Annotated in this window: 59 protein-coding genes (1 of these 59 only partly in view); 21 read left to right on the top strand and 38 right to left on the bottom strand. The window is 71.2% G+C overall.

Features of this window, described 5'->3' with window-relative positions; all coding sequences use genetic code 11:
- Positions 1 to 6 precede the first annotated feature (6 nt).
- From ACIA77_RS36020 to ACIA77_RS36075, 12 genes are all read right to left on the bottom strand, one after another.
- Entirely contained in the window at positions 7 to 1,317 is a 1,311-nt protein-coding gene (locus ACIA77_RS36020) for an MFS transporter (protein ID WP_395890546.1), read from the bottom strand.
- Between the two features lie 214 nt (positions 1,318 to 1,531).
- Positions 1,532 to 1,885 carry a RidA family protein gene (locus tag ACIA77_RS36025; RefSeq protein ID WP_395890547.1) on the bottom strand — a complete coding sequence of 118 codons (354 nt, stop codon included), beginning with the start codon at positions 1,883 to 1,885 and terminating at the stop codon, positions 1,532 to 1,534.
- Entirely contained in the window at positions 1,882 to 2,703 is an 822-nt protein-coding gene (locus ACIA77_RS36030; RefSeq protein WP_395890548.1) for an SDR family NAD(P)-dependent oxidoreductase, read from the bottom strand. The genes ACIA77_RS36025 and ACIA77_RS36030 overlap by 4 nt, the downstream gene beginning before the upstream one ends.
- A complete protein-coding gene (locus ACIA77_RS36035) occupies positions 2,703 to 3,131 on the bottom strand; it encodes a cupin domain-containing protein (RefSeq protein ID WP_395890549.1) in 429 nt (142 codons plus the stop codon). The genes ACIA77_RS36030 and ACIA77_RS36035 overlap by 1 nt, the downstream gene beginning before the upstream one ends.
- A gap of 38 nt (positions 3,132 to 3,169) precedes the next feature.
- The gene (locus ACIA77_RS36040; protein ID WP_395890550.1) at positions 3,170 to 4,072 is read right to left on the bottom strand and encodes a VOC family protein; all 903 of its coding nucleotides are present in this window, start codon (positions 4,070 to 4,072) and stop codon (positions 3,170 to 3,172) included.
- A 16-nt stretch (positions 4,073 to 4,088) separates the two neighbouring features.
- Positions 4,089 to 4,361 carry a hypothetical protein gene (locus ACIA77_RS36045; protein ID WP_395890551.1) on the bottom strand — a complete coding sequence of 91 codons (273 nt, stop codon included), beginning with the start codon at positions 4,359 to 4,361 and terminating at the stop codon, positions 4,089 to 4,091.
- Positions 4,362 to 4,363: 2 nt separating this feature from the next.
- Positions 4,364 to 5,551 carry an NAD(P)/FAD-dependent oxidoreductase gene (locus tag ACIA77_RS36050; RefSeq protein WP_395890552.1) on the bottom strand — a complete coding sequence of 396 codons (1,188 nt, stop codon included), beginning with the start codon at positions 5,549 to 5,551 and terminating at the stop codon, positions 4,364 to 4,366.
- On the bottom strand, positions 5,551 to 5,745 hold the full coding sequence (locus ACIA77_RS36055) for a ferredoxin (RefSeq protein ID WP_395890553.1): 195 nt from the start codon (positions 5,743 to 5,745) through the stop codon (positions 5,551 to 5,553). Before ACIA77_RS36055 ends, ACIA77_RS36050 begins: the two co-directional genes overlap by 1 nt.
- On the bottom strand, positions 5,742 to 5,942 hold the full coding sequence (locus tag ACIA77_RS36060; protein WP_395890554.1) for a hypothetical protein: 201 nt from the start codon (positions 5,940 to 5,942) through the stop codon (positions 5,742 to 5,744). Before ACIA77_RS36060 ends, ACIA77_RS36055 begins: the two co-directional genes overlap by 4 nt.
- 9 nt (positions 5,943 to 5,951) lie before the next feature.
- Positions 5,952 to 6,461: an aromatic-ring-hydroxylating dioxygenase subunit beta gene (locus ACIA77_RS36065; protein ID WP_395890555.1), complete on the bottom strand. Its 510-nt coding sequence runs from the start codon at positions 6,459 to 6,461 to the stop codon at positions 5,952 to 5,954.
- Between the two features lies 1 nt (position 6,462).
- On the bottom strand, positions 6,463 to 7,740 hold the full coding sequence (locus tag ACIA77_RS36070; RefSeq protein WP_395890556.1) for an SRPBCC family protein: 1,278 nt from the start codon (positions 7,738 to 7,740) through the stop codon (positions 6,463 to 6,465).
- Positions 7,737 to 8,531 (bottom strand): alpha/beta fold hydrolase, encoded by a 795-nt coding sequence (locus ACIA77_RS36075; protein ID WP_395890557.1) that lies wholly within the window; start codon positions 8,529 to 8,531, stop codon positions 7,737 to 7,739. The genes ACIA77_RS36070 and ACIA77_RS36075 overlap by 4 nt, the downstream gene beginning before the upstream one ends.
- A gap of 262 nt (positions 8,532 to 8,793) precedes the next feature.
- On the opposite strand from ACIA77_RS36075, the gene ACIA77_RS36080 reads away from it, so the two are divergent.
- Positions 8,794 to 9,507, top strand: coding sequence for a GntR family transcriptional regulator (locus ACIA77_RS36080; protein ID WP_395890558.1), 714 nt, complete (start codon positions 8,794 to 8,796; stop codon positions 9,505 to 9,507).
- A 75-nt stretch (positions 9,508 to 9,582) separates the two neighbouring features.
- Complete coding sequence (locus tag ACIA77_RS36085; RefSeq protein WP_395890559.1) at positions 9,583 to 10,299, top strand: SDR family oxidoreductase; 717 nt, start codon at positions 9,583 to 9,585, stop codon at positions 10,297 to 10,299.
- Between the two features lie 4 nt (positions 10,300 to 10,303).
- Here ACIA77_RS36085 and ACIA77_RS36090 read toward each other — a convergent pair whose 3' ends face one another.
- Complete coding sequence (locus tag ACIA77_RS36090; protein ID WP_395890560.1) at positions 10,304 to 10,894, bottom strand: TetR/AcrR family transcriptional regulator; 591 nt, start codon at positions 10,892 to 10,894, stop codon at positions 10,304 to 10,306.
- A gap of 105 nt (positions 10,895 to 10,999) precedes the next feature.
- On the opposite strand from ACIA77_RS36090, the gene ACIA77_RS36095 reads away from it, so the two are divergent.
- Positions 11,000 to 11,923 carry a ketopantoate reductase family protein gene (locus ACIA77_RS36095; RefSeq protein ID WP_395890561.1) on the top strand — a complete coding sequence of 308 codons (924 nt, stop codon included), beginning with the start codon at positions 11,000 to 11,002 and terminating at the stop codon, positions 11,921 to 11,923.
- A complete protein-coding gene (locus ACIA77_RS36100) occupies positions 11,916 to 12,998 on the top strand; it encodes an enolase C-terminal domain-like protein (RefSeq protein ID WP_395890562.1) in 1,083 nt (360 codons plus the stop codon). Before ACIA77_RS36095 ends, ACIA77_RS36100 begins: the two co-directional genes overlap by 8 nt.
- A gap of 63 nt (positions 12,999 to 13,061) precedes the next feature.
- Here ACIA77_RS36100 and ACIA77_RS36105 read toward each other — a convergent pair whose 3' ends face one another.
- On the bottom strand, positions 13,062 to 13,250 hold the full coding sequence (locus tag ACIA77_RS36105; RefSeq protein ID WP_395890563.1) for a hypothetical protein: 189 nt from the start codon (positions 13,248 to 13,250) through the stop codon (positions 13,062 to 13,064).
- A 141-nt stretch (positions 13,251 to 13,391) separates the two neighbouring features.
- On the opposite strand from ACIA77_RS36105, the gene ACIA77_RS36110 reads away from it, so the two are divergent.
- Positions 13,392 to 13,916 carry a TIGR00730 family Rossman fold protein gene (locus ACIA77_RS36110; protein WP_395890564.1) on the top strand — a complete coding sequence of 175 codons (525 nt, stop codon included), beginning with the start codon at positions 13,392 to 13,394 and terminating at the stop codon, positions 13,914 to 13,916.
- A gap of 85 nt (positions 13,917 to 14,001) precedes the next feature.
- Here ACIA77_RS36110 and ACIA77_RS36115 read toward each other — a convergent pair whose 3' ends face one another.
- The 4 genes from ACIA77_RS36115 to ACIA77_RS36130 all read right to left on the bottom strand — a co-directional run bounded on the left by ACIA77_RS36115 (position 14,002) and on the right by ACIA77_RS36130 (position 17,811).
- On the bottom strand, positions 14,002 to 14,436 hold the full coding sequence (locus tag ACIA77_RS36115) for a VOC family protein (protein WP_395890565.1): 435 nt from the start codon (positions 14,434 to 14,436) through the stop codon (positions 14,002 to 14,004).
- A gap of 14 nt (positions 14,437 to 14,450) precedes the next feature.
- A complete protein-coding gene (locus tag ACIA77_RS36120) occupies positions 14,451 to 16,157 on the bottom strand; it encodes an MOSC domain-containing protein (protein WP_395890567.1) in 1,707 nt (568 codons plus the stop codon).
- Between the two features lie 82 nt (positions 16,158 to 16,239).
- Positions 16,240 to 16,956 (bottom strand): SDR family oxidoreductase, encoded by a 717-nt coding sequence (locus tag ACIA77_RS36125; protein ID WP_395890568.1) that lies wholly within the window; start codon positions 16,954 to 16,956, stop codon positions 16,240 to 16,242.
- Between the two features lie 30 nt (positions 16,957 to 16,986).
- On the bottom strand, positions 16,987 to 17,811 hold the full coding sequence (locus ACIA77_RS36130) for a DUF427 domain-containing protein (protein ID WP_395890570.1): 825 nt from the start codon (positions 17,809 to 17,811) through the stop codon (positions 16,987 to 16,989).
- Positions 17,812 to 17,969: 158 nt separating this feature from the next.
- Between ACIA77_RS36130 and ACIA77_RS36135 the strand changes: the two genes are divergently transcribed.
- Together ACIA77_RS36135 and ACIA77_RS36140 are read left to right on the top strand one after the other, a co-directional pair.
- Complete coding sequence (locus ACIA77_RS36135; protein ID WP_395890571.1) at positions 17,970 to 18,587, top strand: CGNR zinc finger domain-containing protein; 618 nt, start codon at positions 17,970 to 17,972, stop codon at positions 18,585 to 18,587.
- Positions 18,584 to 19,501, top strand: a complete 918-nt coding sequence (locus ACIA77_RS36140; RefSeq protein ID WP_395890572.1) for a pyridoxamine 5'-phosphate oxidase family protein — start codon at positions 18,584 to 18,586, stop codon at positions 19,499 to 19,501. Before ACIA77_RS36135 ends, ACIA77_RS36140 begins: the two co-directional genes overlap by 4 nt.
- A 12-nt stretch (positions 19,502 to 19,513) precedes the next feature.
- Here ACIA77_RS36140 and ACIA77_RS36145 read toward each other — a convergent pair whose 3' ends face one another.
- Positions 19,514 to 20,104, bottom strand: coding sequence for a CGNR zinc finger domain-containing protein (locus ACIA77_RS36145; RefSeq protein ID WP_395890573.1), 591 nt, complete (start codon positions 20,102 to 20,104; stop codon positions 19,514 to 19,516).
- Positions 20,101 to 21,264 carry an MFS transporter gene (locus ACIA77_RS36150; RefSeq protein WP_395890574.1) on the bottom strand — a complete coding sequence of 388 codons (1,164 nt, stop codon included), beginning with the start codon at positions 21,262 to 21,264 and terminating at the stop codon, positions 20,101 to 20,103. The genes ACIA77_RS36145 and ACIA77_RS36150 overlap by 4 nt, the downstream gene beginning before the upstream one ends.
- 87 nt (positions 21,265 to 21,351) lie before the next feature.
- Here ACIA77_RS36150 and ACIA77_RS36155 point away from each other — a divergent pair, with 87 nt between their 5' ends.
- A complete protein-coding gene (locus ACIA77_RS36155; RefSeq protein ID WP_395890575.1) occupies positions 21,352 to 21,951 on the top strand; it encodes a CGNR zinc finger domain-containing protein in 600 nt (199 codons plus the stop codon).
- A gap of 63 nt (positions 21,952 to 22,014) precedes the next feature.
- On the opposite strand, the gene ACIA77_RS36160 is transcribed toward ACIA77_RS36155, so the two are convergent.
- The 7 genes from ACIA77_RS36160 to ACIA77_RS36190 form a co-directional block, all read right to left on the bottom strand.
- Positions 22,015 to 23,133 carry an IniB N-terminal domain-containing protein gene (locus ACIA77_RS36160; RefSeq protein ID WP_395890576.1) on the bottom strand — a complete coding sequence of 373 codons (1,119 nt, stop codon included), beginning with the start codon at positions 23,131 to 23,133 and terminating at the stop codon, positions 22,015 to 22,017.
- A 328-nt stretch (positions 23,134 to 23,461) separates the two neighbouring features.
- Positions 23,462 to 24,283 (bottom strand): class I SAM-dependent methyltransferase, encoded by an 822-nt coding sequence (locus ACIA77_RS36165; RefSeq protein WP_395890577.1) that lies wholly within the window; start codon positions 24,281 to 24,283, stop codon positions 23,462 to 23,464.
- A gap of 23 nt (positions 24,284 to 24,306) precedes the next feature.
- Positions 24,307 to 24,912 carry a hypothetical protein gene (locus ACIA77_RS36170; RefSeq protein ID WP_395890578.1) on the bottom strand — a complete coding sequence of 202 codons (606 nt, stop codon included), beginning with the start codon at positions 24,910 to 24,912 and terminating at the stop codon, positions 24,307 to 24,309.
- Positions 24,913 to 25,013: 101 nt separating this feature from the next.
- Positions 25,014 to 25,601, bottom strand: coding sequence for a DsbA family protein (locus ACIA77_RS36175; protein WP_395890579.1), 588 nt, complete (start codon positions 25,599 to 25,601; stop codon positions 25,014 to 25,016).
- 84 nt (positions 25,602 to 25,685) lie between these two features.
- Positions 25,686 to 26,471, bottom strand: a complete 786-nt coding sequence (locus tag ACIA77_RS36180; RefSeq protein ID WP_395890580.1) for an alpha/beta hydrolase fold domain-containing protein — start codon at positions 26,469 to 26,471, stop codon at positions 25,686 to 25,688.
- Positions 26,472 to 26,950: 479 nt separating this feature from the next.
- Positions 26,951 to 27,670, bottom strand: a complete 720-nt coding sequence (locus ACIA77_RS36185) for a nitroreductase (RefSeq protein WP_395890581.1) — start codon at positions 27,668 to 27,670, stop codon at positions 26,951 to 26,953.
- Positions 27,671 to 27,686: 16 nt separating this feature from the next.
- A complete protein-coding gene (locus tag ACIA77_RS36190; RefSeq protein ID WP_395890582.1) occupies positions 27,687 to 28,196 on the bottom strand; it encodes a DUF4863 family protein in 510 nt (169 codons plus the stop codon).
- A 259-nt stretch (positions 28,197 to 28,455) separates the two neighbouring features.
- Here ACIA77_RS36190 and ACIA77_RS36195 point away from each other — a divergent pair, with 259 nt between their 5' ends.
- The 4 genes from ACIA77_RS36195 (at position 28,456) to ACIA77_RS36210 (ending at position 32,460) form a co-directional block, all read left to right on the top strand.
- A complete protein-coding gene (locus tag ACIA77_RS36195; protein WP_395890583.1) occupies positions 28,456 to 29,124 on the top strand; it encodes a TetR/AcrR family transcriptional regulator in 669 nt (222 codons plus the stop codon).
- A 66-nt stretch (positions 29,125 to 29,190) separates the two neighbouring features.
- On the top strand, positions 29,191 to 29,868 hold the full coding sequence (locus ACIA77_RS36200) for a nitroreductase family protein (protein ID WP_395890584.1): 678 nt from the start codon (positions 29,191 to 29,193) through the stop codon (positions 29,866 to 29,868).
- A gap of 158 nt (positions 29,869 to 30,026) precedes the next feature.
- Entirely contained in the window at positions 30,027 to 32,135 is a 2,109-nt protein-coding gene (tkt, locus tag ACIA77_RS36205; protein WP_395890585.1) for a transketolase, read from the top strand.
- Positions 32,136 to 32,217: 82 nt separating this feature from the next.
- Complete coding sequence (locus ACIA77_RS36210; protein WP_395890586.1) at positions 32,218 to 32,460, top strand: DUF2630 family protein; 243 nt, start codon at positions 32,218 to 32,220, stop codon at positions 32,458 to 32,460.
- Positions 32,461 to 32,514: 54 nt separating this feature from the next.
- Here ACIA77_RS36210 and ACIA77_RS36215 read toward each other — a convergent pair whose 3' ends face one another.
- From ACIA77_RS36215 to ACIA77_RS36255, 9 genes are all read right to left on the bottom strand, one after another.
- The gene (locus tag ACIA77_RS36215; protein ID WP_395890587.1) at positions 32,515 to 33,513 is read right to left on the bottom strand and encodes an LLM class flavin-dependent oxidoreductase; all 999 of its coding nucleotides are present in this window, start codon (positions 33,511 to 33,513) and stop codon (positions 32,515 to 32,517) included.
- A gap of 110 nt (positions 33,514 to 33,623) precedes the next feature.
- Positions 33,624 to 35,213, bottom strand: coding sequence for a UbiD family decarboxylase (locus ACIA77_RS36220; protein WP_395890588.1), 1,590 nt, complete (start codon positions 35,211 to 35,213; stop codon positions 33,624 to 33,626).
- Positions 35,210 to 35,908, bottom strand: a complete 699-nt coding sequence (locus ACIA77_RS36225) for a UbiX family flavin prenyltransferase (RefSeq protein ID WP_395890589.1) — start codon at positions 35,906 to 35,908, stop codon at positions 35,210 to 35,212. Before ACIA77_RS36225 ends, ACIA77_RS36220 begins: the two co-directional genes overlap by 4 nt.
- Positions 35,909 to 36,488: 580 nt before the next feature.
- Positions 36,489 to 37,724: an MFS transporter gene (locus ACIA77_RS36230; RefSeq protein ID WP_395890590.1), complete on the bottom strand. Its 1,236-nt coding sequence runs from the start codon at positions 37,722 to 37,724 to the stop codon at positions 36,489 to 36,491.
- 31 nt (positions 37,725 to 37,755) lie between these two features.
- Complete coding sequence (locus ACIA77_RS36235; protein WP_395890591.1) at positions 37,756 to 39,366, bottom strand: amidohydrolase; 1,611 nt, start codon at positions 39,364 to 39,366, stop codon at positions 37,756 to 37,758.
- Complete coding sequence (locus tag ACIA77_RS36240) at positions 39,363 to 40,052, bottom strand: type 1 glutamine amidotransferase (RefSeq protein ID WP_395890592.1); 690 nt, start codon at positions 40,050 to 40,052, stop codon at positions 39,363 to 39,365. Before ACIA77_RS36240 ends, ACIA77_RS36235 begins: the two co-directional genes overlap by 4 nt.
- An 11-nt stretch (positions 40,053 to 40,063) precedes the next feature.
- Positions 40,064 to 41,008: a PDR/VanB family oxidoreductase gene (locus ACIA77_RS36245; RefSeq protein WP_395890593.1), complete on the bottom strand. Its 945-nt coding sequence runs from the start codon at positions 41,006 to 41,008 to the stop codon at positions 40,064 to 40,066.
- Positions 41,009 to 41,026: 18 nt separating this feature from the next.
- Positions 41,027 to 42,466 carry a glutamine synthetase family protein gene (locus ACIA77_RS36250; RefSeq protein ID WP_395890594.1) on the bottom strand — a complete coding sequence of 480 codons (1,440 nt, stop codon included), beginning with the start codon at positions 42,464 to 42,466 and terminating at the stop codon, positions 41,027 to 41,029.
- 11 nt (positions 42,467 to 42,477) lie between these two features.
- Positions 42,478 to 43,899, bottom strand: coding sequence for a Rieske 2Fe-2S domain-containing protein (locus tag ACIA77_RS36255; protein ID WP_395890596.1), 1,422 nt, complete (start codon positions 43,897 to 43,899; stop codon positions 42,478 to 42,480).
- A 227-nt stretch (positions 43,900 to 44,126) separates the two neighbouring features.
- On the opposite strand from ACIA77_RS36255, the gene ACIA77_RS36260 reads away from it, so the two are divergent.
- From ACIA77_RS36260 to ACIA77_RS36270, 3 genes are all read left to right on the top strand, one after another.
- Positions 44,127 to 44,924 (top strand): IclR family transcriptional regulator C-terminal domain-containing protein, encoded by a 798-nt coding sequence (locus ACIA77_RS36260; protein WP_395890597.1) that lies wholly within the window; start codon positions 44,127 to 44,129, stop codon positions 44,922 to 44,924.
- 197 nt (positions 44,925 to 45,121) lie between these two features.
- Positions 45,122 to 45,787 carry a nitroreductase family protein gene (locus tag ACIA77_RS36265; protein WP_395890598.1) on the top strand — a complete coding sequence of 222 codons (666 nt, stop codon included), beginning with the start codon at positions 45,122 to 45,124 and terminating at the stop codon, positions 45,785 to 45,787.
- A gap of 542 nt (positions 45,788 to 46,329) precedes the next feature.
- On the top strand, positions 46,330 to 47,649 hold the full coding sequence (locus tag ACIA77_RS36270; RefSeq protein ID WP_395890599.1) for an MFS transporter: 1,320 nt from the start codon (positions 46,330 to 46,332) through the stop codon (positions 47,647 to 47,649).
- 53 nt (positions 47,650 to 47,702) lie between these two features.
- Here the strand turns inward: ACIA77_RS36270 and ACIA77_RS36275 are convergent, their stop codons facing one another.
- Positions 47,703 to 48,140 carry a Rid family hydrolase gene (locus tag ACIA77_RS36275; protein WP_395890600.1) on the bottom strand — a complete coding sequence of 146 codons (438 nt, stop codon included), beginning with the start codon at positions 48,138 to 48,140 and terminating at the stop codon, positions 47,703 to 47,705.
- Positions 48,141 to 48,301: 161 nt separating this feature from the next.
- Here ACIA77_RS36275 and ACIA77_RS36280 point away from each other — a divergent pair, with 161 nt between their 5' ends.
- The 4 genes from ACIA77_RS36280 (at position 48,302) to wrbA (ending at position 52,370) form a co-directional block, all read left to right on the top strand.
- A complete protein-coding gene (locus ACIA77_RS36280; protein ID WP_395890601.1) occupies positions 48,302 to 49,261 on the top strand; it encodes a GlxA family transcriptional regulator in 960 nt (319 codons plus the stop codon).
- Between the two features lie 140 nt (positions 49,262 to 49,401).
- On the top strand, positions 49,402 to 50,829 hold the full coding sequence (locus tag ACIA77_RS36285) for an alpha/beta fold hydrolase (RefSeq protein WP_395890602.1): 1,428 nt from the start codon (positions 49,402 to 49,404) through the stop codon (positions 50,827 to 50,829).
- Positions 50,826 to 51,683, top strand: coding sequence for a trypsin-like serine peptidase (locus tag ACIA77_RS36290; RefSeq protein WP_395890603.1), 858 nt, complete (start codon positions 50,826 to 50,828; stop codon positions 51,681 to 51,683). The genes ACIA77_RS36285 and ACIA77_RS36290 overlap by 4 nt, the downstream gene beginning before the upstream one ends.
- 69 nt (positions 51,684 to 51,752) lie before the next feature.
- Positions 51,753 to 52,370 (top strand): NAD(P)H:quinone oxidoreductase, encoded by a 618-nt coding sequence (wrbA, locus tag ACIA77_RS36295; RefSeq protein ID WP_395890604.1) that lies wholly within the window; start codon positions 51,753 to 51,755, stop codon positions 52,368 to 52,370.
- A gap of 53 nt (positions 52,371 to 52,423) precedes the next feature.
- Here wrbA and ACIA77_RS36300 read toward each other — a convergent pair whose 3' ends face one another.
- Positions 52,424 to 53,029 carry a TetR/AcrR family transcriptional regulator gene (locus tag ACIA77_RS36300; protein ID WP_395890605.1) on the bottom strand — a complete coding sequence of 202 codons (606 nt, stop codon included), beginning with the start codon at positions 53,027 to 53,029 and terminating at the stop codon, positions 52,424 to 52,426.
- A 70-nt stretch (positions 53,030 to 53,099) separates the two neighbouring features.
- On the opposite strand from ACIA77_RS36300, the gene ACIA77_RS36305 reads away from it, so the two are divergent.
- Both ACIA77_RS36305 and ACIA77_RS36310 read left to right on the top strand, forming a co-directional pair.
- Positions 53,100 to 53,651 carry a DUF6891 domain-containing protein gene (locus ACIA77_RS36305; protein ID WP_395890606.1) on the top strand — a complete coding sequence of 184 codons (552 nt, stop codon included), beginning with the start codon at positions 53,100 to 53,102 and terminating at the stop codon, positions 53,649 to 53,651.
- A gap of 76 nt (positions 53,652 to 53,727) precedes the next feature.
- Positions 53,728 to 54,929, top strand: partial view of a hypothetical protein gene (locus tag ACIA77_RS36310; protein WP_395890607.1) — the 5' portion only. 181 nt of this gene lie beyond the right edge of the window; 1,202 of the gene's 1,383 nt are visible here — the first part of the coding sequence; it begins with the start codon at positions 53,728 to 53,730; the stop codon falls past the right edge of the window.

The following is a 54,929-nucleotide window of genomic DNA, read 5'->3' on the forward strand; positions in this document are numbered from 1 at the left end:
CGGTCGTCAGGCCGTCGTCGGGGCCTCGGCCGGAACCGGTGCCGCAGTGGTGACCGGGGCGGGTTTGACGAAGCGCAGCGCCACCATGCCGACCGCGGCCAGCGCGAGCGGGATCGAGAACAGCTCGAACAACCCCACGCCCGACCACCCCGCGTCGACGAGGACGCCGGCGATCAGGGGCGTCACGATGGCGCCGATGCGGCCCACGCCGACGGCCCAGCCCAGTGCCGTGGAGCGGACCCCGGCGGGGTACAACGACGGGCCGAGGGCGTACAGGGAAGCGCCGAGTGCGTAGAGCAGCATGCCCATGAGCACGGCCACCACGAGGGTCGCGGTGAGGTTGCCGAGCACGAAGGCCATGGCGAGGAACACGACCGCGGCGCCGGCCAGCGTGGCGACGGCCAGGAACCGGCTGGACAGGTGCAGCGCGAGCCACGTCATGAGCAGCGAGCCGGCGATGCCGCCCAGGTTGATCATGATGCCGCCACCGATCCCGGCCCGCGCCGACAGGCCGCTCTGTTCCAGCAGCTGCGGCATCCAGTTGCTGGCGAAGTACAGCGCGCCGAAGAGCGCGAAGAAGCCGAGCCACAGCAGCCCGCTGCGCACGCCGTTGCGGCCGGCCAGCACAGCCGCGCGCACGTTGCCGATCTCGTGCGCCGCCGGCTCCGGCAGCACCGGCACCGGGGTGAGGTGCATGCGGGTGAGCAGCCGGTTGACGCGGTCGAGGGCACCGTTCGGGCGGCGCGTCAGCAGGAAGTCCAGCGACTCCGGCAGCAGTTTCACCATGGTGGCGGCGGTCACGAAGCTCAGGATCGCGCCCGAGACGAACGTGGCGCGCCAGCCGTAGTGCGACGCCACCAGTGCGGCGACGCTGCCGCCCAGCAGACCGCCGGTCGGCAGGCCCAGGGCGAAGAACGCGACGGACGCGCCGCGCGCCCGTTTGCTGCTGAACTCCGCGATGATCACCGGCAGGCTCACCATCACGCCACCCACGCCGAGGCCGGTCACGAACCGGCACGCCCACAGCTGCTCATACGCCCCGGTCACGGCCGAGAGCGCCATGCCGAGCGTCGCGATCCCGAGGCACAGCAGCGTCAGCGGCCGCCGGCCGATGCGGTCGGCGGCGGGCGCCACCAGCGTCGACCCGACGGCCATGCCCATCAGCCCCGCGCTGATCAGGAGCCCGACCCCGGACGCGGACACCCCCCATTCGGCGCGCACACCGGACGCGGCGAACCCCATGACGAGGATGTCGTACCCCTCGATCACGTTCATGATCACGCACAACGCGATGACCAGAACCTGGAACCTGCTCATGGGACGGTTGTCGATCAGTTCTCGCACACTCATGATTCACCCTTGAATCGAGGAATGACAAAGAAGATCCGCGCGAAAGCGGGCGCGGTGGAGCGACCTTGCCCGACCCCTGGCAAGCGTGGTGGTCCCGCGGGGACCACCGGGGCGAAAGAGCTCCTTCCGAGAGGTGGCCGGTTCGCCCCCGCTCCCCCGGGAGCGAACCGGTCCGAGTGACTCAGCCGCGGCGGGCGATCGCGTCGATCTCCACCGACGCGCCGCGCGGCAGCCCGGCCACCTGCACGATCGAGCGGGCGGGGCGCGGTTCCCGCCACGTGGCCACGAACTGGTCGTTGGCCAGTGCGCGGTCACCCATGTCCGTGACGAAGTACGTCAGCTTCACGACCGCCTCCAGCGTGAGCCCGGTCTTGGCCAGGCGGCGCCCGACGGTGGCCAGCGCGGCGTCGAGCGCCTCTTTCCGCCCCGTCACGAGGTTTTCGGCCTCGTCGACGGGGAGGCACCCGGAGACGAACACCACGTCGCCGACGGTGACGCTGTCCGAGTAGGGGTGCTGGAAATCCGCTGCGGTCATGCCGTGTCCGTCCTGTCTGGAGTGTTGGGGTCTGGGGTGCCGTGGGGCGGTCCCCACAGTTGCTGGCCGGAGTCCACGGAGAACACCGAGCCGGTGATGGCCGAACCGTCCACTTGCGACGCGAGCAGCGCGTAGACGCCGGCGACGTCGTCGGGGCCGGGCGCGAACCCGGTCGGCAAGCGACGCGCGACCTGCTCCGGGTCCGGCAGGACCGCACCGCCGCCGAGTGCTTGCGGCGCGGTCAGGTTCGTGCTCACGTAACCCGGCGCCACGGTGTTCACGCGGACCCGCCCGGCGAGCTCGAACGCGAGCTGCTTCGCGAGCCCCACCACGGCGTGCTTCGACGGCACGTACAGCGCCCCGCCGAACCCCGGCACCACGCTGGAGATCGAGCCGGTGAAGATGATCGAGCCGCGCGCTTCGATCAGCGCGGGCAGCGCCGCGTGGACGATCAGCAGCGCGCCCTTGACGTTGACCGTGAACACTTCCGCGTACGCCGCTTCAAGTTCCTCCACGCTCATTCCGGACAACGCCGCATTCTGGTCGTGCACGCCGGCGTTGGGGACGAGCACGTCGAGCTTCCCGAAGTGCCCCAGCGCCAGCTCGACGGCGCCGCGGCAGTCGGCCGGGTCCGTGACGTCGCCGGGCATCGCGACCACGGCCGCGCCGAGTGGTTCCGTGGCCTTGCGCAGGCGCTCGGCGTCGCGGCCCATCGCGACGACCCGCGCGCCTTCCCGCACGAAGCGGCGCAGCACGCCTTCGCCGATGCCCGAACCCGCGCCGGTCACGAGAGCGACGAGGCCTTCGAGCCGCGCCATCAGCCGGCCTCGGCGGCCACCAGCCGGCGCCGCGCCCCGCCGTCGACGGCCTCGCCCGCGCGGTACACCGACTCCGGCTTGTCGAGGTAGTTCATCTCGTTGATGGGCCAGCCCATCGACGCGATGATGTGCAGCGGTTCGTCGCCGATGCTGACGAACCCGTGCACCTGCATGCTCAGCGCGATCACGGTGTGGCCCGGGCCGAGCTCCACCGTCTCACCGTCCACGGTGAACCGCCCCCGTCCCTTGAGGACGGTGATGTTCTCCTCGAAGTAGTGCCAGTGTGGAGGTGCCGCCATGCCGACGTCGAGGATCTGTTCGGCGATCCGCACCTGCCGCGCCCCCGTGGACGCGCTGGCCCACGCGCGCGACCGCACCCCGGGCCGCCACTGTTCCCACTCCACCTTCTCGTGTTCGACCACCAACATGGCTTCCCACCCTTTCGTTTCGAAGTTTCCCGGCTGTGTCAGGACCCGCGCGTGAACGACTCCGGCCGCGGCGCACCCCAGGCGCTGAACGAATTGAACTCGCCCGCCTTGCGCACCAGCGGATCCGTGCGGTCCCCGAGGATCCGCGGCATCTCGGCCGACAGCTCGTAGCGGTTGCCACCCGGCGTCCACAGGTACGAGTAGAGGTTGCCGCCGACGCCGTGGCGGCCGGGCCCGGTCTCCAGCAGGTGCCCCGCGCTCGCGAGCGTGTCCGCCGCGCGCTTGTGGTGCTCCATGTTGTCGACCGTCCACGCCAGGTGGTGCAGCGAAGCGCCCGGCTGGCACCGGATCAGCCCGACGTCGTGGTGCACCTCGCCGGCCCGCGTCCACGCGGCCAGCCATTCGTCGTCGGCGTTCACGAACACGTCCGAGACCCGGAAACCCAGGCCCTCGGTCAGCACGTGCGCGGTCGCGCGGGCCTGCGCGTCGTCGCTGAACGCGACGGTGATGTGGTCGATGTCCGCGACCCCGACGCCACGCCGCAGCGAGCTGCGGTCGAAGCCCTGGTGGCGGTACAGCGGCCGGTCCGGCCGCGGCACCAGCACCACCTCCTGGCCGGTGGGCAGCCGGAACGCGAGGCTCACCGGCTGCTCCGGGCGCGCGTCGCTGCGACGCTGCGTCTTCACGTCGATCTCCGCGAGCCGGGATGCGAACCGAGCAAGTTCGTCTTCGGAGTCGACACCCAGCGCGAACGAGCGCACCCCGGTGCCGCCCGGCGACAGCACCAGCTGCGCGTGCGGGTCGTCGAGGTCGCAGCTGAGGTGCACCGCGTCGCCCTCCTTGGCGACCACGCTCAGCCCGAGCACCTCGACGTTGAACTCGAGCGCCTCCTCGAACTCCTCGACGGCCAGCTCGGCCCAGATCAGTTTCTGCAGCGCCATGCCCACTCTTCTCTCGTCACGACTCGTCCCGTTCAGCCACGGGGAACTCCGCGCTGAACGCCAGGTCCGGCTCCGGGCCGAACGGCGTCTCCAACGCCGCCAGGTACGCGCTGACCGGCAATCGGGTCAGCCCTTCGACTTCTTCCGCCGACAACGTCCGCGTGCGCTTGGTGCGGATCGCCGAAATCCGCAGCCGATCGCCGTCGGGCCCTGGCTCGACCTCGAGCCGGACCCGCGCGAACTCGTTGCCCAGCAGGATCGGCGGCGGACCGCCATCGTCCGGTGCCACGGCTACCTCCTCGCCGCTTCGGTTGCTTCCCGCCACGACGTGCCGGCCGCGATCGCCCGGCGGTGGCGCGCCACGAACGCCGGCCGGTTGATGGCCAGCGCGGCCACGAGCCGGTCCTCGCGCCCGTACAGCAGCGCGCGCCCGTCCTCGACGACTTCGCAGCGGTCGTGCCCGCCGGCCCAGCCGGCGAGCTGGAGCTTCACGTCGTACTGATCCGTCCAGAAGTACGGCACCTCGGCCGCTTCCTTCCCGCCGCCCGCACCGGTTTCCAGCTCCGCGACGAGGTTCGTCGCGACCGTGCGCGCGTGGTCGACCGCGGTCGTCCAGTGCTCGGCCCGGATCGAGCCGAACAGCGGGTGCGCCCACCGCGCGACGTCACCGGCGGCGTAGATCCGCGGCGCCGCCCGCAGGCCCGAATCGCAGACGACCCCGTCGGCGACCGGCACCGGGCTTCCGGTGAGCCAGCCGGTGACCGGCGCCGCGCCGACGCCGACCACCACGACGTCAGCCGGCAGGTGCTCACCGTCCGCCAGGTCGACGCCGCGGACGCGGCCACCGTCCACAGTGAACCCCACGACTTCCGCGCCGCACGCGAACCGCACACCGCGCGCCCGGTGCAGCTCGGTCATCCAGCCGCCGGCGACCGGGCCGATCGCGGGGGCGAGCGGCACCGGGTCACGCTCGACGACGGTGGTCGTGATGCCCAGCGCCACCGCCGTCGCCGCGACCTCCAGCCCGATGAACCCGCCGCCGATCACCACCAGATTCCCGGCAGTCGCCAAGTTTTCCCGCAGCGCCAACGCGTCGTCGAGCGTCCGCAGTGCACACACGCCCTCGATGTCCGGCTGTCCCGGCACCCGCCGGGCCGCCGCGCCGGTCGCGATGACCGCACCGTCGAACGGCACCTCGCCGCCGCCGGCCAGGAGCACCGCGTGCTCGGTGAGGCCCGTGACCGTGACGCCGCGACGGTGGTCCACGCCGAACTCGCCGAGCCGCTCACCGTCGGGCAGCACCACGTCGGCCGGTTCCGCCGCGCCCCGCAGCAGCTGCTTGGACAGCGGCGGGCGGTCGTAGGGCGGGCCGGCTTCGCGGTCGAGGAGCACGAGCTCACCCTCGAACCCGCGCGCCCGCAGGTCCCGGCACACGCTCACCCCGGCGAGCCCCCCGCCGGCGACCACCACGCGCACCATCAGCCGTCCAGCCGGATCGCCTGCGCCGGACAGCTCTCCCGCGCCCGCCGCGCGTCGCCGGCCAGCTCGCCGGGGATGTCGGCGAGCAGGAGCACGGCCTGCCCGGTGGACTCGTCGACGTCGAAGACCCGGTCGGCTTCGAGCACGCAGTTCGCGTAGCCGTCGCAGCGGGTCAGATCGATGTGCGCTTTCACTGTTCCTGCTCCTTCGCAGCGGCGTCCGGCCCGGCCAGCACTTCGCCGGGCACCCACGTGAGGGCCTCGAGCATCAGCGCGTCCGCGAACCGGTGTTCGCCGGTCAGCTCCGAGGTGATCTTCAGCCGTTGCCCGTTGGCGGTCTCGTCGACCTCGAGCCGGGCGAGCACCCGGCCCGAGCCGTCGCGCAACTCCACGACGCCTCCTCAGAGGAAGATGTTCATGTTCTCGGCGGCCAGGCGCGCGCGGTCGAGGACCACGACGCGCTCGGCGATCTTCCACTCGTCCCCGACCCGCACGAACCGGTCGGTGCGCTCCCCGTAGTAGATGTGCTCCTGGGATTCGTTGCGGGTGCGGAAGACGAGCACGTTGCTCACGGCTTCAAGCCCGGTGTCCGTTGTGAACACGTCGAGCACCTGGACGAAGTACCGCAGCCGCGAAGGCGGGATCTCGGTCCACGCGTGGGCGCTCGCGAGCTTGCGCGCCCGCAGCTCCATCGTCACGCGGTCTTCGTCGTAGTAGGCGAGTTCACCGTCCCGCGCGATCATGTCCGCGCGGGCGTCGGTGTTCTTCACCACCGGCATCCGGTACCTGAACTCGGGCGCGAAGAACCCGAGCCAATCAAGGTATTCTCCGTTCTGCAGCACGCGGATCTCGCGACGGTAAATCGCATCCACTGTGGACATCAGCTGCGCGGCGTCGAGTGAGGCGGTCATGTCACTTCTCCATCAGCTGCCGCCAGCGGCGGTAGAACGACCGCTGGTTGCCCTCGGTGATGAACGACTCCCCCATCACACCCGGCAGGTCGACCCCCGTGTGGTCCTTCACGGACACCTCGTGGCCGAGGCCCATCGTGTAGTCGAAGGAGTGCCGCTGCGCGACCACCCCGCGCGTCGCCTCGCTGATGGAGGTCCAGATCTCGCCGTCGTCCTGTTCGAACATCCCGCTGGGACCGAAGGCCAGCACGTACTGGCGCATGGCCGCGTCCTTGAGCTCGCCGGACAACGCACTGTCCACGAGGCACCACGAGTTCACGTCGATGAGGTGCGGCCCGCGCGGCTGCCACTGGCGCAGCGTGAGGAACCGCATGCCGTCCATGAAGGACAGGTTGGGGAAGATCGACCCGACCCCGACCGGCACGAACTCGACGAGCTCCGGGTTCTGCGCGCCGATGCGCTCCTGCACCTTCCGGACGTGCTCCGTGTAGCCGGTGACCGCCGCGGTGCCTTGCTGCGCCCCGCCTTTCTCCCGCGTGAAGCCGTGGCCGCCTTCGACGTGGACGGTGTGCCCGTACTCGGTCACGCGGTTGCGCAACCCCACTTCGACGCTCGACGCGTGCGTGGACGACAGGTGGTACTGGTCACCCGAGAAGTTCTCGGCGGGGATCTTCCAGTTCGTCTCGATCGTCCACTTGTGCACGCCGCCGACGGCTTCGAACCCGGCGGCCGAACGGCCGCGGCCCAGCATCAGGTCCAGGTACGGCAGGAAGTCGCCGAGGTACTCCGCGAGCGAGGGCGCGTCGGGGTCCCACGTGGCGAAGATCAGGCCGTGGACGGTGTCGAGGTGCGCCACCTCGACCAGCTTGATCGCGCTGCGGTCGAATTCGCCGTGGTACGCGGTTTTCAGCCGGGGCACGCCGACGAGGTTGCCGTCGAGGTCGTAGGTCCAGCCGTGGTACGGGCAGCGCAGCGCCTGCGAGTTGCCCTGGTCCGCGCGGCAGAGCTTCGGGCCGCGGTGGCGACAGCTGTTGAGGAACGCGCGCAGCCGGCCGTCCTTGGTGCGCGTGACCACCACCTCGTCCTCGCCCATGCGCGTGGACAGGTAGTCACCGGAGCGGCCCAGTTGCGATTCGTGGCCGAGGAACAGCCAGCACTTCGCGAAGATCTTCTCCAGCTCCTCGCGGTACACCCCCTCGTCGTGGAACGCGCGGATGCCGACCTCGACCCCGCCCTCACGCACCAGCGAAGCGGGCCGCGCTCCTGGACTGCTCGTCATGCCTGTTCTCCTTCCCGGCTGTCGAAGCCGCGCCAGTGCTGCCGCAGGCGTTCGTTGACCTCGTCGGGTTTCTCCTGGTTGACCGCGTGCCCGGCGCCGGGCACCACCGCGTACCGGGCGCCGGGGATCCCGTCGGCGAGGACGCGGCTCTCGGGCGGCCCGGTGATGAGGTCCTGGTCGCCGCACAGCACGAGCGTCGGTGCGCGCACCTCACCCAGCCGCGGCCGGTGGTCGGTGTCGGCCAGCGTCCGCGTGGCGGCGGTGAACCCGGACAGGCGCACCGCGGCCACGGCCGTCTCGACGATCTGCTCCTTCAGCCGCCGGGGCGCGGCGGACGAGACGAGCCGGTCGACGCGGGCCTGTGCCCACGCGCGGACACCGTCGCGGGCCAGCGCCGAGACGCGTTCGCCGAACCGTTCGAGCACGGCCTCGTTGTGCTTGCGGCCGTAGGTCGACGAGATCAGCGTGAGCGTCCGCACGCGGTCCGGGTGCCGCAGGGCCAGCCGGGTCGCGACGACCCCACCCCACGAAACCCCGGCCACGTGGGCGGTTTCGCGGCCGTGAGCCGTGAGCAGGTCCGCGGCGGCGTCGGCGTACTCGTCGAGCCGCGGTTCGGCCGACGGGTCGCTCGACCCGCCGTAGCCGAATGCGTCCCAGGCGATCAGCTCGTACTCGTCGCGCAGACCGCCGAACTGCGCCCAGAACGACGCGCTCGCGGTACCCACGCCGTGCAGCAGGAGTACCGCCGGGCCGCGGCCGGCGGTGCGCGCCGCGATCTTCCCGGCGCGCACACCGTGCACTGTGGACTCCGGAACAGCACTGGACTCCGGAACCGCACCGGACCTCGGTACCGCCCCGCCCGTCAACGCAGCCTCCACGGCATTCGCCTCGAACACATACCCGTCTGCTTCCTCCTGCCGTGAGCGGCGCTCACCTCGTTCGGCGAACGCTAGCATACTACGTTTGTGTGCCACAATGCTCGAACAGCTACTCGCGCAGACTGGTATGCTCACGTAGTGCTTCAACACTTCGCGTCCCTCGCCGGTGCACCCCATGAGTGATCCCACCGAGCTGTCCGAGGACTACCTGGGCCAACAGGCGTACCAAGCACTCCGGCAGGCGCTGCGCGACGGCGGGATCAGCCCCGGCCGCTTCTACTCCGAGGCCGAGTTCGCGGAGCTGCTCGGCGTCTCCCGGACGCCGGTGCGCGAGGCGCTCAAAGCCCTGGAACGCGACGGCGTGGTGGTTGCCGCCCGCCGGCGCGGCTACCGGATCCGCGAATTCACCGACGCCGAGGTCGACGAGATCGCCGCGCTGCGCGAGCAGATCGAAGTCCTGGTGGCGCGCAAGCTGGCGACGAGCCACACGAGCGAAGACTTGGCGCGGCTGCGGGAAATCCTGAAGCGCCAGGACGAGGGCAACCCCGACGAGACGATGTTCGCGCTCGACGAGGAGTTCCACCTCACGGCCGCGGAGCTCGCCGGCCTGCCGCGCACGCGCAAGATCCTGGAAGGCCTGCGCAGCGTGATGGCCGCCGTCACCGCGGGCGTCGACATCCCCCACGGCGAGACGATGCACCGGATCACCGAGCACCACGAATTGCTCGCGGGGATCGAGAAGGGCGACCCGGAGGAAGCCGTGCGGCTCATGCGCGAGCACGTGCGCGCGTCGGACAAGACTTTCCGCGACGCGATCCGCGCCCACGCCGAGGCGGGCCCGATCATCAAGCCCCTCAACTGGAAGCGCGCTTCGTCGCCGTCGGCCTGACCCACCCGTGCTCCCCGCCGGAGCACGGGTTTTTCTTTCACTTGTCCTAGTACACTTGGTAAGTATACTAAGACCATGGACTTAGGGATTTCCGGCCGCGTCGCCGTGGTCACCGCCGCTTCGCGCGGGCTCGGCCGGGCTTCGGCCGCCGCACTGGCCGCCGAGGGCGTGCGGCTCGTCGTCAACGCGCGCTCGGTCGACCAGCTCGAAAGCCTGCGCGACGAAGTGGACGTGGCCGTCGAGGTCGTGCCCGGCGACGTCACCGACGAAGCACTGCCGCAGCGGCTCGTCGACCGCGCGCTCGAACGGTTCGGCCGGCTCGACATCGTCGTGGCCAACAACGCCGGCCCCCAGCCGGGCGGGGCGTTCGAGGTGACCGACGAACAGCTGACCGGCGCGCTGACAGCCAATGCGTTGTCGGTCATCCGGCTCGTGCGCGCGGCTCGCCCGGCGCTGGTCGAGCGGGGCTGGGGCCGGGTCGCGCTGATCGCCTCCGGTTCGGCGCGCCAGCCGATGGACGACCTCGTCCTGTCCAATGTGGCCCGTCCCGCGCTGTGGGGCTGGGCGAAAACCGCGGCGAACGAGCTGACCGCCTCGGGCGTGACGCTCAACCTCGTCTGCCCCGGCGCGCACGCGACCGACCGCGTGATCGAGCTGGGCCGCCAGGACCGGTCGTATATCGGCGATCCAGACGCGTTCGGGAAGATCGTGGCTTTCCTGTGCTCCGCGCACACTTCGTACTTGACCGGCTCCGCGGTCGTCGTGGACGGCGGCCGGATCCAGGGCCTCTAGACGGTTAGTCCTGAGTGGACACCAGACCCGCGAGCGCCGCGTCCGCGATCGCCTGCAGGGCGGGCCGGCCCGGGTTCGTCTTGGCGAGCACGTTCATCCCCTGCACCACGGCCACCAGCAGCGGTGCGGAATCGGGCCCGGCGCCGGGGCGGAGCTCGCCCGCGGCCCGGGCCCGCGCGAGCGCTCCTGCGAAGCTGGTGCGCAGGTTGGCCAGGTGCTGCTCGAACATGCCGGCCAGCTCGGGGTCGCGTTCGGCGAGTTCGACGAGCGAGTTGGTCACGAGACAGCCCCAGCGGCGGCGGCCGTCGACCATCGCGTCGACGAGGTGCGCGAAGTAGTCGCGCAGGCCGCCGACGCCGCTGGCCGCGGTGTTGATCCGCTCGACCGCTTCGGCCGACACGGTCTCCGCGTAGGACTTCAGGGCGGCCACGAACAGGTCGCGCTTGCTGCCGAACGCGGCGTACACACTGCCGGGCTGCAGATCCATGGCGTGGCACAGCACCTGGATCGACGTAGCCTCGTAACCGCGCTCCCAGAACGTGTCCAGTGCGACGCCGAGTGCTTCGCCGACGTCGAAGGTGCGTGTCCGTCCCACGGGCAAAATTGTAGAGCAGTCATTCAGGAATATCGACGTCAGCTTCCGGACGTGGTAGAAACCCAGTGCGCGTAAGTTGTACGCGCGCTCAACTAAGGAGGACACATGCGGGTCGTGGTGATGGGCACGGGAGGAGTCGGCGGCTACTTCGGAGCGCGGCTGGCCCAGGGCGGCCACGACGTGAGCTTCATCGCCCGCGGCAAGCACCTGGACGCGTTGCGCGCCAACGGGTTGCGCGTGGAAAGCCCGCTCGGCGACTTCCACCTCCCCACCATCGACGTGACCGACGACCCGTCGACGCTGGCGCCCGCGGACCTCGTGCTGTTCGGCGTGAAGCTGTGGGACACCGAGGCGACGGCCGAGCTGATCAAGCCGCTGCTGACCGAGCACACCGGCGTGGTGTCGTTCCAGAACGGCGTGGTCAAGGACGACATCCTGCGCCGCGTGCTCGGGCCGCAGCACGTGATCGGCGGCGTCTGCTACATCGCCGCGACGATCGCCGAACCCGGCGTCATCCGGCACACGGGCTCCCTGCAGAAGCTGGTGTTCGGCGAGTACGACGGCACGCCGTCCGCGCGGGTGCGGGCGTTCCGCGACGCGTGCGCCGAGAGCGGCATCGACGTGGAGGTCAGCGACCGGATCGAGCAGACGATCTGGGAGAAGTTCGTGTTCCTCGTGGGCCTTTCGGGCACCACGACCACCGTGCGCACACCGATCGGGCCGATCCGCGCGAACCCGCGGTCGCGGGCGTTCCTGCACGACGTGCTGGCCGAGGTCGTCGCGGTGGCGCGCGCCCAGGGCGTGGCTCTGGCCGAGGACTACGCCGACGACCGGCTCGCGTTCACCGACAGCGTGCCCGAGGGCATGACCTCGTCGATGCACCACGACCTCGAACGCGGCAACCGGCTCGAGGTCGCGTGGCTCAGCGGCGACGTCGTCGAACGCGGAAAGGCGCTGGGCGTGCCGACACCGTGCAACCGCGCGATCACCGACCTGCTCGCCGTGCACGCGGAGGGCCGCCGTGCGTGACACCATCCGGTCGATCGAGGCGACCCTGGTGCTGGTGCCGATGCGCCGGCCGCTCGGCACCAGCGCCGCCCGCGTCACGGACGCGCCGCTGCTGCTGCTCGACCTGCACACCGCCGACGGCGTGACCGGGCGCGGGTACCTGTTCTGCTACCTCGAATCCGCCGGGCACGCGGCGCTCGCGCTGGTGCGGGAGGTGAACGACGCGCTCGCGGGCGTCGCAGCCGCGCCGGCGGCCGTGCGGTCCGCGCTGGAGGCGAAGTTCAAGCTGCTCGGTGTGCGCGGGCTCGTCGCGGCCGTGGTGGCGCTCGTGGACACCGCGTGCTGGGACGCGGTGGCGATCGCCGCCGGCCTGCCGCTCGCCCGCCTGCTCGGCGCCGACCTGCGGCCGATCCCGGCGTACAACAGCAACGGCCTGGGCCTCATCCCCGCGGACGCGGCCGCCGCGGAAGCCGTGGAACTGGCGGCGGAGGGCTTCTCGGCCGTGAAGATGCGCCTCGGCCGCTCGCCCGCGGACGACCTGGCCGCCGTACGCGCCGTGCGGGCGGCGCTGGCCCCGGACGTCGAGCTGATGGCCGACTACAACCAGGCTCTCGACCTGCCGGACGCGCTGGCCCGGTGCCGCGCGCTCGACCACGAAGGCCTGGCGTGGTTCGAAGAACCCGTCCGCCACGACGACTACGCGGCCGCCGCGCAGCTGAGGACCGCACTGCACACGCCGGTGCAGCTCGGCGAGAACTTCGCGGGTCCGCGCGCCATGGCGACCGCGTTGGCCCACGGCGCGTGCGACCTCGTCATGCCGGACCTCGATCGCATCGGCGGCGTCACCGGCTGGCGCGACGCCGCCGCGCTGGCGGACACGCACGGGATCCCGTTGTCCTCGCACCTGTACCCGGAGGTCAGCGCCCACCTGCTGGCCGCGTCGGCGACCGCCCACCGGCTCGAGTACGTCGACTGGGCCGCCCCGATCCTGCGCGACCCCCTGTCCGTCGTCGACGGGTGCGCCACCCCACCCGACCGCCCGGGCACCGGCGTCGACTGGGACGCGGACGCGGTGGCCCGGTACCGGGTCGGCTGACCCTGCGCGAGCGCCGCGTGCTTGATCCCACCACGGAATGTTGTCCGGCAGATCCCTGGCGCGCTAGCCTGCCGTCACTGGTGGGTTGAGCCCGGCGATGAGCTCGGTCTCGACGCTGCTCGCTGTCCTGGTGATCCAGAGCCTCGCTTCCACTCTCAACCTCAAGAAGCTCATGAGGAAGGCGGTCAAGCGAATGAAAAGGATCGTCAAGAAGTGCGCCGCATTGGTCCCTGCTGCGATGAAGATCTGCATTGTGCACAACCTCATGGCAGCGTCGAGCTGAGCCCATCAGCTGGTTCGAGGGTAATCGCCCGACCGCCCGGGCACCGGCGTCGACTGGGACGCGGACGCGGTGGCCCGGTACCGGGTCGGCTGACCCTATAGTCGCGGACCATGAACGTGTGCGTCTTCCTGTCCGCCGCCGACCTCGACGAGCGTTACACCGGGCCCGCTCGGGAGTTCGCGGAGCTGCTCGGCAAGGGCGGGCACACGCTGGTGTGGGGCGGTTCGGACACGGGCCTGATGAAGGTCGTCGCCGACGGGGTGCAGGCGACGGGCGGGCGGCTGGTCGGGGTTTCCGTGGAGCTGCTGCGCGGCAAGGCCCGCAAGGGCGCCGACGAGATGGTGATCACGGCGGACCTGGCCGAGCGCAAGGCGTTGCTGCTGTCGCGCTCCGAGGCGGTGGTCGTGCTCGCCGGCGGCCTCGGCACGCTCGACGAAGTCACCGAGGTCCTGGAGCTCAAGAAGCACGGCCTGCACCGCAAGCCGATCGTGCTGCTCAACACCGACGGCTTCTACGACGGCCTGATCCTGCAGCTGCGCCGCATGGACGACGACGGTTTCCTGCCGCTCCCGCTCGACGAGCTCGTGCACTTCGCGCCCGACCCCGCCGCGGTCATGGCGTTCCTGGGCGCCTGAACCAGACGTCGGCGGCGGCGCGGAAACCCGTGTTGCCGCTGGAGCTGTCGGGGGTGTTGCCGGTCCGGGCGGCCACCCGGGCACCCTACGCGGCCGGCCGGTACCCGATTTCCTGCACGACCCACGTGTTGCCGTCCGGGTCCGCGAAGTCGAACGCGCTCGCGTAGTCACGGCGGTCCGGCGCGGGGCCCGGTTCCCAGTCGCCCTGCCAGGTGTCGACGTCCTTCTTGTGGCGGAGCGGGCCGGGGGCGACGCCGCGGGAGGTCAGTTCGCGGTGGGCGGCTTCGGCGTCGGTGACGGCGAGGTAGGTGGCGCGCGCCGAGCCGGGGGTGGCGTCGGTGAGGCCGGTGCCGAGCTGGACGGAGCAGGCCGAGCCGGGCGGCGTGAGCTGGACGACGCGGAAGCCGTCGCGGGGGTGGTAGTCGACGTCGAGGGTGAAGCCGACGCGGTCGGAGTAGAACTCCAGCGCCTTGTCGACGTCGCTGACCGAGAGGGTGAGGACTTCGAGAGCCCAGTTCATCGGGGGATTTCCTTTCACATGTCCAGGACGAGGTCGGTGCGCGGGGTGGAGCAGCACAGCAGCGCCTGGCCCGCGGCCGGTGGCTCCAGCGGTGCCGGCGCGTAGTCGACGGCGCCGGAGAGCACGGGGGTGAGGCAGGTCTGGCAGACGCCGGTGCGGCAGCTCCAGCGGGCGGGCACGTCGCAGGCTTCGGCGAAGTCCAGCAGGCTGCCGCCGGGGAACGGGGCGGCGACGCCGCTGCGGGCGAAGGTCACGACCGGTCCGGTGCCGGGCGGTCCGGCCGGCGGGTGCGGCGGGCGGGTGGCCTGTCCGACCAGCCCGGGGTTGATGGCGTCGAGGGCGGTGAACAGTTCGGTGTGGATGCGGGCGGCGTCGAGCCCGGCCGCGGTCAGCGCGGCGGTCATGTCGCTCATGAACGGGGCCGGGCCGCAGATGTAGGCGGTCGCGTCGGCGGGCAAGTCGAGGCCGGCCAGCGCGTCCTTGGTGAGCCGGCCCGCGCGGGCACCGGCCGACGCGCGTTCCACTTCCGTGGCGCGGCTGTAGAACACGCGCGAGCGGCTGCCGGGCAGGGTGGCGAGCAGGCGCGCCGCCTCGGCCGCCAGGGGGTGTTCCGCCGGCCCGCGCGCGCCGTGGATCCACCACACCTCGCGTGAACTGCCGCGCGCGGCGAGGTCGTGCAGCATCGCCAGCACCGGCGTGACACCGATGCCCGCCGACACCAACAACACCGGGCCGGTGCCGTCGCGGAGCACGAAGTCGCCGCGAGGAGCCGCGACGTCCAGCTCCGCTCCGACCGGGACTTGCGTAGTGAGGTAGGTGCTCGCGACGCCCTCGCGTTTGACGCTGATCCGGTAGCCCTCCGACCCCGGCTCGGACGAGAGCGAGTAGCTGCGCACCGGCGCCGGTTCAGCGGCCCCGGCCACGCGGACCGTCAGGTACTGACCCGGGCGCGCCGCGGGCAGCACACTGCCGTCCTCGGCGTCGAGGTAGACCGACGACACCGTGGCGCTCTCCGGTTCCACCGAGGTGACCCGCAGCCGCCGGAACCCGTCCCACGCGGGCCCGGCCGGCTCGGAGCCGGCGGCCAGCAGGTCTTCGAACGACTGCCGCCACCCCGGGCTCAGCGCGGGAATCCCCGCCGCGACGCGCAGCTTTCCGGTGTCCTTGCCGGGCAAGTACAACAATGCGTCGGTGTCCGCGACGCTCAGCGCACCGGGTCCGGTGCGGGTCTTCACGATCTCATCGCCCGCCGCGACGTGCCCTTCCCGCAGCACCCGGAAGTAGAACCCGGGCCGGTGGTGAGCCACCAGCAACGCCGGCAACTCCGGCTCCCCCATCCGCAGACCGACGCGATAACACGTCACCCGCGGCTGCGTCACCTCGAACTCGGCCTCACCGATGCGATACCGATCCCCGATGCACACCTCGTCATCGGCCAGGCCCTCGACCGTGAAGTTCTCCCCGAACGACCCGAACTCCAGCCCCGCCCGGCCGAAATGCCGCTCCCAATGCCGATACGACCCGAGCTGGTACACGAACACCGCCCGCTGCTCACCACCGTGCCCGGCCGTGTCCCCCTGCCCGTCCCCGTCGATGTTGAGCCGCCGCACCATCACCGGCCCCTCGACCGGACGCTTCCACACTCCCGTGTGGACAGTCCTGCCCCGCCAGGACACGTCCTCCGGCAATCCGACGTTGACCGACAACACCATCGCGGTCATGAGTCCACCTCCTGCAGCAAGGGCGGTACCACCTAAGCACGGTTTCCGCCGGTTTCCGCGCTTCGTTCGGGATCGGTAAGACTCAGACGAGCGGTTCGCCGCCGTCGACCGGCAGCGCTGCGCCGGTGAGGAACGGTGTGGTGAGCGCGAACAACACCGCTTGCGCCACGTCGTCGGCCGTCCCGATGCGACGGGCCGGGTTGGCCTCGGCGCGCTGCGCGAACAGCGCCGCCTTCTTCTCCTCGCCCAGCGCGTCGTACGCCCCGGTGTCGATGGTGCCCGGCGAAACGGCGTTCACGCGGATCGGCGCGAGCTCCACCGCGAGCGCCTTCGCGAGGGCGTCGACCGCGCCGTTGGTGGCCGAGACGGCGAGCATGCCGATCGCCGGCTTGCGCGCGGTGGCGCCTGAGAACAGGACGAACGAGCCGTCGGCGGGCATGCGCGGAGCGAGGTGCTTCGCTAGCAGCACCGGGCCGACAACCTTGGTGCTGAACGAAAGCAGCACGGTCTCCTGCTTGAGGTCGCCGACGGTCCCGCGAGCCCGTGCCGACGCGGTGGACACGACGTGGTCGACGGTGCCGAGCCGGTCGGCGAGGGCCACAATGCTCTGCTCGTCGGTGAGGTCGACCGTCTCGGCGGTGATGCCGGGGTCGTCGTCGTACGCCTTGGCGAGGGTGTCGGCGTCGCGGCCGGCGACGACGACCTCGGCGCCGGCGGCGCGGGCCGCGAGCACGACCGCGCGGGCGATGCCGCTGCCGCGGCCGACGACGAGAACCTTGCGTCCTTCGAGGCTGGTCATGATGGCTCCTTTGCTGGTGCGGTGGGATTTTCAGGCGGACGCGCGCTTGAGGATCTCGTCGGTGTCGAGCCCGCGGTCGACGCCGTGGGCGATCACGGTCTGACCCGGCTCCAGGGCCAGGCGCTCGCCGTCGAGGTAGACCTCGATCTTGTCCGGTTCGAACGAGACCAGCCCGGACACGCGCTCGACCTCGGTCCAGGCGTGCTCGTAGGACCAGGCGGCGCCGGCGTGGGTGCCGATGTCGTAGTAGCTCGCGATGCCCTTGTACGGGCAGAACGTCTGGGTGTCGACGTGCGCCAGTGCGGTCTCGTCGATGTCCTCGCGCGGCACGTACCAGCGCGGCGCGAAACCGGATTCGTACAGCACGACCGGACGGTGGGTGTCGGCGATGACGCGCTCGCCGTCGCGGACCACGAGGTGGCGCGAGGTCTTGCGGATGTCGTTGCGGTGGTAGAGGTCCGCCGCGTGGCCGACGATGCGCTCGTCCTCCTCGTAGAACGCCTCCATCGCCCGCCACGCGAAGGCGACGCGGCCCGCGAGCGCGTCGGCGTACTCCGGCAGCCCGGTGTACTCCCACGCGGCGCGCTCGGCCTTGCCGTCGCCCGCGGTGACGGTGTACCAGGTCGTCTCGCCCAGCTCGCGGTGCTGCGTGGTCCGGCTCGCTGCCAGCACGCCGTCGGCGACGGCGCTCTTCGGGAAGAACGCCACCGGGTAGTGCCCCGGCTCGTGGAGCAGCAGCACGTCCTCGCTGTCGACGAGCCACTCACCCCCGAACCGGACGCGCATCCGCCGGCGCAGCGGCTCCACGAAGAGCAGCCGCTCGGGCAACGGCTCCGGGGTGAGGAACCTGCCCACCGACCTGGTCGAAAGCGGTCCCTGTTGCCATGCCAGTCCCATGTCTCTCGCCTTCTTCCTACTAACTGATGCGAGCACTGTATATCCGTTAGTCACGGTGACACAAGAGTCAATTTTCTGGCTTGTTCATCGACTTGACTAATGGGTACCATCGACTCATGAACAGTAGGGTCAGCCTTGAGGACATGCACCGGGCGGGCTTCCCCATGGGCGGCGAACCGCTCGTCGCGCTGGATCTCGCCGACACCCTGGCCGCCGAAACCACGCCGGGCGACGGCGAGCTGCTGGCGTCGCCCGAGCGCGGCGCCGCGTGGTGGGGGCTCCAGCTGCCGAGCCTGCCGCCCTCACCCGCGCCCGGCCTGGTCCCGACTCTCCGCTTGCGGACCGCGATCCGGGACCTGCTGGAGGCCCACCTCGACGGCCGCACCCCGGACTCGGCGTCCGTGGACGAGGTCAACGCGGCGGCGGCTTCGGTGCCGACGAGTCCCCGGCTCGGAAGCGGCGCGACCGCACTGGACGCGCACACGCGCTGGCACACCGAGCACGGCGGCAACGTCGCGCTCGCCGCGGTGGCGCGGGAGGCGATCGAGCTGTTCGGCGATTCCGAGCGGCTCTCGCGGCTGCGCCGGTGCGCGAACCCCGACTGCACGATGCTCTTCCTCGCCACGAACCGGCGCCGGCGGTGGTGCGCGGGGAGCGTGTGCGGCAACCGCGTCCGGGTGGCCCGGCACTACCGGCGCACCCACGTCCCGTCAGCCGAGCAGGAGGAACGATGAGCGAGCAAGCGACCGCGGCCGGCTTTCACCCCGGCGAGTTGAGCGTGCAGCGCAAGGCCGGGCTCGAGGACGAAGCGGCGCGGCTGGAAGGCATGCTCGCGCCCGCGCACCTGAGCCGGGGTGCCGAAGGGTTCCTGGCGCAGCGTGAGTTCGCGGCCGTCACGGCCCGGGCGGGCGACGGAACCCTGTGGACGGCCCCGCTGCTGGGACCCGCCGGGTTCCTGGAGGGGTTCGACACCACGCTCGTCGTGCACACCCGCCCCGCCGACGGCGACCCGCTGCACGAACTGCCCGCGGGGCAACCGGCCGGACTGCTGGCCGTCGAGTTCGCGACGCGGCGGCGGTTGCGCGTGAACGGGACCGTCGTGGCCGTCGGCGAAGGCGGGTTCTTCCTCGACGTCGAGCAGGCGTACGGCAACTGCCCGTCCTACATCCAGCAGCGCCGGCTGGCGATCGATCCCGTGCGGCAACCGGCGCACGTCGAGCGCTCCGACGCGCTCACCGGCGCGTACCGCGAGCTCATCCGCCGCGCGGACACGTTCCTCCTCGGCACGACCCACCCCACGCGTGGCGCCGACACCTCGCACAAGGGTGGCGAGCCCGGCTTCGTCCGCGTCGACGGCGCCGACCTGTGGTGGCCGGACTACGCGGGCAACAACATGTTCAACAGCCTCGGCAACATCGCGAGCGACCCCGAAGCTTCGCTGCTGTTCGTCGACTTCACCACGGGCTCCGCGCTCCAGCTCACCGGCACGGCCACGCTGGAGTGGGTCACGCCGGGCACTGCCGGCGAGGACGACTCGACCGGCCGCCGGGTGCGTTTCCACCCGGAGCAGGTGATCTCGCAGACGGGCCTGGCGCTGCACTCGTCGGGTGTGGTGCCCTCACCGCACAACCCCCACGTGACCGGCTGACCGCGCGACCGCCTACGAGCGGCGGTCGCGGAACGCGGCCGCCTTGCTGCTGTTGCCGCACCGCTGCATCGAGCACCACCGCCGCGGCCGTCCACCCGGGACGTCGAGGAAGAGCATGCGGCACAACGGGGAATCGCACGCTCGCAAGCGATCCCGTCGCGCCGGATCCGTGACGAGGTCGATCGCGTCGCGCGCCGTTGTGGTGAGTAGTTCGCGCGCCGTGCGGCGGCGCGGGCCGGGTACGAGGTGACCGTCGCGCGTCAGGTCCAGCCGGGGTGGCGGGAGCTCGAAGGCGGCGTACTCCGCGACGAGCGCCGCGGCCTCCGCGGGGACGGGCGCGTCCTCGAGCACCGCCGTCACCACGGCGAACACCGCCTCCCGCAGGCGAACCACGTCCGCGAGCGCGGCCGGGGTCGCCTCACCGGGCAGCAGCGGCAAGCCGGCCCCCTCGGCCCAGGTTTCCAGCCGGGGCACGTCTTCGAGGCGTTCGATGTGGGCGCTCGGCCGGCGCCCGACCGTGGCCACCAGGTCGAGCGAGCGCGCACCGGCGTCGAACCGCAGTTGCCGCAGCTGCGCCGTGACCCGGGTGCGGGGCTGGTTCACGAGATCCCCCCGGACAGCCGGCGCACGGGCGCGGTCACGGCGATCAGCACCGCGGCCACCGCGGCGGCCACCACGAACCCGACGGGCGCCGGCACCACCACGTCAACCGCCGCGAACAGGTACGGCGCGGCGAACCCGAGGTAGGCCAGGCAGTAGAACACGGCCGTCACCCCGGCCAGGTCGGACGGCTCGGCCAGCGCCTCGACGCGGCTGAGCCCGCCCACCAGCAACATGCCGTAGGCCGCACCCAGCACGACGGCCGCGGGCAGCGTCAGCAACGCCTGGCCGAGCGCCGCCGACAACGCGGCGAGCAGGAACCCGGCCACGGTCAAGCCGAGCCCGCACGAGAGCACGAACGGGCTGCGCCGCCGTTCCAGCGCGCGGGCCACCGGCTGCACGAGCAGCCCGCTGCCCAGCGTCAGCCCGGCGATGGCGCCGCTGCTCGCGACGGGGGCGACCGGCACCGGCAGCAGCGCGGGCAGCACCGCGAAGCTCGTGGTCGCGACCCCGAACACCAGCGGCGCGCTCGGCACGATCCGGCGCAGGAACTCCCGGCTCGTCAGCGCGTGCTTCAGCGCCCGTCGCCGCGCACCGGTTTTCCCCGCGCCGGTCACGGTTTCCGGCACGTGCCAGGCCAGCACACCCACCACCGCGGTCACCGCGATGTGCGCGACGTACGGCACCACGGCCGGCGCCGGCAGCCACTGCGCGAGCGCACCGGCGACGAGCGGCCCGCTGCCGAACCCGGCGGACAGCGAGATCGCCGCCCGGCGAGCGCCGGCGCCCGGCCCCGCGTCCGTCGAGAGTTCCTTGATCCACGCGCTGCCCGGCCCGAACGCCGCGCCCGAAGCGACCCCCGCGACGAGCCGGCCGAGTGCCAGCAGCCAGATCGATCCCGCGCCGAAGAGCAGGATCAGCGACGCGATCGCCGAGAGCACCAGCACCGGCCGCATGATCCGCCGCCGCCCGAAGCGGTCGGAGAAGCGCGCGCCGAGCAACAGCGCCGGGATCAGCCCGACCACGTAGGCGCCGAAGATCGCGGTGACCACCGTCGGCGAGAGGTGCTCCTGGTCGCGGTAGACGATCAGCAGCGGCGAGAACTGGTTCGCCCCCCAGCCGACCGCGAGCACCGCCGCACCGACCCTCGCCCACGGGCTCATGCCACCTCCTGCTCGTTAGTAACCCGAGTATGGGTTACTAACGGCGCCGTGACCACCCCCGCGGGGTGTGACGGATATCGTGAGCCCATGACGGCCGGACCGACCCTCGAGGACGTGCAGGCGGCGGGGTTCCCGATGGGCGGCGAGCCGCTCGTGGCGCTGGACCTGGCCGACACGGTGATGACGGCGGTGGACCCCGCCGTGGACCTGTTCGAGCCGGCGGAGCAGTACGAGAAGTGGTGGCGGCTGCAGCTGCCGCGGCTCCCGGAGGCGGACGTCCCGGCCCCGGCGGCGGCGCGCCGGCTGCGCGCGGCGATCCGCGACCTGCTCGTGGCGCACCTGGAAGACCGGGCGCCGCAGGCCGTTTCGGTCGAGGACCTCAACGCGTTCGCGTCCGCTGTGCCCCGCAGCTCGCGGCTGACCCGCGACGCCGGCGGCACGCTCACGGCCACCACGCGCTGGCACACCGAGCACGGGGGCAACGCGGCGCTCGCCGCGATCGCGGACGAGGCGATCGAGCTGCTGTCTTCCCCCGCGCAGCTGGAGAAACTGCGCCGGTGCGCGAACCCCACGTGCTCGATGCTGTTCGTCGCGGAGACGAAGCGGCGGCAGTGGTGCACCGGCAACATCTGCGGCAACCGCGCGCGGGTCGCGCGCCACTACCGGCGTACGCACGCGGCTTCCTGAAGCACAGCAACAAAAAACAGGCCCGGACCGAAGTGGTCCGGGCCTGTTTCGTCAGCAGGTGATTCAGTGCAGCGGCAGGTCGTGCCCGCCGAGCGCGTCGCCCGCGGCGTGCAGGTCGAGACCGTGGGTCAGGTCCTGCGCGTGGGACTCCACGCCGCCCAGCAGCGAGCCCGAGTGGGTCGCGTCCGCGACGTCGGCGATCGGGGTGTGCTGGATGCCCGCGGTGTCGGCGTGGCCGACGGTGTCGAGCACGTGGTGCACGGCCTGGCCCGCGACCGGGACCTGCGGCACGGCGGCCGACAGGGTGTGGGTCACGGAGCCGACGGCGTGCGGCGCGTCCGGCAGAGCCGGGACCGCGGGCACGGCCGGCACGGCCGGAACCGCCGGGAGGGCGGGCAGGGCCGCGGTGGCCGGAACCGCGTGCACGGCGTTGTCCAGCGTGCCGGACAGGTCGCCCGCGGCACCGAAGTCGGCGCGCTCGTCGCCGTTGAGGGCCTCGCCCACCGGGGTGGAGCCGATGGCCTCGTTGACGTGGGCGAGCAGGCCGGCGCCCGTCTCGCGGACGTCCTCGACGACGCCGGAGACCGGACCGCCGACGACCGGGACGGTGTTGACCGCGGCCACGGCGGCCTGCGGCATGAGGGCGTCGCCCAGGTGGTTGGTGGTGGCGTCGACCGCCGCACCGACGAGCTTGCCGTCCCACAGGTGGTCGCCCACCGCGGCGACGGTGTGCTCGAGGTCGATCGCGCCGGCGTTCACGACCGGGCCCGCGATCGGGACACCGTTGACCGCGCTGCCGACACCGTCGACGACGTCGGAGGCGGTGCCCAGGACGCCGTGCGCGGCGGTGTTGAGGCCGGTCTCGTCGGCGACGTCGCTGACGGCCTCGAAGACGCCGCTCAGGTTCGGCAGGCCGCTCACGATGTCGGTCGGGTTGGGCAGGTCGGCGCGCTCGCCGGCCGCGTGGTCGAGCACGTTGCCGAAGACCGGCAGGCTCGGGGCGGCGGCCAGCGGGGCCGTGTCGGCCAGCAGCGGCATGATGTCCTGCACATCAGCCGGCGAAACGTCGGCCAGGCCCGCCGTGTCGAGCAGGCCCTGCGGGTTGGCGGCGTAGGCGGCCGCGGCCTGCGGGTCGCTCAGCAGCGTCATGGCGAATTCGTGCAGGTTCTGCACCGCGTCCATAGTTCGTAGTCTCCTGTGTACAGATGATTCGGCATCTCGGAGCGAAGCCGTTGGCTCGGAATGAAGATAGGGCTACCCCGTTCGGCGGCCATCGGGGGCCACCCCGGGGGTTCGGGGTCCCGGCATTAGGGAGTCCAGTCCCGACGCCGATAGGGGGACTAGGGAAATGACGCAACTTTCGCGTGTTCGCCGTGGTCAGCGGCTTGCGACCGGGCTGACCGCTTTCCGCGCGACAGCCGGGATCCCGATGGCCCGCCGGCGGCGTCGGCCACTACCGCCGGGTGAAGATCCGGGGAATCACCCGTTGGTGTGACAACCCCGGTGGATTTCACCGGTACCAGACGTCGACCGCGATCCCGCACATCTGCTCTGCGAACTTTTCGGACGGGCTCGAATTGACCAGAAGTGCCCGCAAGTCCGCCTCGAAAGCGTCCCGGCGATCGCCGAAGAGGTGCGGCGTGGAACTCGAAAGCGAGAACACCGCGGCGACGAGTTCGTCGATGTCCCGTTCAACGGGACGACCCGGAATCTCGAGCCGATCGGGGCCGGTGAAACCGGCGGCGCGGTAGATCTCGGCTTCACCGCCCGCAGTGCCCTCGGGCAGCACGCCGCGGCCCGCGCGCCGCACCGGCCCGAGGTAGCGCCGCACCAGTTCGTCGATCTCACCGTGCGGCGGCCGCGGGTGCGTCCCGGCGGCGGCGACGCCCCGGTGGGTCGTCGCGTGGACGTGGGCGCAGGCGCCGCCGGGGTCGAGCATCGTGCGCACAGTGGCGGCGACCCGCGGACGATCGAGCCAGTGGAAGGACTGCGCGAACGTCACGAGGCGGAACGCGCCGAGCCCGGCGGGCAGGTCTTCGGCGCGCCGGCGCACCCAGCGCGTGGTGTCCATGCCCACCCGCACGGCGAGGCGGCGGGCTTCGTCGAGCATCGCCTGGTCGGCGTCGAGGCCGATGGCTTCGGCGAAGTGCCCCGCCAGCAGCAGCGTGAGGGAGCCCGGTCCGCAGCCGACGTCGAGCAGGCGGCCCGAGCCGTCGAGGCGCAGCAGCGAAGCGAGCCGGTCGGCCAGTTCGGGTGGGTAGGCGACGCGGCCGCGCGCGTAGTGCTCGGCGCTGCCCGCGTACAAGGATTCGTCCCACTCCCACCCGGCCACGGGCGCGAGCCTAGGCCGCGAAGTCAGCGCAGCACAGGGAAATACGTCAGCGGCTCGCCGGTCGAGGGCCGGTAGTAGCCCGCGATTTCGAGGCCGCCGAACGAGCCGGACCACGCGCCGGTGGCGGGGTCGCGCAGCGTTTCGCCGGCCGCCCACGCGCGCGTGCCCGCTTCGGTGATCGCGGCGGGCGACCAGTCGCTCGGGAAGTAGGTGCGGTCGACGAAGCAGAAGCGGCCGTTCTTGAGGTTGCGGTATTCGGTGGCCGCCCGGGTGACGCCCGTCGTCGGCGCGGCGCCGCCCGACTCCCCGAGGAACCGCTGCAAGCCCTCGAGAGCCGACCAGAACACCGGCTGCGGGAAGGTCGCGCGCGGCCAGGTGCCGTAGAGGCTGTCGAGCACCGCCACGTCACCGGTGAGGTCGACGGAACAGCCGTTGCCCAGCCACGTTTTGGCTTCGCGCTGGGCCCGGCGCAGCAGTCCGGCGAGCTCGCCGACGGCGTGGGCGTCCGACTGCGCGTCCGTGTAGAGGAACGCGGCCAGCGGCAGCTGCTCCTCGGGCACGGCGATGCGCAGCCGGCCGGTTTCGTCGAAGGCGAAGGTGAGTTCGTCGCCGGGGCCGAACAGAGTCATCGTGAACGGGCTTTCTCTTCGGCGGCCGAACGGGTGACGTAGATCGAGATTATCACCCGGATAGCCCAGCGGAGGGCAACTCTCGTCACACCAGGACGGGCTCAGTCTCGGGCCAGCGAATCGGCCCAGTTCTCGAAGAACTCGCGCTTGCGCAGCCCCGAAAAGCTCTGGCCGCCACCGACCCACGCCGGGGTGCCCTGCACGCCGTTCTCGTAGGCGAGGATCGCCGACCGGCCGACGGCCTGGTCCCCCTCCCCCGACTCCCACGCCGCGCGCACGACCTCCGGGTCGCCGCCGGCCGCCTCGGTCAGCGCCACCAGCAGGTCGCGCGATTCGATGTCCTTGCCCTCGCCGAAGTAGGCGTTGAAGACCGACGCCGCGAAGCGGTCCGCGAGTTCGGCGTCCTTCGCCGACAACGTGGCGTACGCGCCGAGTGCGGGCAGGGAGTACGCGATGCGGTCGGTCCACTTCAGCGGCAGGCCCGCCGCTTCGGCCTGCTGGCCGAGGAAGTCGTAGGTCGGGCCGACGCGCGTGCCGACCAGGCTCCCGCCCGGGCCGATCTCGGGGTGGATCTGCAGCGGGTGCTCGTGCACGACGACACCGCGCTCGCGCAGGATGCGGTTGCGGTCCTGGGCGATGTAGCAGAAGGGGCACAGGAAGTCGAACCAGTGCTCGACGGTCGGGGCCACGGCGGATCTCCTCACCGAAAGTTTCGATACGTTCATTGCATGTAACGCAACGATAGGGTGAGTTAGTCCCGGCCGCTCAGGACCTCAGGACAGCACAGCGCGCAGCCACGCCGCCGTGGTCGCGAGGTGCACGGGGCTGTCGAACGCGGCGTCCTCGTGCCCCGCGCCGCCCAACAGCTCGAAGCGGCTCGACGCGCCCGCGCGGACGAGCGCGTCGTGCAGCGCCCGCCCTTCCGCGGGCGGCACGATGCGGTCGCGGTCGCCGTGCGCGATCAGGAACGGCGGGGCGTCCGGTGCCACCCGAGAGAGCAGCGAAAGCCCCGCGGGGTCGGCGCCGCCGAGGAAATCGGCTTCGAAGTGGAACGGCAGCAGCCGCGCTTCGACCTCGCTGCGCGCCGCCGTCGCCGCGAGGTCGGCCTGGCCGAACCAGTGCACCACGGCCTGTACGGCACTCGACTGCTCGAGATTGCCGCCGACCGTGCCCTCCAGCTCGGCGTCACCCGGCGAAAGCGCCAGCAGCGAAGCCAGGTACGCGCCCGCGGAAGCGCCCCAGATCCCGAGCCGCCCGGTCTCGAGGCCGAGGCGCCCGCCGTGGGCGCGCAGCCAGCGCACGGCACCCTTCACGTCGTGCACCTGCCGCGGGTACACCGCTCCCGGCGCGAGCCGGTAGTCCACGGAAACGACGGTCACCCCGTGCTCCGCCAGCGGCGCCTGCCGCCGGTCGGCCTCGCCGGCCCGGTCGCCCCGGCTCCAGCCACCCCCGTGCAGGTACAGCACGACCGGCGCGCCGGACCCGGGTGCGCGGTACACGTCGAGCCGCAGCTGCGCCCCGTCCACGGTCGCGTAGACGAGATCCCGATCGCCGCTCACGCCGGCTCCACCCGAGAAGTCACCGCGGAATCGTAAAACCGCGCCGACGCGCTGATCCGCCGGCCGCCCCTCACACCGGCTCCGCCCGCAGAGTCAGGACGGGATCGCACCACCACGCAACCCCCTAGACCGGCACCCGGCCGGCAACCCTCGCTGACCCGCCCGGACAACCCATTGCCTCTCGCACCTGCTCCCCCTGAGCAGTCACGGCCACTTCACAAATCCATACGGACTCGCCACCACCGTCCGACGGGCGCCAGTCACCGCCCGCCCCTCACACCGGCTCCGCCCGCAGAGTCAGAGCCGGAACGCACCACCACGCAACCCCCTTGACCGGCTCCCGGCCACCAGCCCTCCCTGACCCGCCCGAACAACCCGACTACCTCTCGCACCTGCTCCTCCTGAGCGATGACAGCCACTTCACAAATCCGCGCGGGCTCGCCGCCACCGTCCGGCGGGCGCCAGTCACCGCCCACCCCTCACACCGGCTCCGTCTGGGGTGCCACCGACGCGTCGTAGAAGCGCGCGAACGACGCCACCGGCTCGCGCGAGGTGCGGTGCGTGCTCAGCCGGTGCGTCTCGTCGGCGTGGCCGAGGGCGATGCCGCACACCACGACGTGGTCGTCGGGGATGGTGAGGTGGCGGCGGAGCACCGGGTAGTAGTCGATGAACGACGCCGCGGCGCACGTGTGCAGGCCGGCGCCGCGGGCGGCGAGCATGAGGCCTTGCAGGAACAACCCGGCGTCGACGAGCGCGCCCTGCAGCGGCTGCCGGCTGACGGTCAGCACCAGGCCGACCGGCGCGCCGAAGAAGTCGTAGTTGCGGCGGTGGTGGCCGCGGCGGCCCGCGGAGTCGTCGTGGGCCAGGCCGAGCGCTTCGCCGTACAAGCCCTGGCCGAAGCTCCGGCGGCGGGAGCGGAACGGCTCGGGCCACGCGTCCGCCGCCGGTTGGTAGGGGAACTCGCCGACGTCGACCCGGCGGCCTTCGTCGTGCGCGCACAGCAAGTCGGCCGTCAGCGCCCGCTTGGCCGCACCCGTCAGCACGTGCACCTGCCACGGCTGGCTGTTGGAGTTGCTGGCCGAACGGGCCGCCATCGCCAGCAGCCGCTCGACCTGCTCGCGCGGCACCGGGGTCGGCAGGAACGCCCGGCAGCTGCGCCGCGTGCGCAGCGCTTCCTCGATCGTCGACACCCCGTTCATCGCGCCGGCCCCTCGATCAGGCCGCGGGCGGCTGGATGTCGTAGGAGATGCGCCCGGCCGGCAAGTAGAACAACGCGATCAGCGCGCCGTCCTTGACCTCCGGGTAGTGGTGACTGCCCGGCCCCGGCGCGGTCCAGCCCTTGCCCTGCCAGCCGTTCGGCCCCATCAGCTTCGCGTCCGGGTCGAGCGGCACCACGAGGTTGAGCTCGCCGTACGGGTGCTGGTGGTACTGGCCGCGGAACGGCTCGATGCTGTCCATGTACACGGCGGTGATGCTGAAGTAGTTGAGGACGTCGGCCGGGTCCGCGATGCGGCTGCGGCGGTACTTCTTGCCTTCGACCTCGATGTTGGCGGCCCAGCCCTGCTCCACGCCGTCGGTGATCATGCGCGCCAGGTCCTGGTAGAGCTCCGAGCCGGGACCGTACTTGTCGTTGAGCCAGGCCTCGAGCTCCCCGCCCGCGGTCCGGTTCTTGACCTCTCCGAGGAACGGGATGCTGCGGTCGATCAGGTCCTGGGGTGTGGTCATCGTCGACTCCGTTCTCTGCGCTGTGCTCGGTGTCCTTCGACGGTACGTCGCCATTCAGTTACGGTCAAGAGCTGTAACGAAACGACGCCGACCCCGCCTGGTCCAGCGACCCGCCGACCCGGCGGGCCGCGTCGAGACAGCGTGTTTGAGACAGCGTGTTTTCGTTACACAAAGCGAATGTAATCATACGGATAACAACGACGGCGTGTAACGGATCGGATATGCTGCGCGGATCGGCATTCTCGGCGAGGTGGGAGCCATGGCGCGCACACGCGAAGCGGCGGCGGAAGAACACGCCGCGACCGAAGACACCCCTCGTCCTGGCGGCCGGCCGCGCGACGCGGCACTCGACGAGGCGATCATCCTCGCGACTCGCCGGCGCCTGGTGCTCGACGGCTACTCCCGCATGACGATCGGCGACATCGCCGCCGACGCGAAGGTCAGCCGCCCCACGCTGTACCGGCGCTGGAGCACCAAGTTCGAGCTCACCGTCGACGCGCTGGACTACGGCTTCCGCAAGCAGCGCGACAGCTACGAACTGGATCTGTCCGGTTTGGAGCCCCGTGAGGCGTTCGTCGAGGCCGTCCACCGGCTCGATCCCACGTACTTCAACCCGGACGCCATGATCCTCATGGGCAACTTCGCCGGTGAAGCGATCCGCACGCCCGAACTGCTGGAGATCCTGCGCAAGCACGCGGTGGAGCCGCGGGTCGAGCTCGTGGAGAGCGTGCTGACGCAGCTGCAGGAACGCGGCGCGGTGCACGACGACATCGACAAGCACACGATCGCGTCGATGTGCTTCGGCAGCTACTTCGCGGCGTTCCACCGCGGGGAGAGCATGGCCGAGATCCCCGAGGCGGTCGTGTCCGTGCTGTGGCCCGTGATCGCGAAGAAGCCGGCCGCGCGGCGGCGGACCACCAAGCACTGACGAGGATCGTTCACCTCTTCGGTTTCGGCCATTGACTGTAACGTAAGTCGGAGCATAATCGGCGGCATGCCGGCCATGGACGTCCACGAAGCCCTGTACACCACCCGGATGATGCGGCGGATGCACGCCGACCCGATCCCCCTCGACGTGCAGGCCCGCATCCTCGACGCGGCGATCCGGGCGCCCAACGGCGGCAACACGCAGCGGTGGCACTTCCTCGCCGTGGACGACCCGGACACCAAGGCCGAAATCGCCCCGATCTACCGCCGCTGCCGCGACAAGGAGTACGAGGAGATCAACGCCGGCACGTTCGCCGTGCCGCTGCGGGACGCCGAAGGCCACTCCGAAACGATGCGGCGGATCACGAAGTCCTCGGACTTCCTGGTCGAGCACTTCACCGAAATCCCGCTGCTGCTGTTCGTGTTCTCCATCGACGACCACGGTGGCGCCAACATCTACCCCGCGATCTGGAGCACCCTGCTCGCCGCGCGCGCCGAGGGTGTCGGCGGTGTCCTGACGACGATGCTGCGGATGGAATCCGATCGGGTAATGAAGCTGCTCGAAGTACCCGAGGGCGAAGGCTGGGAGCTGACCGCGATGCTGGCGCTCGGCTACCCTCGCGGCAAGTGGGGCGTGGCCGCGAACCGCCGCCCGGTGCACGAGGTGAGCAGCCGCAACCGCTGGGGGCGGGACTTCGGCGTGTCCGTTCCCGAGCCGCTCTGGCCCGGTGAACACGAGGGCTGAGAGCAGCCCCACGGTGTGTTGCCGGGCCTCGTCCGGGCTCATTACAGTCGGCCCCGGCAACGAGGTGGGAGCGCGTCGTCTCGCGCCCCGCCACCGCGAGCTCGCGCGAGCCACCGCGGGTGACAAAACTCCACAAACCCAGGGGAAATCCGATTCCAGTGTCCGACACCGCATCCACCGAACAGTCCCCCGCCGGAGCCGCCCGGCGCACGCCGGAAGGCTGGACCGCCACGGACACCCGCGCCGTGGACACCGTCCGCGTGCTCGCCGCCGACGCCGTCGAGCAGGCCGGCAGCGGCCACCCCGGCACGGCGATGAGCCTCGCGCCGCTGGCCTACACGCTGTTCCAGCGCGAACTGCGCCACGACCCGGCCGACCCGGAGTGGATCGCGCGCGACCGGTTCGTCCTGTCCGCCGGGCACACGAGCCTCACGCTCTACATCCAGCTGTTCCTCGCCGGGTACGGCCTGGAACTCGACGACCTCAAGGCGCTGCGCACGTGGGGCTCGCTGACGCCGGGGCACCCGGAGTACCGGCACACCAAGGGTGTCGAGGTCACCACCGGTCCGCTGGGCCAGGGCCTGGCCAACGCGGTCGGCATGGCGATGGCGTCGCGGCGCGAGCGCGGCCTGTTCGACCCCGAGCCGGAGCCGGGCCAGAGCATCTTCGACCACTGGGTGTACGTGATCGCCTCCGACGGTGACATCGAGGAGGGCATCACCTCCGAGGCGTCCTCGATCGCCGGACGCCAGCAGCTCGGCAACCTCATCGTCTTCTACGACGACAACGACATCTCGATCGAGGACCACACCGACATCGCGCTGTCGGAGGACACGGACGAGCGCTACCGCGCGTACGGCTGGCACGTGCAGGTCGTGGAGGACGGCGAAGACGTCGCCGCGCTCCAGGACGCCGTCGCCGCCGCGAAGGCCGACCCGCGCCCGTCCTACGTCCGCGTCCGCACGGTCATCGGTTTCCCCGCGCCGAACAAGCAGAACACCGGCAAGATCCACGGTTCCGCGCTCGGCGCCGACGAGGTCGCCGCGACGAAGCGCGTGCTGGGCTTCGACCCGGAGCAGCACTTCGTGGTCGACGACGACGTGCTCACCCTGACCCGCAAGGCCGTCGCCCGCGGCGCGCAGTGGCACGCGGAGTGGCAGGTCGCGTTCGACGAGTGGGCCGCCGCCAACCCCGGGCGGGCCGCGCTGCTCAAGCGCCTCTCGGCGCGTGAGCTGCCCGAGGGCTGGGCCGAGGATCTGCCGACGTTCGAGCCGGGCGGCGCCGAGATCGCCACCCGCAAGGGCTCGGGTGCGTTCCTCAACGCGGTGGCCGACAAGCTGCCGGAGCTGTGGGGCGGTTCGGCCGACCTCGCGGAGAGCAACAACTCCACGATGGACGGTGCCGATTCCTTCGGCCCGCAGGCCGCGTCGACCAAGATGTGGACGGCGGAACCGTTCGGCCGCACGCTGCACTTCGGCATCCGCGAGCACGCGATGGGCGGGATCCTCAACGGCATCACCCTGCACGGCGGAACCCGCCCGTACGGCGCGACGTACCTGGCGTTCAGCGACTACATGCGCCCGTCGGTGCGGCTGGCCGCGCTGATGCAGCTGCCGGTCGTGTACGTGTGGACGCACGACTCCATCGGTGTCGGCGGTGACGGGCCCACGCACCAGCCGATCGAGCACCTGTCGGCGCTGCGCGCGATCCCGGGTCTGAACGTGGTGCGCCCGGGTGACGCGAACGAGGCCGTCGGCGCGTGGCGGGCCGCGATCGAGGACGTCCACCACCCGAGCGCGCTGGCGTTCACGCGCCAGCCGGTGCCGGTGCTGGCCGGCACGTCGGCCGACGCCGTGGCCCGCGGGGGTTACGTGCTGGCGGACGCGTCGAACGGCGACCCGCAGCTGGTGCTGATCGGCACGGGTTCGGAGCTGCAGCTGGCCGTCGCCGCGCGGGAGCGGCTGGAGGCCGAAGGCGTGCCGACGCGCGTCGTGTCGCTGCCGTGCTTCGAGTGGTTCGCGGAGCAGGACCAGGCCTACCGCGATTCGGTGATCCCGCCGTCGGTCAAGGCGCGCGTCGCCGTGGAGGCCGGCATCGCGATGCCGTGGTACGAGTTCGTGGGCGACGCCGGCGAGATCGTGTCGATCGAGCACTACGGCGCTTCGGCCGACTACGCGACGCTGTTCCGCGAGTTCGGGTTCACGCCCGAAGCCGTGGTGGCCGCGGCGCGCAAGACCCTCGCCACGGTGGCGGGGAACCAGGCCTGATCGTCCGGCCGCCGGCGTCCCGTGTGGACGCCGGCGGCCGCGTCCGTCTCCGGGTACCGACGCCGCTGGGGTGAAGAACCACATGGGCACGACTTCGCACGCGATCACCGACCGTCTCGCCGCTCTGCTCGACGAAGAACACGACCTGCGCACGCAGGCCATGCACCACGGCGGGCTGTCACCGGCCGAGCACGCGCGGCTGAAGAAGCTTGAAGGCGAACTCGACGCCGTGATGCAGTTGCTCGACCAACGCCGCGCTTTGTCGGTGTTCGACGACACGGGCGGCGACACGGGCGAGGAAGAAGCCGCGGCCGAGGAGAACTGAGCCGGCGCCGCGGTCCTCAGTAGAGGCCCACGGCGCCGGGAAAGCCGGCGCCGATCAGCCTCGGACGGCGGCGACGAAAGCCTTGAGCTCACGGCCGATGTCGGGCCCGGACGGCTCGAACATGACCTCCGTGGCGCCGGCGCTCGCCAGGTCGGCCACCTTCTGGCGCACGACGTCAGCGGTGCCGGTCAGTGTCGAGGACAGCGTGACGTAACCGCCGGCGTGCCACGCCGCGAGGTCGGCCTCGTTCATGTCCACCAGGTGGCCGCGGTTGATGTGCAGGTGCCGCTCCTCGGGCGGGTACTTCTCGATGACCTCGAGCCAGGCGGGCCCGCCGGGCATCTCGCGGACCGCGTCGGCACCCTGCACGGTGTAGGTGAAGTGGAGTACCCCGGCCCAAGTGGGGCCGGCGGCCTGCCGCACCCGTTCGCTGTTCAGTTCTTCGCCCTCGTCGAGCACGGTGCCGGGGCCGGAGACGACGGCTTCGGCGAATTCGCGTTGCTGGGGAGTGACCTGAAGGATCGAGATGATCCCGTCGGCACTGAGGCGCTTGGCGACACCCGATCCCTTCGGGCCGATGGCTGCGATGAGCAGGGGGAGGTCGATCGGCAGCGTGGCCCGCTGAGTGGAGGTCAGCTGAAGCTGGATCGGCGCGCCTTCCCATTCGGCGGACTCACCGGCGAGCAGCGCCAGGTAGACGCGGATGTAGTTGTCCATTTCGGACCACGGAATCGGGGGCTGCCCGGTCGCCGCACGGCTGGAGAAGCCGGTACCGAACGAGGTCATGACGCGACCCGGCGCCGCGTGGTGCAGTGAGACCGTCTGAGCCGCGTTGACCAACGGGTGGCGCAAGGCCGGAACCAGCACGGCCGGACCCAGCCGGATGCGCGTGGTCACCTTCGCGGCGTCGTGCAGCGCTTGCCACACGTCACCACCCTCGAAGGGCGTGTCGTAGATGTGGGCGCCCCGGTAGCCCAGCCGCTCGGCCGTCGCGATGTGGTCGGCCGCCTCGGGTGACGCCGGCAGCGCGACGCTGAGGTGGATGTCTGCCATCGAGCTCACTCCTTTCTTCGCCGCGCGAGGGGACGGCCCGCCGACGCCTGCGGTCAGCGGGCCGGGCCCTCGTGCGGTTCAACCTCGTACGGACCGGAAGTTCGCGGGGATCACACCTCGGGCAGGCGCTTGCTGAGTTCGGCCAGCGTGAGCCGTTCGCGTCCCTCGTCGTCGAGGTAGGGGATGCCGATCCCGTATTCCTGCCACCGGGCGGCGATCCGCGACTCCAGGTCCGGTTCGATCCGGTCGGTGGGCGGGAACCGGCGGCCACCCCACTTGGGCTGCGGGTCGATCTCCCAGTTGCGGGTGGCGTCGATGAGCATGCGCGTCCACTGCCCGGTGCCGTACTTGGCGCCGTCGTTCTTCTCCGGCGGAGTCGACGGGTCGAGCGCCGAACCCATCCCCGGGCCGAAGAAGGCGACGTCTCCCAAGCCGGCGTTGACGCGGTAGGACAACGCCCAGTCCAGCGCCACCGGATCGTGGATGTCGATGTCTTCCTCGACGACGGTGACGTTCTTGTGGAACCACACCGAACCGCCGGTCCCCCACAACGCCGAGGCGATCTGCTGGGCGTGGCCGCGGTAGCGCTTGTGGATCTGGACCAGGGTGTTCTGCCCGTTGGAGACCTCGGTCATCCACAGGTCCTTGATCCCGCCGACGCCGAGGTCCTCGAGCGTGTTCCACGTGATGGCCGACCGGGCGAAGTTGGTGATGCTGTCTTCGTTGAACAGTCCGGGCCGGATCCCTTCCAGGGTCCCGCGCATGACCGGGTTGTCGCGGTGCATGATGCGGGTGACCTTGACGACGGGCTGGAGCCCGGCGTCGCCGACGAAGCCCGGGTATTCGGCGAAAGGGCCCTCCATCATGAAGGTCGCGGGGTCGGGGTCGATCCACCCCTCGACCACGATCTCGGCGCTGGCGGGCACGTGCAACGGCACGGTCTCGCACGCGACCAGGTCGACCGGGCGGCCCAGCAGGGCGCCCATCATGTCCCATTCGCAGACGTTCTTGGGGAAGGGGCTGCCGGCGCAGAAGGGCAGCACGTCGTGCCAGCCGTACACGATGGCCACCGGCATCGGTGCGGGCTTGTACTCCTCGAAGTGCTGGCCCCAGCCTTGGCTGGGCACGAGCAGTTTGGCGATCTTGTCCCGGTCGACGATCTGCCCGCGGTACAGGCCGATGTTGTCGCGGCCGGTGAACTTGTCTTCGGTCACCACACCGCAGAACGTGTCGATGTAGCGGCCGCCGTCCGCGGCGTGCCACTTGGGCACCGGGAACTGCTCGAGGTCGATGTCCGCGCCTTCGACCACGTTCTCCTGAACCGGGCCGCTCTTGACGACGCGCGGCTCGATGGGGTTCTGAAAGCGCTTGCGCAAGTGCTGGACGATGGCCGAGTCCGAGGTCCCCTCGGGCAGGCCGAGCATCAGCTGGACCTGGCGGCGGCTGCCCACCGCCGAGGTCAGGAACTTGGTGCAGCGCGCGTCCTGGTAACCGGTGATGTTCTCGAACAGCAGCCCGGGACCGTTCAGCGCGAGGTTGGCGCGGGTGATGGCGCCGATCTCCTCGTTCCAGTCGACTTCCGCGCCGATGCGCGCCAGCTGACCGGCACCGTCCAAAGTGGCCAGCCAGCTGCGCAGGTCAGGGCCGGGGTCGCCGCCCTGCTGCTGAAGGTCCTCGGCACGATCGGTGCTGGTGCTCACTGCTTCTCCTTCGTGGTTGAATTGCCGCCGGCCAAGTGGTGGACGTTCCGGTGAGCCGCCGTCGAAATCGCCGCGGAAACGCGGGCGCTGCCGTTGCGGTCCGCGGGCCGATCATCGTCTTCCTCGCCCACCGACGGCTCGGCCGACTTCCAGCGGTCGATCGTCGTGTGGGGGATTCCGAGCTGATCGATCACGCGACCGACGACGTAGTCGGTCACGTCGTCGACCGAGCGCGGCTGGGCGTAGTAGGCGATGGTCGGCGGGAAGATGACGGCGCCGGCGCGGGCGAGGTGGTGCATGTTCTCCAGGTGGATCTCGCTCAGCGGTGCTTCGCGGGCCACCAGGACGAGGCGCCGGCGTTCCTTCAGCGTGACGTCGGCCGCACGCGTGATGAGGTTGTCGCTGAACCCGATCCGGATGGCCGCCAGTGTCTTCATGCTGCAGGGGCACACCACCATGCCGTCGGTGAGGAACGAACCGCTGGAGACAGCCGCGGCCAGATCCCGCGCACTGTGGGTGTGCGTGGCCAGATCCCGGACGTCGTTCACGGTGTACGTGGTTTCCAGGCTCAGATTGGCGCGCGCCCAATCACTGAGGATCAGGTGCGTTTCGACGTCCAGCTTCTTCAGCACTTCCAAGAGGCGCACGCCCAGCACGGCTCCGGTGGCCCCGGTGATGGCGACCACTATCCGCACGGCGCGTTCCCGCGGTTTCGAGGTACTTCCGCACCGGGCGGAGCAGAACGTCCTCGAGGTCCGTGGTGTTCGCGGAAGTGACGGCTCGCTCCGGGCCGGCCGTCATCAGTGTCGCTGAGGGGGAACGGCCGGCGGCGACGGCCGCGAGCAGCCGGGAAAACCTGGTGCGGCAACAGAAATCCGATCTGTCGGGTGCTTCGCTCTCCTTGGTGTTCGCTCGTCCTTCCGCACCCCTCGCCCGCGTCAGCAGACGCGGGCGCGAGTTTGAAGGCTCGGTGAGCGTAACCCGGCACCGTCACGGATCTCGCATGCTCGAACGCGAAGTGTGATCATCGGGCATTCCCCGAAGTACGATCGGACCTGTCGTTCAGCAGTTTGTCGGACCAGGAAGAATTGACCGAATTTCGCACCCACACAGCCGAACTGCAATTCACTGAACGCACGAACGTTCGGTGATCGAACCGCGCTGGAATGGGCTGGAGATCGCGACCCGTCCCCATTGTTTCAACCCGAACGAATTCGCTCCTCGCCCGAAGCCGGGCGAGGAGCGAAAAGTCACGAACCGCTTCGGGCCGGCAGTTTACCCCGCGCTCGCCCGGCCGACCAGTGAGACGGAGACCGCGCCCAGCGCCGCGACGAGCGCGAAGGCGAAGAACCCCCACGGGTAAGCCAATCCGGCGCCCAGGAGCGCGCCACCCATCAGCGGTCCGGTGATGGCGCCGAGCCGGCCGACCCCGCTCGAACTGCCCAATGCCGTCGCCCGCGCCGCGGCCGGGTAGCGGCGGCTGATGTAGGCGTAGACGAGAACCTGCGTGCTGAACACGAACATCCCGGCCAGCAGCACGCTCACGAACACCCCGCCGCCCGGCAGCTTGACGCTCAGCAGCGCCAGGAACACCGCCGCGGCCACGAACCAGACGATCGTCGCGGCGCGGATGCCGATGCGGTCGGCGACGCGGCCCGCGATCAGCATGCCCACGACCGCGCCGGCGTTGAGCGTGAGCAGCAGAGCCAGCGAAGTGCCCAGCTGGTACCCGGCGGCGCGCATGATCTCCGGCAGCCAGGTGTTGAGCCCGTAGACGAGCAGCAGCCCCATGAACGACGTGACCCAGAACGCGATCGTGGTACCCAGGCTGCCCTGGTGGAACAGGACGGCCACCGGGTTGCGCGCTTCGTCCACTTCGGACTTCTCGGGCATCGACTCGGGCAGCCGCGCGGCGATCAGCGGCACGAGCACCAGCGCGGGCAGCGCGCCGAGCACGAACATGGCCTGCCAGCCCAGCGCGGGGATCACCACGATCCCCAGCAACGCGGTCAGCACGGCGCCCACGTGGTACCCCGTCATGAGCGTGGTCGTCGCGCGCCCGCCCTTGGCCGACCGCGCGACGTCGTTGACCATCGCGAGCGCCACCGGGAGCACCCCGCCGAGCGGCAGCCCCGCGACGAACCGCAGCAGGCCGAACACGAACGGCCCGGTCGCGAACGCGCACGCCAGCGTCAGCAGCGAAAACGCCACGACCGTACCCAGCATCATGCGGCGGCGGCCGAAGCGGTCGGTCAGCGGCCCGATGGCGAGCGCGCCGACCATGACCCCCACCAGCCCGGTGGACGAGATGACGGCAGCCGTGCCCGGGGTCAGGCCCCACGCGGGGTTGCGCAGCAGCGTCGGCAGCACCACCCCGAGCACGACCAGGTCGAACCCTTCGAGCGCGACGGCCGCCCAGCACAGGGGCGCGACCCAGCGAGTGCGGGCGGGAGCTGACGGTCTCGTGGCCGGGCCGGAGCCGGTCGGAGAAGGCGTAGGCGTCGTTGCCATGGCTTGTTTCCTCTACGTGGTGGGGATCGGTTCACCTCTCGAAGACGACCCGGCCGCCGACGACGGTCCGGACCACCTCCAAGTCCTTGATGTGGTCCGCGTCGACGCCCAGGTAGTCGTCGGACAGCACGGCGAAGTCGGCGAGTTTTCCGGGCGAGATAGTGCCTTTGACCGCTTCGTCGCGGGTGGCGAAAGCGCCCGAAGCCGTGTACGAGCGCAAGGCCTCTTCGCGGGTCACCGCTTCGTCCGGTCCATAGGCGACACCACGCGCGTCCCGGCGCGTGACCGCCAGCTGCAGACCGAAGAACGGGTTCAGTTCGTTGGCGGGGAAGTCCGTGCCCATCGACACGGCGTCGATACCGAACACCTCGATCGCCGTGCGCATCGGGACAGCCCGGTTCGTGGTCTCGGTGCCGAGGCCCTTCTCGATCGTCGCGGCCTTGCCCCAGAGGAACACCGGCTGCAGCTCCAGCCGCACCCCCAGCGCGCGAGCGCGTTCGAACTGCTCCCGCCGCCCGAGGCTGCCGTGGATCAGCGCGAACCGACGGCCCGCGATCGGGCGCACGCGGTCGGCCGCCTCGAACGCGTCCAGCACGCGGTCCACGGCCTGGTCACCGACGCAGTGCACGCCCAGGCGCCAGTCGCGCTCGTGCGCGGCCACCACCAGCTCGGTGAGGTGCTCGGCCGACATCGTGGCCATGCCGTGGTCGTGCCCGTCACCGGGGTACGCCTCGCGCATCAGCGCGGTGCGCAGGGTCATGCCGCCGTCGGAGATCAGCTTGATCCCGGCGAGCTTGAACCACTCGTCGCCGAACCAGGACGACACGCCGGTCGCCTCGACCGTGCGGCGCCATTCGCCGAGGGGCACCGACGGGTCGGGCGCCCAGAGCACGCCGACGCGCGCCGTCAGCCGGCCGTCGAGCCAGAGCCGTTGCAGGGCGCGGATCCCGCGCGAGTGCAGGTAGGGCTGCAGCACGCTCGTGATGCCGAAGCTGTTGGCCCGCGCCAATCCGGCGACGAACTGCTGCTCCAGCTCTTCGGGCGTCCAGCCGGGTTTGACGGCGGTCACGAGGTCGATGGCGTGTTCGTAGAGCACACCCGTGGCCCGGCCGCCCGAGTCGCGGTCGATCGTGCCGCCGGACGGGTCGGGCGTGCCCTCGCCGATGCCCGCGCGCTCCAGCCCGGCCGAGTTCGTCATGGCGACGTGCCCGACCGTCGGCAGGAACACCGGGTTGCGCGGCGCGGCTTCGTCGAGTTCAGCTCGCGTGAGGTAACGCGCCTCCGCCAGCTGCGACGGCGGGTGCCAGCCGCTGCCGGTCACCCACTCGCCCGCCGGCTGACCGGCCGCGAAGTCCCGGATCGCGGCGAGCGCCTCGGCGACCGTGCGCACGGCTGACAGATCGACCACGAGCCCGGCCTGCCCGGCGAACTCGATGTGGCAGTGGCTGTCGTTGAACCCCGGGATCACCGTCGCCCCGCCGAGGTCGACGACCTCCGCGGCCGGCCCGGCGTGGGCGAGCACGGCCGCGTCGGCGCCGACGGCGGTGAACCGGCCGGCGCGGATCGCCACGGCCGACGCCGTCGGGGTTTCACGGTCCAGCGTGAGGAAGTGGCCGTTGACGTAGACGGAAGTCATGATCATCCCGCGAGGGTAGCGGCGCAGAAGGCACCGACGAGCCGGTCGCACAGCTCCAGGCCACGCGCCTCACCGGCCGCGATGTCGGCCCGCAGCCGCTCGACGTCCACTTCGGACCCCGGCGCCCAGCCGGCGGCGGCCCAGCGCTCGCGCCAGCTCGCGAAGGTGTCCGCCGTCATCTCCGGGTGGAACTGCAAGCCCAGCACCTTGCCCGTCGCGAAGGCTTGCGAACCGCTGGCGTTGCGCGCCAGCTCGGTGCCCGGCGGCGGCACGAACGCGTCTGAGTGGAACTGCAGCCACGGCCCGGCCGGCACGAGCTCCGCGTCGTCGGTCTCGACGGTGGTGAACCCGAACTCCGGCAGCGCCGCGCGCCCCACGCTGCCGCCGAGGACCCGTGCCAGCAGCTGCCCGCCGAAGCAGACCCCGAGCGTCGGCACGCCGCGCTCGACGACAGCGCGCACGAAGGCGAGCTCTTTCGCGAGCCACGGCACCGCGTCGTCGGCGGCCGACTCGCTGGACCCCATCACCACGAGCAGGTCGTGATCCGCGGGATCCGGGGCGTCCTCGGCCACGAGCGAAACGACCTCGTGCTTGATGTCGCGAGTGGACAGTGCCGGCGCGATCGCCCCCGGCACGCGTTCACGGCGGCCGGGTGCGGGGTCGTGCACGAGGATCAGTGCGCGGTTCGCCATCGGGTTCCCCTCTAGAGGTCGAGCACGAGCTTGCGGCCGCAGGCCCGGCTCACGCACGGGAAGAACGTCTTGCCGGCCGCACGCTCGGCCTTCGAGAGCACCACGTCGCGGTGGTCGGGGGTGCCTTCGAGCACGCGCGTCTCGCACGTGCCGCAGTAGCCCTCTTCGCAGTCGGACTCGACGTCGATCCCGGCGTCGCGGATCGCCTGCAGCAGCGTCGTGTCCGCGTCGGCGACCACGGTGATGCCGGATTCGCGCAGTTCCAGCTCGACCTCGTCACCCGGCGCGGCGTCCGGGTCGGGCGTGGCGGCGCTGAAGTGCTCGGTCTCGCAGCGCACCCCCGAGGCCTCGCAGATCTCCGTGACGGCGTCGAGCAGGCCGATCGGGCCGCAGCAGTACACCGCCGAGCCGGGCGCCAGCGCGCCGATCAGCTCCTTGAGGTCCGGCCGTGGCGCGACCGCGGTGTCCACGAAGGACACCCGGTCGCCGCCGACGCGCGTCAGTTCCTCGCGGAACGCCATGGTTTCGGCGCCACGGCCGCAGTAGACCGCCGACCAGTCGGCACCGCGCGCCGCGAGCTCACGCGCCATCGGCACGAGCGGCGTGACGCCGATGCCGCCGGCGATCAGCAGGTACGAGCCGGCGGAATCGAGCGGGAAGTGGTTGCGCACGTGGTTCACCACGAGCGTTTTCCCCACCAGCGCGGTACCGTGGATCTCCGCCGAGCCGCCGCGGCCGTCGGCTTCGAGCCGCACGGCCACGTCGTAGTGCCGGCGCTCGGCCGGGTCGCCGCACAGCGAGTACTGGCGGCCCAGGCCCGAGGGCAGTTTCACGTCGAGGTGCGCGCCGGGCGCCCACTCGGGCAGCGGGCTGCCGTCCACCGAGGACAGCCGCAGCCCGACAACTCCGTCGGCCTCCCAGGTCACGCGGGTGACGCGCAGTGCCGAGTCGGTCATGTCGTCCACTCCAGCTCGTCAGAACAGGTCGAAGTACTCACGGTGTTCCCAGTCGGTGACCGTGCGCTCGAACCGGGCGATCTCGGCTCGTTTGACGGCGGCGTAGTAGGCGACGAACTGCGCGCCCATCGCGGTGGTCAGCGCCGTGTCCGCCTCCAGCGCGTCGACGGCCTCGCGCAGGTTCGCGGGCAGCCGGCCGGCTTCGGTCGTGTACGGGTCGTCGGCCGACTGCGGCAGCGCCAGCGCGCCGTCGACGCCCTCCAACCCCGAGTGCAGCTGCGAAGCCATGTAGAGGTACGGGTTCGCGGCCGACTCGCCGACGCGGTTCTCGATGTGCGTGGACCCGTCCTCGGCCCAGCCGACGAGCCGGATCATCGCACCGCGGTTGTCCCGCGCCCACGCGATCCGGTCGGGCGCCATCGAGTACGGCGCGAACCGCTTGTAGCCGTTGATGGTCGGATTCGCGAACACGCAGGCCGCGCTCGCGTGCGCGAGCTGACCGGCGATGAACTGCCCGCCCAGCGCGGAAATCGGGCCCTCGCCGTCGGCCGGGACGAACGCGTTGCGCCCGCCCTCGTGCTCGACCAGGCTCTGGTGCAGGTGCCAGCCGCTCGACTTGCTGTCGGGGATCTGCGGACGGCACATGAACGTCGCGTGGTAGCCGGTGCGGCGCGCCAGCTGCTTGACGGCGCTGCGCAGCAGCACCATCGCGTCGGCCGACGCGAGCCCGGCCGCCGGGTCGAGCGTGACCTCCAGCTGGTTGGCACCCAGCTCCACCTCGATGCTGCGCAGGTGGATGCCCATCTGGCCCAGTACGTCGCGGATGCGGCTGGTGACGGGCTCGACCTCGTCGCCGAGGTTCTCGCTGAGCAGCTGGTTGCCCTGGTTGATCGGCTCGACGGGCGTGGGGGTGGTGGTGCAGCGGCCGATGCCGTCGCCGTTGGGGTCGTGCTCGGCCCGGCGGTAGAGGTGGAACTCGATCTCGAGGCCGGTCACGTAGTCGAACCCGGCCGCGCCGGCGCGCTCCAGCGCCGTGCGGAACACCCCGCGGCTGCAGAAGGGCACCTGTTCGCCGTTCTGGAACCGCAGGTCGCACAGCAGCCGGGCGGTGTTCTCGGCCCACGGCACGAGGTGGAACGTCGTGGGGTCCGGCACCATCACCACGTCGGCCGCGCCCGCCATCTCGGCGACGCCGAGGCCGCCGTCGGCGTTGAACGCGGAGAACACGGTGGTGCCGGAGGTGTCCTTCGACAGCAGCGTCGACACGCAGGTGAGTCCACTTCGGAACACGCTGGGCAACGCACTCGCCGGGACGGTCTTGCCGTGCAGCACGCCGTGCTGGTCCACGAAGGACACCCGCAGCGTCCTGATGCCCTCAGCCTCGACGCGGGCGGCGACCGCTCTGGCGGCGTCCTGCTGCTCTTCGGTCCACAGCCCGTACTTCTCGATGAACCCCATGGCCGCGGCCCTCAGCCCTGCGAACGGTCGTAGGCGTCGGGCGAGGCCGAGCGATCGGGTTCCAGCTCCGAGCCGGGCACGCCGGCCGGCCCGGTCGCGAGCGCCGCCTGCAGGTGCGAGGCCCACGGGCTCGCCTTGCGCAGATCGGCGATCGAGCTCGCCCAGTAGTCCTCCCACTCGCCGGTGGGGCCGATGCCGTCGAGCGGGATCGGGCCGCGGCTTTCGACGTCGGCGCTGTCCTTCAGCAGTGTGTCGGGGCTGCCGCCCTCGGCCACGGTGTCGATGGCCTGCAGCGCCATCCGGCGGTAGGTCACGATCGCGCGGTCGGAGCGGCTGAGGTGCTCGCGGCTGCGGTCGTAGACGTAACCCTGGCCCTCGACGGCCATCTGGTCGTGGACGTTGATGTCCCGCCCGAGGCCGGTGTAGGTCTGGGTGCGCTGCTCCTCGAAGTCGAACCGGTAGTTGTTCGCGCGGTTGCGCACCGGCTTGTAGTCGGGCAGCGTGATGCCGTCGAGCCGCTGCTCGCGCATGGTCTGCTGGTCCACGGGCTCGTCCAGGCTCGTGAACATCGCGTACCAGTAGCAGGACACGTCGTCGATCGGCACGTGCCACTGCGTGATCGCCATGGTCGAGCTCAGCGGGATCGTGATGCCGTGCGGGAAGACCTGGTGGGTGATCCGCACGTGGGTCGACGAACCGTCGAGGCCGTCCTTGTCGAGCTTGCGCAGGGCCACGATCCGCTGGCCGTACTCGGTGCGGGCGTTGAGGATCTCGGGACGGCCGTACTCGCGCAGGATCTTCGTCATCGGCAGGTTCGTGCCGAGGGAGGCGCCGCGGAACTGCTTGCCGTAGCTGTCGGCGGTGTCCTCGTCCTCCTCGAACCGGTGGAGGTAGGAGGCGTGGGCCGGGTCGATGCCGACCTCCAGCGCCTGCAGCCAGTTGCAGTCGAGGTACCCCTTGAACGCGAAGGTGTACTGGGCCGGTGCGATGAAGCAGTCGAGCGCGGGCAGGTTCGGCGGCTCACCTTCGCCGAGGTAGCCCCACACGACGCCGTTGCACTCCCGCACCGGGTACGACCGGATCTTCACCTTGTCCTTGAGCTTGCTGTCCTCGGGCTCGGCCGGAGTGTCCATACAGGACCCGTTGCCGTTGAACAGCCAGCCGTGGAAGTAGCAGCGCAGGCCACCGTCTTCCAGACGGCCCAGGGAGAGGTCGGCGCCGCGGTGGGCGCAGCGGCGGTCGATGAGCCCGAGCGAACCGTCGGCGTTCTTGAACAGCACCAGGTCTTCGCCGAGCACCCGCAGCGGGACCACGGGGCGTTCGGTCGCCAGCTCTTCGGTCAGCGCCACCGGCTGCCAGTACAGCCGCATCCAGTCACCGCCCGGGGTGCCGGGCCCGGTTTCGGTGATCTTCCGGTTGTCGTCCGCGCGCATGACAGCGTTCTCCTCGCGACCTCGTCGTCCAGCGTGGTGGGCCGGTAGTTCAGGAAAGATGTTCAATTAACGAACACTTGGTTCTGATGTGAGCACTGTAGGCACGCCCACTCGATCGCCGCAAGGGTTGCCCGAGGGTTGGTGCTATATTTTGTGACATAGTGTGCGTTAATCGAACGAGCACTGGAGAGTGCCCACCGGCAGCAGAGGGAACGGAGCCAGGTCGAGTGTCGAAGCTCAACGCGCGGGACGAGGCCCGCCGGGCGGCCCGCGAAGTGGACGGCAACAACCGCGCGGACTACTCGGAAGCCCTGGAACGCGGCCTGCTGGTGCTGACCGCGTTCGACCACACCGACGAACGGCTCACGCAGGCACAGCTGGCGCGCAAGCTCGAACTGCCGCGTGCGACCGTGCGCCGGGCCTTGCTCACGCTGGCGCACCTGGGCTACGTGGTGGCCGACGACAAGGCGTACCGGCTGGCCCCGAAGGTGCTCACGCTCGCGTCGGCGTACCTGACCACCAACCCCGTGAGCCAGGTGTTGCAGCCGCAGTGCGACCGGCTGGCCGAACAGTTCCAGGCCTCGTGCACGGCGGCGGTCCTCGACGGGCCGGTGGCCGTGATGATCGCGCGGGCACTGCCGCGCCACACCCTGCCGATCGGATCCGGTCTCGGGTTCCAGGTGCCCGCCGCGCAGTCGGCGCTGGGGCTCGTGCTGCTCAGCGGACTCGACGACGAGCGCCGCCACCAGCACCTGGTGAAGCACGCCGGCCTCGACGACGCCGGCGTGGCGGCTTTGGAGAAGAAGATCGCGGAAGTCGGCGAGGCCGGTTCGGCCTACGTCGCCCACGAGGTCGAGGCCGGGTTCCACTCGGCCGCGGTGCCGCTGCGCCGCTGGGACGGCACGCCGATCGCCGCGCTCAACATCGGCACCAGCGTGGAGCGGATGTCCGAGGCGGACATGCGGGAACGCGTGCTGCCGGTGTTGCGGGAAACGGCGGAGGAATTGCAGCCGCGGCTCGTGTGATTCCCCGGGGCGGCGAAACCCTTGGCGGGCCGGTGTTTCCGGACGGGCGTCGCGGGGCGGGCGATTCGGGTAATTAAGTTGCAACTGTTGACTGTAACGCAACTCCGACATTACTGTCCCTCACACCGATCACCCGGGAGTTCCCGGACACCCTCCCACCGCGGGCGCTTTCGCCGTACCTTCCCGAAGGACTGAGCATGGAGATCCACGAAGCGCTGTACACCACCCGGATGATGCGCCGGATGCGGAAGGACCCGATCCCGCTCGACGTGCAGAACCGGATCCTCGACGCGGCGATCCGGGCTCCCAACGGCGGCAACACGCAGCGGTGGCACTTCCTCGCCGTGGACGACCCCGCGACGAAGCAGGAGCTCGCCGAGCTCTACCGCGAGTGCCGCGCCCGCGAGTACCGCGACATCGCGGCCGGCGCCCTGGGCACCACCCGCCACGATTCCGAAGCGCACGCCGCGACGATGCGCAAGATCAAGGCCTCGGGTGACCACTTCGCGGCCCACTTCGCCGAAATCCCACTGCTGCTGTTCGTCTTCGCCATCGACGACCACGGCGGCGCCAACATCTACCCCGCCATCTGGAGCGCCCTGCTCGCCGCCCGCGCCGAAGGCGTCGGGGGCGTGATCACCACGGTCCTGCGCTACGAAGCGGACACCGTGCTCAAGCTGCTCGGCGTCCCCGAGGGCGAAGGCTGGGAGATGACGGCCATGCTGGCGATGGGCTACCCGCTCGGCCGCTGGGGCGTCGCGGCCAACCGCAGGCCGGTGCACGAGGTGAGCAGCCGCAACCGCTGGGGCAGCCCGATCGGCACCACCACCGCCGGCCCACTGTGGGACTTCCCGGAGGACTGACCACAAAGGACTCTCCACCCCCTCGGGGTGCCGCCGGACCGCTCCCATCCTCGTGCCCGGCGGCACCCCGGCCCGCTAGGCGACAGGTCTTGCCCGCTCGCCGGCCCGAACGCGCCCTGATCACCGCTACCGGTCTGGTGCGCCAGGCGAGTCCCCCCTCAGAGCTTCACCGCACGCCACCACTTCACGACAGACCGCCCCCGCGGAGCGGCGAGATCGCGCAAGCCATCCGGCTGCCCCCGGCGCTGACTGTTCACACCCGCATTGCTCCCCGCGGGCCGGTGCGCAACGGTGAGATTTCGCAATCCCCACAGTGCGATCTGAGGCCAAGCCTGACAACCCGCGCCGCCTTCGCGCGGCGACACCGCGAATTGGCAACCCGCGGGCTTCGCGACCCCGCGGCGGCCAAGGCGCAGCCGACACCGCCCGCGGCCGATATCCGTCCGAAGTGCACTGTCCACCACCGACTCGCCGATCCGGCGAGAACCACCACTCCACACCGCGATGCCGACAACGTCGTCGCACCAGCGAAGGGAATTCCCGTGACCACTTCGAGATCCCCGGAGATACCACTCGTCACAGTGGACCGGACCGAGCCGCGGTACCGGCCCGTGCTGGCGTGGACGGTGCTGCTCCTGCTGGCCGTGTTCATGATCCTGAACTTCGCCGACCGCATCTCACTGGCGCTGGCCGCGCAGCCGCTGATCAAGGAGCTGCACCTGTCGGCGTCGCAGTTCGGGTTGATCAGCAGCTCGTTCTATTTTCTGTACAGCATCAGCGCCGTCGGTGTCGGGTTCCTCGCGACGCGGCACGTGCCGCTGAAGTGGCTGCTGTTAGTCATGTCGCTGCTGTGGGCGGCCACGCAGCTGCCGGTGTTCTTCTTCGCGGGCGGCGGCGTGCTGCTCGGCACCCGCATCGGGCTCGGCGCGGCCGAGGGGCCGGCGACGGCGGTCGCCAACTCCACCGCGTACAGCTGGTTCCCGCGGGAGAAACGCGGGCTGCCCACCGCGGTCCTCACCTCGGGCGCGTCGCTCGCGAAGATCGTGGCCGCTCCCCTGCTGACGCTGCTGATCGTGCGCTCCGGCTGGCGGTCGGCGTTCCTGGCGCTGGGTCTCGCGGGATTGGTGTGGTGCGCGGTGTGGCTGTTCGCGGGACGCACCGGCCCCTTCGCCGTGACGCCGGCGGCGCCGCGGAAGGAAGAACGCGCGGAGCGCCGCCGGACGTTCCTGAAAGTGGCCACCAGCCGCACGTTCATCGTGCTGCTGATCGCGACCTACCCGATGTACGCGCTGATCTCCGTGGTGTTCAGCTGGTTCCCGTCCTACCTGCAGGCGGGCCTGCACTTCTCGCCGATCACGTCGGGTTTCCTGTTCGGCTTGCCCAGCGTGATCGGCATGGTGTTCATGCTCGGCTCAGGCTGGCTCACCGACCGGCTGCTCGCGCGCGGCGTTTCGGCGCGCGTGGCCCACGGCCTGGTGCCCACGCTGGCACTCGCGCTGGGCGGCGTCCTCCTCGCCGTGCTCCCGCTGGCCGGCAGCTCCCGCTACCTCGCGTACTTCGTGCTCGTCGCCGGTTACTGCCTCACGCTCGTGGCCCAGCCGATCGTGTACGCGGCGATCGGCACGGCGGCCGCGCCCTCGCAGCGCACCAGCGTGCTGAGCCTGTTCATCGCGCTGCAGAGCACGTCGGGCATCATCGCGCCGTGGGCGACCGGCGCGCTGCTCGACCACGCCGACAACCAGGTCGACGGGTACAACACGGCCTTCGTGGTGATCGGCATCCTGTGCGCGGTCGGCGGGGTGGTGGCGGCCTTCTTCGTCGATTCCGGCCGCGATTCGGCCCGCGATTCGGAACGGGCCTGACGCGCCTGCACCCCCACCGGGGGAGCGTCCGGTGGGGGTGCCGCGTGGCCGGGTCAGACCCGCGCGATCAGCTTGATCTCCACGAGCTGCTCGGGAAAGGCGAGTCGCGTCGTGCCGACCAAGGTGCTGGCGACCCGCGGGTCCTCCCGCCCGTAGGCCGCCTTGCGCACGGGACCCGCCACGGCGAAGGCCGCGTCGATGTCGAGCACGTAGAGCACCTCTTCGACGACGTCGGCCAGCGACGCGCCGAAGCGCTTCAGCAGCTCCGCCGCGTTCTCGTACGACCGGCGCATTTGCGCCTCCATCGCCGAGAAGTCCGTGACCGCGCCGTTCTCGTCCACCGGCGCGGGCGCGACGAGCTGGTCGCCGTCGTGCGCCAGCTGGCCCGAGACGTAGATGGTGTCTCCGTGCTTCACCGCCTGGGCGTAGCCGTAGATGCCTTCCCACGGGACACCGAAGTTCTCCGTGGCCCTTTCGATCGGCTTGGTCATGGGGTCAGCCTTCCTGCTGCGTGATCATCACCGCTGGGCCGAACACTACGAGTGGCTTCGCCCTGGTCACCAGACGTGTCGATGCCAGAATGGGCAAGGATCGTGCCACTGCGTAACCTGGCGGGAGGGAGCCGTCGCGCTCCGGATCCGGAGGAGAGCCCTTGTCCCGCACCGAGCAGCTGACCGTGGCGCTCCTCGCCGTGCCCCGGGTCATCCCGCTCGACTTCAGCATCCCCGCCCACGTCCTCGGCGGTCAAGCCGGTTACCGCGTGCTCGTGTGCGGCCACGAGCGGGACGCCGCGGCCGGCATCACGCCCGGCCACCCGCTCGCCGGCGCACCCGAGGCCGACATCGTGATCGTGCCGGGGTACGACGAACCGGAAGCACCGCTGCCCGAGGAGTACCTCGACGCGATCCGCCGCAGCGCCGACCGCGGCGCGCGGGTGGTCGCGATCTGCACCGGCACGTTCGCGCTCGCCCAGGCGGGGATCCTCGACGGCCGCGAAGCGACCACGCACTGGCGCTTCCTCGCGTCGCTGCGCGAGCGCTACCCGGTGGTGCGGGTGATCGAGAACCAGCTCTTCGTGGAGGACGGCCAAATCCTCACGTCGGCGGGCGCCGGGGCGGGCATCGACGCGTGCCTGCACCTGATCCGCACCGACTTCGGCGAGGCGGCCGCGCACGAAGCCGGCAAGGACGTCGTCGCCGCGCCCGCCCGCGACGGTGCGCAGCCGCAGTACGTCGACGTGCTCGCGTCGCCGCGGGCGAACCTGTCGGCCACGCGCACCTGGGTCATGGAGCACATCGGCGATCCGATCACGGTGCAGCGCATGGCCGACCGCAGCAACCTGCCGCGCCGCACGTTCATCCGCCACTTCGAGCTCGAAACGGGCATGTCGCCGATGCGCTGGGTCGTCAGCCACCGCATCCTCAGCGCGCGCCGGCTCCTCGAGACGTCCGACTGGCCGATCGAACGCATCGCCGCGACCACCGGGTTCGGCACGGCGGCCAACTTCCGGGCCATCTTCCGGCGCGAGGTGGGCACCACACCGACCACCTACCGCCGCACCCACTCGGTGAACGGCCGCACCCCGGAAGGGCTCACGGCCGACCCGCGCTGATCACTCTCCGCACGTCCACAAAGGACTGTTACCGGACCCGGTGAGACCCGTTACCCGCCGGTGACGGAGCCATGACGGTCCGGTGCGACGCGCCCAGGACCGTTGCTCGCGTGATCAACCAACTCACTGCGTGTGCAGCTGTGACACTGGTCGCCGCGGGGGTGTTCGCCGCTCCCGCCTCGGCGGCGCCCGCCGCGCCGGCACTGGACTGGAAACCGTGCGGGGAGGTCTTCGAGGACTGGGCGGCCGCTTCGCAGGGCGACACCACAATGGACTGCGCCACGGTCGCCGTGCCCGTCGACTACTCGAAACCCGATGGGCGCAAGCTCACCGTCGCCGTCTCCCGGTTGAAGGCCACCGATCCGGCCATGCGCAAGGGCGCGATCGTGGTGAACCCCGGCGGGCCCGGTGGCTCCGGGATCACCTACCCGCTGCGCCTCGCCTCCCGCGGGCTCGCGCCTCTGCACGCCGACTTCGACCTGATCAGCTTCGACCCGCGCGGCGTCGGGTACAGCGACCGGATCGACTGCGACGTCGACTTCCACGCCGATCCCCCGCCGACGGCCACGGACCAGGAGTTCCTCACGGCGGTCTTCGACGCCAACGCGAAGTTCAACGAACAGTGCGCGGCGAAGGACCCCGGCTTCGTCCACCAGCTGACCACCGCGAACGTCGCCCGTGACGTCGACTCGATCCGCGCCGCGATGGGCGAGCAGAAGATCGGCTTCTACGGTGCTTCCTGGGGCACAGCGCTCGGCGCGGAGTACCAGACGCTGTTCGACAGCCACGTGTCGGCCATGTGGCTCGACTCGGTGATGCCGCCGTCGATGAACCTCGCCGCCATGGACGACGACGTCGCGAACGTGCGGGAGAAGCGAGCCGCCCAGTTCTTCGACTGGCTCTCCCGCCACGACGCGGAGTACCACTTCGGCACCGCGGCCGCTGCGGTGCGCGCGAAGTTGTTCGCCTTGCGCGACGAACTCGCGAAGAACCCGCGGGAGGCCGGCGACACCTACTACAACGGTCGCTCGGTCGGCGACCTGATGATCTCTTCGGTCGAGGGGTTCACCGACGCGGCGACGTCCCTCGCCGAACTGCAGGAAGGTGGCACTCCGCAAGGGCCGGCCCCGGCTCGGGCCACCACCCAGCGGCGCTTCGGCGCGGACGACGGGTTCGACTCGTTCAACGTCCTGCAGTACAACGCCGTGATGTGCAACGACGGCACCGGCAGTCGCGACGCGAACGAGATCTGGGCCGACGTCCAGCGCCGGGTGCGGACCGACCCGGTCAGCGGGTACCGGGCCGACACCGCCCTCTACTGCGGCAGCTGGCCTTGGGCGGCGCAGCCGTGGCAGCTCACCCCGGGGCACAGCCCGCTGCAGCTGTCCGGTCACCTCCAAGAGGACACCACGCCGTACCCGTGGGCGGTGGCGATGCACAAGCAGGTCGGCGGCGGCCTGCTCACCATCGACGACGACACCCACGCCTCGCTGCCCGACCGGCCGTGCGCGCAGCAGGCGATCGACTTCTTCCACACCGGCCGCCCGCAGAACGGAGAATGCCGGTGAAACCGACGTTCCTGCGCCGCACTCTGCTTGTCCTCGCAGCGGCGGCCGCGGCGCTCGCCACCGCGGGCCCGGCGTCAGCCGCATCGGCCACGTTCGCCGGCACCGCGAGCGTCCGCGGCTGCTCGGGGTTCCTCGTGGGCTCGCCCGCGTCGCAGCCCGGCGACCCGGCGCTCGTGCTCACCAACGGCCACTGCTTCGACGGCACCCGGCCCGTCCCGGGCGAGGTGCTGACCGACCGGCGGACGAACACGCCGGTGAACCTGCTCGACCCGGCGGGTGACCGGGCAGCCGTGGTCGTGGCCACGAAAGCCTTGTACGTCAGCATGACCGGCACGGACGTCACATTGTCCCGGCTCGACCGCACGTACGCCGACCTCGACCGCGACTACCACCTGCGTCCGCTGCAGCTTTCGACGCAGCGGCCGACGCCGGGCACGGCGATCGAGGTCGTTTCCGGCGCGCTGAAGCAGAAGTACTCGTGCCGGCTGGACGGGCTCGTGTACCGCGTGCTCGAGTCCGGGTACTCGACGACCGACGTGCTGCGGTACGCGCCGGAGTGCACGACGGGCCCGGGCACGTCGGGCTCGCCCGTGATCGACGCGGCCACGGGGCAGGTGATCGGGATCAACAACACCAGCAACCGCAACGGCGGGCAGTGCACGGTCGACAACCCCTGCGAGATGGACCGGTCCGGCGCGATCAGCGTCCACAAGGGAATCGGCTACGGGACCGAGACGTACTGGTTCACCATGTGCCTCGGCGCGGGCAGTCGGCTCGACCTGAGCAAGCCCGGCTGCCTGCTGCCCCGGCCGGGCCAGACTTCGTCAACCGGAAGTGTGCGCCGAAATCATTGACAGCCACCGCGCGCACTGCCTACGGTTTCGTAGCACATCGATGTGTCGTGAAATGAGGGAGTGCCCACCGTGACTTCGCCGAAGGTCGCCATCATCTACTACAGCTCGACGGGCACGGTTCACGCGCTCGCGCAGGAGTACGCCGCCGGAGCCGAGGACGCGGGTGCCGAGGTGCGCGTGCGGCGCGTGGCCGAACTCGCGCCGCCGGAGGCGATCGCGTCGAACCCGGCGTGGCAGGCGCACCACGACGCCGTGCGCGCCGAGCCGGTGGCGACGACCGACGACGTCCTGTGGGCCGACGCGGTGGTGTTCGGCTCCCCCACGCGGTTCGGCAACGTGTCGGCGCAGCTCAAGCAGTTCCTCGACACGCTGGGCGGCCAGTGGGCGCAGGGCCTGCTGGCGGACAAGGTGTACTCCGGGTTCACCTCGACCGCGACGGCGCACGGCGGCCGCGAGTCGACACTGCTGGCGCTGTACAACACGGTGCACCACTTCGGCGGGATCCTGGTGACGCCGGGTTACACCGACCCGGTGCAGTTCGCCACCGGCACGCCGTACGGGCCGTCGCACGCCGACGGGCAGGGCACGATCCCGATCAGCGACGACACGAAGGCGTCGGCCCGCTTCGCCGGGCGGCGGGTCGCGACCGTCACGCGGGACCTGCTGGCCGGCCGCGCGGCGGCCTGAATCGAGCGCCCTCGACAGTCCACTGAGGAGGGACGGCCGCGAGCCGTCCCTCCTCAGTTCTGCGCGGCTTCGACGAACGAGCTCATCAGCCGGGCGGCGTCGGTCCCGCTGAGGCCGCCGTCGCGGACGAGGGATCGCCAGGTGCCGAACGCCAGCGCGTGCCGGACGGCGGCGACCAGGAACTTCCGCCGGCCGCGTTCCGGGGCCCAGCCCGTCGAGAGGATCTTGGCGGCGGAGTCGAGGAACTCCCCCATGCTCGCGAGCGCGCGCTGGACCGCGGGCATCTCGGCGGCGTCGCGCAGGCAGTTGACGAGCATCGGCTCCACGTCCGCGTAGAAGCGGTAGAGCTCACGCAGGGCGCGCGCGAGGCGATCGGCGGGGTCGGCGACGGCCGCCCACGAGTCGAGGCTCGGCCACGGGTGGTCGGCCCAGAAGTGCGCGGAGCAGGCGGCGATCTGGTCGTCTTCGGTCGGGAAGTAGCGGTAGACGGTGTGCCGCTGCACGCCCGCGAGTTCGGCGATGCCCGCGATCGTCGTGCGCGCCGGCCCGATCGACTCGTGCAGCCGGACGATCGCCTCGGTGAGCCGGCGGCGCGTGTCCTCCATCGCGTCGGCTCGCCGGCTCATCCGGTAGGTCCGGGTCGCCTTCTCCACTGCCATCCTTCGCTCCTCGCCGCACGTTCTCCCAGCCTATCGGGTTTCGTCGGTGCTACCTGGCACCCTGTCGGGCATGAGCGACGACCTGTCCGCCGAAGCCGCGGAGTTCGCCCGCCCGCTCGTCCACGGCGGCTTCACGTCGGCCGAGGACGTCGCGGTCGCGATCACGGAGTACCTCGACCCGGACGTGTCCCTCGACCAGGCCCGCGCCGTCGTCGCGCGCCTGTGGGCGGAGCGGCTCGCGCACCAGACGTCGTGGCCGGCGGTGACCGACGCCGACCGCCTGCTGAGCGCGTTCGCCGCACTGGACTCCCACGGCATCGTCGCCCGCGCCGACTTCGCGTGCTGCCAGAACTGCGGCCTCGCGGAGATCGGCGACGAAGCCGGCCCCGAGCACCGGGGCTTCGTGTTCTTCCACGAACAGGACACCGCACGGGTCGCGGAGGGCGAAGCGCTGCTGCTGTCCTACGGGCCGCTGACCGAATCGGCCGGCGGCACGGCGGCGGTAGGGCGCGAGGTCGTGTCGGTCCTGGAGGCGCACGACCTGCGCGTGGAGTGGGCCGGCGCGCCGGAGGACCGGATCAAGGTCGAGCTGGAGTGGCGGAAGCGGTTGCCGCGGAGCTGACCCCACGGGACCGGGACCCCTCCCGGACGTCCGGACCACACTCGGCGGCGGTAACCGAGTGGTGGGAGTGGGCCGGATGTACGAAGCGCCTGGGGCCGGAGAGCGACGGCGCGATCCGTGGGCCGTCGCGGTGGGCAACGCCTCGTTCCTGGGCGTGGGGTACCTGCTGCTCGGCCGGTGGCTGCTCGCCGCGCTGAACGTGATCGGCACGGTGGTCCTGGCGGTGCTGCTGGTGACCGCGTTCCCGGCCGTGTGGTTCGAAATTGTGGTGCTGGTGTGGTGGGCGGGCGGCATTCTGCACGGGTGGCTCGTGGCGGGCGGGCCCGGGCGCGGCGGCGGCCCGTGGTGGCAGTGGGTGGCCGCGGGGGCGGTCACGGTGCCGGTGCTGCTCGTGGCGGCGCTGGTCCGCATCGACGCCACGGCGATCACCGGTGAGGTGGACGCCGCGAAGGCCGCCGGCGACTGCCCGCGAGCCACGAGAGCGCTCGACCGCGTGTGGTTCGGCCACCGGCTGGTCGACGCCCCCGCCGCGGCGGCCGGCGACGCGACCACCCAAGCCTGCCGCCGCCTCGACGAAGCGAGCCACGACCTCACCGGCGGCCTGCCCGGGAACGCCGGGCAGCTGAAGGCCGGGTTCGACGCGCTGACGTCCGTGCGCACCGAACTGCCCGGCCACGACCGCATGGCCGACGTCGTCCTGGACCGGTTCCTGCACGCGCTGCCCGGCGAGAAACCGTGCGACATCGCCGTGGACACCGATTGGCTGCGCACGCGGCGCGGCAACGACGCGCGCACCACCGCGGTGCTCACGCGGGTGCGGCCGGGGGCGCTCGTCGCGTGCGGCGACCTCCTGCTGGCCGCCGGCGACTGGCAGCACGCCGAACCGCGGTACCAGCAGGCGCTCGACCAGTTCCCGGACAGCGGCGTCACCGCCAAGGCCACCGACGGCGTCAGGAAGGCCAAGCTGGCTGGCGAGCTGGCCAACGTCCGCGCCCTGCTGCAGACCTCCCAGTACTGCACCGAACCGGCCGCCTACAGCGGCGCCGCGCCGTACGGCAAGGGCACCAACCGCGCGGTCTTCACCGGCGGTGGTGACTTCACCGGCCGCCTGCCCGCCGAGTGGCGCACCGACGACCCGGCGCAGGCCGTCCTCGTCGTCTGCGCCGGTGAACCCGGGGACGGCACCGCGGTGCGGACCTGCCCGTACGAGAACAAGAGGTTCCCCGAATTCCCCGACGAGGTGACGTTCCACAAGATCGCCATCCCGGTGAAGGCCTA

It is taken from the genome of Amycolatopsis sp. NPDC051903 (genome assembly GCF_044452505.1).
Classification (GTDB): Bacteria; Actinomycetota; Actinomycetes; order Mycobacteriales; family Pseudonocardiaceae; genus Amycolatopsis.

Bases quoted from the DNA above. Each gene is read 5' to 3' on its own strand.
- ACIA77_RS36245 (WP_395890593.1), bottom strand. From the start codon at position 41,008: ATGACCGACTCGGCACTGCGCGTCACCCGCGTGACCTGGGAGGCCGAC.
- ACIA77_RS36255 (WP_395890596.1), bottom strand. From the start codon at position 43,899: ATGCGCGCGGACGACAACCGGAAGATCACCGAAACCGGGCCCGGCACC.
- ACIA77_RS36240 (WP_395890592.1), bottom strand. From the start codon at position 40,052: ATGGCGAACCGCGCACTGATCCTCGTGCACGACCCCGCACCCGGCCGC.
- ACIA77_RS36230 (WP_395890590.1), bottom strand. From the start codon at position 37,724: ATGGCAACGACGCCTACGCCTTCTCCGACCGGCTCCGGCCCGGCCACG.
- ACIA77_RS36040 (WP_395890550.1), bottom strand. From the start codon at position 4,072: ATGGCGCTGCAGAAACTGATCTGGGCCGAGCTGGCCGTCGAGGAGTTC.
- ACIA77_RS36215 (WP_395890587.1), bottom strand. From the start codon at position 33,513: ATGGCAGACATCCACCTCAGCGTCGCGCTGCCGGCGTCACCCGAGGCG.
- ACIA77_RS36035 (WP_395890549.1), bottom strand. From the start codon at position 3,131: ATGTTGGTGGTCGAACACGAGAAGGTGGAGTGGGAACAGTGGCGGCCC.
- ACIA77_RS36160 (WP_395890576.1), bottom strand. From the start codon at position 23,133: ATGGACGCGGTGCAGAACCTGCACGAATTCGCCATGACGCTGCTGAGC.
- ACIA77_RS36020 (WP_395890546.1), bottom strand. From the start codon at position 1,317: ATGAGCAGGTTCCAGGTTCTGGTCATCGCGTTGTGCGTGATCATGAAC.
- ACIA77_RS36065 (WP_395890555.1), bottom strand. From the start codon at position 6,461: ATGACCGCCTCACTCGACGCCGCGCAGCTGATGTCCACAGTGGATGCG.
- ACIA77_RS36265 (WP_395890598.1), top strand. From the start codon at position 45,122: ATGGAGATCCACGAAGCGCTGTACACCACCCGGATGATGCGCCGGATG.
- ACIA77_RS36300 (WP_395890605.1), bottom strand. From the start codon at position 53,029: ATGGCAGTGGAGAAGGCGACCCGGACCTACCGGATGAGCCGGCGAGCC.
- ACIA77_RS36250 (WP_395890594.1), bottom strand. From the start codon at position 42,466: ATGGGGTTCATCGAGAAGTACGGGCTGTGGACCGAAGAGCAGCAGGAC.
- ACIA77_RS36095 (WP_395890561.1), top strand. From the start codon at position 11,000: ATGCGGGTCGTGGTGATGGGCACGGGAGGAGTCGGCGGCTACTTCGGA.
- ACIA77_RS36210 (WP_395890586.1), top strand. From the start codon at position 32,218: ATGGGCACGACTTCGCACGCGATCACCGACCGTCTCGCCGCTCTGCTC.
- ACIA77_RS36200 (WP_395890584.1), top strand. From the start codon at position 29,191: ATGCCGGCCATGGACGTCCACGAAGCCCTGTACACCACCCGGATGATG.
- ACIA77_RS36125 (WP_395890568.1), bottom strand. From the start codon at position 16,956: ATGACCAGCCTCGAAGGACGCAAGGTTCTCGTCGTCGGCCGCGGCAGC.
- ACIA77_RS36050 (WP_395890552.1), bottom strand. From the start codon at position 5,551: ATGGTGCGCGTGGTGGTCGCCGGCGGGGGGCTCGCCGGGGTGAGCGTG.
- ACIA77_RS36275 (WP_395890600.1), bottom strand. From the start codon at position 48,140: ATGACCAAGCCGATCGAAAGGGCCACGGAGAACTTCGGTGTCCCGTGG.
- ACIA77_RS36105 (WP_395890563.1), bottom strand. From the start codon at position 13,250: ATGCAGATCTTCATCGCAGCAGGGACCAATGCGGCGCACTTCTTGACG.
- ACIA77_RS36070 (WP_395890556.1), bottom strand. From the start codon at position 7,740: ATGACGAGCAGTCCAGGAGCGCGGCCCGCTTCGCTGGTGCGTGAGGGC.
- ACIA77_RS36140 (WP_395890572.1), top strand. From the start codon at position 18,584: ATGAGCGAGCAAGCGACCGCGGCCGGCTTTCACCCCGGCGAGTTGAGC.
- ACIA77_RS36195 (WP_395890583.1), top strand. From the start codon at position 28,456: ATGGCGCGCACACGCGAAGCGGCGGCGGAAGAACACGCCGCGACCGAA.
- ACIA77_RS36080 (WP_395890558.1), top strand. From the start codon at position 8,794: ATGAGTGATCCCACCGAGCTGTCCGAGGACTACCTGGGCCAACAGGCG.
- ACIA77_RS36170 (WP_395890578.1), bottom strand. From the start codon at position 24,912: ATGACTCTGTTCGGCCCCGGCGACGAACTCACCTTCGCCTTCGACGAA.
- ACIA77_RS36085 (WP_395890559.1), top strand. From the start codon at position 9,583: ATGGACTTAGGGATTTCCGGCCGCGTCGCCGTGGTCACCGCCGCTTCG.
- ACIA77_RS36185 (WP_395890581.1), bottom strand. From the start codon at position 27,670: ATGAACGGGGTGTCGACGATCGAGGAAGCGCTGCGCACGCGGCGCAGC.
- ACIA77_RS36120 (WP_395890567.1), bottom strand. From the start codon at position 16,157: ATGACCGCGATGGTGTTGTCGGTCAACGTCGGATTGCCGGAGGACGTG.
- ACIA77_RS36305 (WP_395890606.1), top strand. From the start codon at position 53,100: ATGAGCGACGACCTGTCCGCCGAAGCCGCGGAGTTCGCCCGCCCGCTC.
- ACIA77_RS36190 (WP_395890582.1), bottom strand. From the start codon at position 28,196: ATGACCACACCCCAGGACCTGATCGACCGCAGCATCCCGTTCCTCGGA.
- ACIA77_RS36135 (WP_395890571.1), top strand. From the start codon at position 17,970: ATGAACAGTAGGGTCAGCCTTGAGGACATGCACCGGGCGGGCTTCCCC.
- ACIA77_RS36115 (WP_395890565.1), bottom strand. From the start codon at position 14,436: ATGAACTGGGCTCTCGAAGTCCTCACCCTCTCGGTCAGCGACGTCGAC.
- ACIA77_RS36150 (WP_395890574.1), bottom strand. From the start codon at position 21,264: ATGAGCCCGTGGGCGAGGGTCGGTGCGGCGGTGCTCGCGGTCGGCTGG.
- ACIA77_RS36110 (WP_395890564.1), top strand. From the start codon at position 13,392: ATGAACGTGTGCGTCTTCCTGTCCGCCGCCGACCTCGACGAGCGTTAC.
- ACIA77_RS36235 (WP_395890591.1), bottom strand. From the start codon at position 39,366: ATGATCATGACTTCCGTCTACGTCAACGGCCACTTCCTCACGCTGGAC.
- ACIA77_RS36030 (WP_395890548.1), bottom strand. From the start codon at position 2,703: ATGGCGCGGCTCGAAGGCCTCGTCGCTCTCGTGACCGGCGCGGGTTCG.
- ACIA77_RS36155 (WP_395890575.1), top strand. From the start codon at position 21,352: ATGACGGCCGGACCGACCCTCGAGGACGTGCAGGCGGCGGGGTTCCCG.
- ACIA77_RS36025 (WP_395890547.1), bottom strand. From the start codon at position 1,885: ATGACCGCAGCGGATTTCCAGCACCCCTACTCGGACAGCGTCACCGTC.